Origin of the sequence: Methanobrevibacter sp., from assembly GCA_022775905.1 — an archaeon.
Lineage (GTDB): Archaea > Methanobacteriota > Methanobacteria > Methanobacteriales > Methanobacteriaceae > Methanocatella.
Genome location: JALFJX010000008.1, coordinates 1 through 57,671 on the forward strand (window position 1 = coordinate 1; position 57,671 = coordinate 57,671).

59 protein-coding genes and 1 tRNA gene (1 of these 60 running past the window's edge) are annotated in these 57,671 nt (G+C 32.2%); 31 read left to right on the forward strand and 29 right to left on the reverse strand.

All coding sequences use genetic code 11. The features are described 5' to 3' along the window. Positions 1-155: 155 nt before the first annotated feature. The gene (locus MR875_01715) at positions 156-494 is read right to left on the reverse strand and encodes a zinc-ribbon domain-containing protein (protein MCI6993571.1); all 339 of its coding nucleotides are present in this window, start codon (positions 492-494) and stop codon (positions 156-158) included. Positions 495-663: 169 nt separating this feature from the next. Here MR875_01715 and MR875_01720 point away from each other — a divergent pair, with 169 nt between their 5' ends. From MR875_01720 to MR875_01745, 6 genes are read left to right on the forward strand one after another with little or no spacing between them, the layout of a single operon-like run. Beyond that, positions 664-2,073 (forward strand): MmgE/PrpD family protein, encoded by a 1,410-nt coding sequence (locus MR875_01720; protein MCI6993572.1) that lies wholly within the window; start codon positions 664-666, stop codon positions 2,071-2,073. Between the two features lie 5 nt (positions 2,074-2,078). Beyond that, positions 2,079-2,981 (forward strand): U32 family peptidase, encoded by a 903-nt coding sequence (locus MR875_01725; GenBank protein MCI6993573.1) that lies wholly within the window; start codon positions 2,079-2,081, stop codon positions 2,979-2,981. Positions 2,982-2,985: 4 nt separating this feature from the next. Next, positions 2,986-3,858: a fumarate hydratase gene (locus MR875_01730; protein ID MCI6993574.1), complete on the forward strand. Its 873-nt coding sequence runs from the start codon at positions 2,986-2,988 to the stop codon at positions 3,856-3,858. 57 nt (positions 3,859-3,915) lie between these two features. Beyond that, entirely contained in the window at positions 3,916-4,716 is an 801-nt protein-coding gene (locus MR875_01735) for a citryl-CoA lyase (GenBank protein MCI6993575.1), read from the forward strand. Between the two features lie 5 nt (positions 4,717-4,721). Beyond that, the gene (locus MR875_01740; protein MCI6993576.1) at positions 4,722-5,231 is read left to right on the forward strand and encodes a nitroreductase family protein; all 510 of its coding nucleotides are present in this window, start codon (positions 4,722-4,724) and stop codon (positions 5,229-5,231) included. 2 nt (positions 5,232-5,233) lie between these two features. Then, positions 5,234-5,572 carry a hypothetical protein gene (locus tag MR875_01745; protein MCI6993577.1) on the forward strand — a complete coding sequence of 113 codons (339 nt, stop codon included), beginning with the start codon at positions 5,234-5,236 and terminating at the stop codon, positions 5,570-5,572. Here the strand turns inward: MR875_01745 and MR875_01750 are convergent. Beyond that, complete coding sequence (locus tag MR875_01750; GenBank protein MCI6993578.1) at positions 5,562-5,891, reverse strand: hypothetical protein; 330 nt, start codon at positions 5,889-5,891, stop codon at positions 5,562-5,564. The genes MR875_01745 and MR875_01750 overlap by 11 nt on opposite strands. Positions 5,892-5,953: 62 nt before the next feature. On the opposite strand from MR875_01750, the gene MR875_01755 reads away from it, so the two are divergent. The 10 genes from MR875_01755 to MR875_01800 all read left to right on the forward strand — a co-directional run bounded on the left by MR875_01755 (position 5,954) and on the right by MR875_01800 (position 15,302). After that, on the forward strand, positions 5,954-6,304 hold the full coding sequence (locus MR875_01755; protein MCI6993579.1) for a hypothetical protein: 351 nt from the start codon (positions 5,954-5,956) through the stop codon (positions 6,302-6,304). 164 nt (positions 6,305-6,468) lie between these two features. Beyond that, entirely contained in the window at positions 6,469-6,783 is a 315-nt protein-coding gene (locus MR875_01760) for a V-type ATP synthase subunit H (protein MCI6993580.1), read from the forward strand. An 11-nt stretch (positions 6,784-6,794) separates the two neighbouring features. Beyond that, entirely contained in the window at positions 6,795-8,795 is a 2,001-nt protein-coding gene (locus MR875_01765; protein ID MCI6993581.1) for a V-type ATP synthase subunit I, read from the forward strand. A 69-nt stretch (positions 8,796-8,864) separates the two neighbouring features. Next, positions 8,865-9,350, forward strand: a complete 486-nt coding sequence (locus MR875_01770) for a V-type ATP synthase subunit K (protein MCI6993582.1) — start codon at positions 8,865-8,867, stop codon at positions 9,348-9,350. Positions 9,351-9,363: 13 nt separating this feature from the next. Then, positions 9,364-9,972 carry a V-type proton ATPase subunit E gene (locus MR875_01775; GenBank protein ID MCI6993583.1) on the forward strand — a complete coding sequence of 203 codons (609 nt, stop codon included), beginning with the start codon at positions 9,364-9,366 and terminating at the stop codon, positions 9,970-9,972. Positions 9,973-9,988: 16 nt separating this feature from the next. After that, positions 9,989-11,143 carry a V-type ATP synthase subunit C gene (locus tag MR875_01780; GenBank protein MCI6993584.1) on the forward strand — a complete coding sequence of 385 codons (1,155 nt, stop codon included), beginning with the start codon at positions 9,989-9,991 and terminating at the stop codon, positions 11,141-11,143. Then, a complete protein-coding gene (locus MR875_01785) occupies positions 11,140-11,457 on the forward strand; it encodes a V-type ATP synthase subunit F (GenBank protein MCI6993585.1) in 318 nt (105 codons plus the stop codon). The genes MR875_01780 and MR875_01785 overlap by 4 nt, the downstream gene beginning before the upstream one ends. Further along, positions 11,454-13,196 (forward strand): ATP synthase subunit A, encoded by a 1,743-nt coding sequence (locus MR875_01790; protein MCI6993586.1) that lies wholly within the window; start codon positions 11,454-11,456, stop codon positions 13,194-13,196. Before MR875_01785 ends, MR875_01790 begins: the two co-directional genes overlap by 4 nt. 2 nt (positions 13,197-13,198) lie before the next feature. Then, complete coding sequence (locus MR875_01795) at positions 13,199-14,590, forward strand: V-type ATP synthase subunit B (GenBank protein MCI6993587.1); 1,392 nt, start codon at positions 13,199-13,201, stop codon at positions 14,588-14,590. 28 nt (positions 14,591-14,618) lie between these two features. Continuing rightward, entirely contained in the window at positions 14,619-15,302 is a 684-nt protein-coding gene (locus MR875_01800) for a V-type ATP synthase subunit D (protein MCI6993588.1), read from the forward strand. A gap of 257 nt (positions 15,303-15,559) precedes the next feature. On the opposite strand, the gene MR875_01805 is transcribed toward MR875_01800, so the two are convergent. The 5 genes from MR875_01805 to dnaG all read right to left on the reverse strand — a co-directional run bounded on the left by MR875_01805 (position 15,560) and on the right by dnaG (position 19,356). Next, positions 15,560-16,744, reverse strand: a complete 1,185-nt coding sequence (locus MR875_01805; GenBank protein MCI6993589.1) for an ATP-grasp domain-containing protein — start codon at positions 16,742-16,744, stop codon at positions 15,560-15,562. 33 nt (positions 16,745-16,777) lie between these two features. Continuing rightward, positions 16,778-16,849: transfer RNA gene (locus tag MR875_01810), tRNA-Gln, on the reverse strand. Between the two features lie 136 nt (positions 16,850-16,985). After that, positions 16,986-17,345, reverse strand: coding sequence for a DUF1284 domain-containing protein (locus MR875_01815; GenBank protein MCI6993590.1), 360 nt, complete (start codon positions 17,343-17,345; stop codon positions 16,986-16,988). A gap of 78 nt (positions 17,346-17,423) precedes the next feature. Beyond that, positions 17,424-18,035 carry a biotin transporter BioY gene (locus tag MR875_01820; protein MCI6993591.1) on the reverse strand — a complete coding sequence of 204 codons (612 nt, stop codon included), beginning with the start codon at positions 18,033-18,035 and terminating at the stop codon, positions 17,424-17,426. 55 nt (positions 18,036-18,090) lie between these two features. Continuing rightward, positions 18,091-19,356, reverse strand: coding sequence for a DNA primase DnaG (gene dnaG / locus MR875_01825; GenBank protein MCI6993592.1), 1,266 nt, complete (start codon positions 19,354-19,356; stop codon positions 18,091-18,093). Between the two features lie 400 nt (positions 19,357-19,756). On the opposite strand from dnaG, the gene MR875_01830 reads away from it, so the two are divergent. The 3 genes from MR875_01830 to MR875_01840 all read left to right on the forward strand — a co-directional run bounded on the left by MR875_01830 (position 19,757) and on the right by MR875_01840 (position 21,877). Further along, positions 19,757-20,500 carry an RraA family protein gene (locus MR875_01830; GenBank protein ID MCI6993593.1) on the forward strand — a complete coding sequence of 248 codons (744 nt, stop codon included), beginning with the start codon at positions 19,757-19,759 and terminating at the stop codon, positions 20,498-20,500. A gap of 97 nt (positions 20,501-20,597) precedes the next feature. Further along, the gene (locus MR875_01835) at positions 20,598-20,900 is read left to right on the forward strand and encodes a Gar1/Naf1 family protein (GenBank protein MCI6993594.1); all 303 of its coding nucleotides are present in this window, start codon (positions 20,598-20,600) and stop codon (positions 20,898-20,900) included. 41 nt (positions 20,901-20,941) lie between these two features. Next, positions 20,942-21,877 (forward strand): transcription initiation factor IIB, encoded by a 936-nt coding sequence (locus MR875_01840; protein ID MCI6993595.1) that lies wholly within the window; start codon positions 20,942-20,944, stop codon positions 21,875-21,877. Positions 21,878-22,041: 164 nt separating this feature from the next. Here the strand turns inward: MR875_01840 and MR875_01845 are convergent, their stop codons facing one another. The 5 genes from MR875_01845 to MR875_01865 all read right to left on the reverse strand — a co-directional run bounded on the left by MR875_01845 (position 22,042) and on the right by MR875_01865 (position 28,974). Then, entirely contained in the window at positions 22,042-22,302 is a 261-nt protein-coding gene (locus MR875_01845; GenBank protein ID MCI6993596.1) for a winged helix-turn-helix domain-containing protein, read from the reverse strand. 156 nt (positions 22,303-22,458) lie between these two features. After that, on the reverse strand, positions 22,459-24,057 hold the full coding sequence (locus MR875_01850; protein ID MCI6993597.1) for an Ig-like domain repeat protein: 1,599 nt from the start codon (positions 24,055-24,057) through the stop codon (positions 22,459-22,461). A 396-nt stretch (positions 24,058-24,453) separates the two neighbouring features. Further along, positions 24,454-26,343: a glycosyltransferase gene (locus MR875_01855; protein MCI6993598.1), complete on the reverse strand. Its 1,890-nt coding sequence runs from the start codon at positions 26,341-26,343 to the stop codon at positions 24,454-24,456. A 646-nt stretch (positions 26,344-26,989) separates the two neighbouring features. Continuing rightward, on the reverse strand, positions 26,990-27,877 hold the full coding sequence (locus MR875_01860; GenBank protein MCI6993599.1) for a DMT family transporter: 888 nt from the start codon (positions 27,875-27,877) through the stop codon (positions 26,990-26,992). A gap of 38 nt (positions 27,878-27,915) precedes the next feature. Next, positions 27,916-28,974, reverse strand: coding sequence for a hypothetical protein (locus MR875_01865; protein ID MCI6993600.1), 1,059 nt, complete (start codon positions 28,972-28,974; stop codon positions 27,916-27,918). A gap of 40 nt (positions 28,975-29,014) precedes the next feature. Here MR875_01865 and MR875_01870 point away from each other — a divergent pair, with 40 nt between their 5' ends. Both MR875_01870 and MR875_01875 read left to right on the forward strand, forming a co-directional pair. Continuing rightward, the gene (locus MR875_01870) at positions 29,015-29,824 is read left to right on the forward strand and encodes a sulfite exporter TauE/SafE family protein (GenBank protein MCI6993601.1); all 810 of its coding nucleotides are present in this window, start codon (positions 29,015-29,017) and stop codon (positions 29,822-29,824) included. A gap of 9 nt (positions 29,825-29,833) precedes the next feature. Beyond that, positions 29,834-30,193, forward strand: a complete 360-nt coding sequence (locus MR875_01875; protein ID MCI6993602.1) for a hypothetical protein — start codon at positions 29,834-29,836, stop codon at positions 30,191-30,193. Positions 30,194-30,220: 27 nt separating this feature from the next. On the opposite strand, the gene MR875_01880 is transcribed toward MR875_01875, so the two are convergent. From MR875_01880 to pyrH, 6 genes are read right to left on the reverse strand one after another with little or no spacing between them, the layout of a single operon-like run. Continuing rightward, the gene (locus MR875_01880; GenBank protein ID MCI6993603.1) at positions 30,221-30,412 is read right to left on the reverse strand and encodes a hypothetical protein; all 192 of its coding nucleotides are present in this window, start codon (positions 30,410-30,412) and stop codon (positions 30,221-30,223) included. A gap of 23 nt (positions 30,413-30,435) precedes the next feature. After that, entirely contained in the window at positions 30,436-31,284 is an 849-nt protein-coding gene (locus tag MR875_01885) for a hypothetical protein (protein ID MCI6993604.1), read from the reverse strand. 1 nt (position 31,285) lies between these two features. Next, entirely contained in the window at positions 31,286-31,609 is a 324-nt protein-coding gene (locus MR875_01890; GenBank protein MCI6993605.1) for a heavy metal-binding domain-containing protein, read from the reverse strand. Between the two features lie 8 nt (positions 31,610-31,617). After that, positions 31,618-31,809, reverse strand: a complete 192-nt coding sequence (locus tag MR875_01895; GenBank protein ID MCI6993606.1) for a DUF2116 family Zn-ribbon domain-containing protein — start codon at positions 31,807-31,809, stop codon at positions 31,618-31,620. Between the two features lie 12 nt (positions 31,810-31,821). Next, positions 31,822-32,610: a YchF/TatD family DNA exonuclease gene (locus tag MR875_01900; GenBank protein MCI6993607.1), complete on the reverse strand. Its 789-nt coding sequence runs from the start codon at positions 32,608-32,610 to the stop codon at positions 31,822-31,824. A gap of 8 nt (positions 32,611-32,618) precedes the next feature. Continuing rightward, complete coding sequence (gene pyrH, locus MR875_01905) at positions 32,619-33,296, reverse strand: UMP kinase (protein MCI6993608.1); 678 nt, start codon at positions 33,294-33,296, stop codon at positions 32,619-32,621. A gap of 76 nt (positions 33,297-33,372) precedes the next feature. On the opposite strand from pyrH, the gene MR875_01910 reads away from it, so the two are divergent. After that, positions 33,373-34,065, forward strand: a complete 693-nt coding sequence (locus MR875_01910) for a hypothetical protein (protein MCI6993609.1) — start codon at positions 33,373-33,375, stop codon at positions 34,063-34,065. A 21-nt stretch (positions 34,066-34,086) separates the two neighbouring features. On the opposite strand, the gene MR875_01915 is transcribed toward MR875_01910, so the two are convergent. Further along, complete coding sequence (locus MR875_01915) at positions 34,087-34,770, reverse strand: MIP family channel protein (protein ID MCI6993610.1); 684 nt, start codon at positions 34,768-34,770, stop codon at positions 34,087-34,089. Positions 34,771-34,785: 15 nt separating this feature from the next. Further along, positions 34,786-35,928, reverse strand: coding sequence for an adhesin (locus tag MR875_01920; GenBank protein ID MCI6993611.1), 1,143 nt, complete (start codon positions 35,926-35,928; stop codon positions 34,786-34,788). 461 nt (positions 35,929-36,389) lie between these two features. Here MR875_01920 and MR875_01925 point away from each other — a divergent pair, with 461 nt between their 5' ends. Together MR875_01925 and MR875_01930 are read left to right on the forward strand one after the other, a co-directional pair. Beyond that, a complete protein-coding gene (locus MR875_01925; GenBank protein MCI6993612.1) occupies positions 36,390-41,342 on the forward strand; it encodes a hypothetical protein in 4,953 nt (1,650 codons plus the stop codon). 268 nt (positions 41,343-41,610) lie between these two features. Further along, positions 41,611-42,045: a hypothetical protein gene (locus MR875_01930; protein ID MCI6993613.1), complete on the forward strand. Its 435-nt coding sequence runs from the start codon at positions 41,611-41,613 to the stop codon at positions 42,043-42,045. A gap of 11 nt (positions 42,046-42,056) precedes the next feature. Here MR875_01930 and MR875_01935 read toward each other — a convergent pair whose 3' ends face one another. Further along, complete coding sequence (locus MR875_01935; GenBank protein ID MCI6993614.1) at positions 42,057-42,635, reverse strand: ZPR1 zinc finger domain-containing protein; 579 nt, start codon at positions 42,633-42,635, stop codon at positions 42,057-42,059. 225 nt (positions 42,636-42,860) lie between these two features. On the opposite strand from MR875_01935, the gene MR875_01940 reads away from it, so the two are divergent. From MR875_01940 to MR875_01950, 3 genes are all read left to right on the forward strand, one after another. Next, positions 42,861-43,913, forward strand: a complete 1,053-nt coding sequence (locus MR875_01940) for a DUF1611 domain-containing protein (protein MCI6993615.1) — start codon at positions 42,861-42,863, stop codon at positions 43,911-43,913. 5 nt (positions 43,914-43,918) lie between these two features. Continuing rightward, the gene (gene sepF / locus MR875_01945; GenBank protein MCI6993616.1) at positions 43,919-44,458 is read left to right on the forward strand and encodes a cell division protein SepF; all 540 of its coding nucleotides are present in this window, start codon (positions 43,919-43,921) and stop codon (positions 44,456-44,458) included. Positions 44,459-44,639: 181 nt separating this feature from the next. Next, positions 44,640-46,481 (forward strand): sensor histidine kinase, encoded by a 1,842-nt coding sequence (locus MR875_01950; GenBank protein ID MCI6993617.1) that lies wholly within the window; start codon positions 44,640-44,642, stop codon positions 46,479-46,481. 8 nt (positions 46,482-46,489) lie between these two features. Here MR875_01950 and MR875_01955 read toward each other — a convergent pair whose 3' ends face one another. From MR875_01955 to MR875_01965, 3 genes are read right to left on the reverse strand one after another with little or no spacing between them, the layout of a single operon-like run. After that, positions 46,490-47,392, reverse strand: coding sequence for a hypothetical protein (locus MR875_01955; GenBank protein MCI6993618.1), 903 nt, complete (start codon positions 47,390-47,392; stop codon positions 46,490-46,492). Between the two features lie 6 nt (positions 47,393-47,398). Beyond that, the gene (locus MR875_01960; GenBank protein ID MCI6993619.1) at positions 47,399-48,154 is read right to left on the reverse strand and encodes a TatD family hydrolase; all 756 of its coding nucleotides are present in this window, start codon (positions 48,152-48,154) and stop codon (positions 47,399-47,401) included. 60 nt (positions 48,155-48,214) lie between these two features. Further along, positions 48,215-48,673, reverse strand: coding sequence for a cupin domain-containing protein (locus MR875_01965; protein ID MCI6993620.1), 459 nt, complete (start codon positions 48,671-48,673; stop codon positions 48,215-48,217). 172 nt (positions 48,674-48,845) lie between these two features. On the opposite strand from MR875_01965, the gene MR875_01970 reads away from it, so the two are divergent. Beyond that, positions 48,846-49,631 carry a DUF1724 domain-containing protein gene (locus MR875_01970; protein MCI6993621.1) on the forward strand — a complete coding sequence of 262 codons (786 nt, stop codon included), beginning with the start codon at positions 48,846-48,848 and terminating at the stop codon, positions 49,629-49,631. Between the two features lie 9 nt (positions 49,632-49,640). On the opposite strand, the gene glyS is transcribed toward MR875_01970, so the two are convergent. Genes glyS through MR875_01995 form a run of 5 tightly spaced genes read right to left on the reverse strand, consistent with a single transcriptional unit; the run spans position 49,641 to position 55,180 of the window. Next, entirely contained in the window at positions 49,641-51,335 is a 1,695-nt protein-coding gene (gene glyS / locus MR875_01975) for a glycine--tRNA ligase (GenBank protein ID MCI6993622.1), read from the reverse strand. A 16-nt stretch (positions 51,336-51,351) separates the two neighbouring features. Continuing rightward, positions 51,352-51,936 (reverse strand): dCTP deaminase, encoded by a 585-nt coding sequence (gene dcd, locus MR875_01980; protein MCI6993623.1) that lies wholly within the window; start codon positions 51,934-51,936, stop codon positions 51,352-51,354. Between the two features lie 21 nt (positions 51,937-51,957). Then, entirely contained in the window at positions 51,958-52,788 is an 831-nt protein-coding gene (locus tag MR875_01985; GenBank protein ID MCI6993624.1) for a 4Fe-4S binding protein, read from the reverse strand. After that, positions 52,785-53,693 carry a TrmJ/YjtD family RNA methyltransferase gene (locus MR875_01990; GenBank protein ID MCI6993625.1) on the reverse strand — a complete coding sequence of 303 codons (909 nt, stop codon included), beginning with the start codon at positions 53,691-53,693 and terminating at the stop codon, positions 52,785-52,787. The genes MR875_01985 and MR875_01990 overlap by 4 nt, the downstream gene beginning before the upstream one ends. Positions 53,694-53,701: 8 nt before the next feature. Beyond that, on the reverse strand, positions 53,702-55,180 hold the full coding sequence (locus tag MR875_01995) for a succinate dehydrogenase/fumarate reductase iron-sulfur subunit (GenBank protein ID MCI6993626.1): 1,479 nt from the start codon (positions 55,178-55,180) through the stop codon (positions 53,702-53,704). A 298-nt stretch (positions 55,181-55,478) separates the two neighbouring features. Between MR875_01995 and MR875_02000 the strand changes: the two genes are divergently transcribed. From MR875_02000 to iorA, 3 genes are all read left to right on the forward strand, one after another. Beyond that, on the forward strand, positions 55,479-55,928 hold the full coding sequence (locus tag MR875_02000; protein ID MCI6993627.1) for an MBL fold metallo-hydrolase: 450 nt from the start codon (positions 55,479-55,481) through the stop codon (positions 55,926-55,928). Between the two features lie 37 nt (positions 55,929-55,965). Then, complete coding sequence (locus MR875_02005) at positions 55,966-56,220, forward strand: hypothetical protein (protein ID MCI6993628.1); 255 nt, start codon at positions 55,966-55,968, stop codon at positions 56,218-56,220. 108 nt (positions 56,221-56,328) lie between these two features. Beyond that, positions 56,329-57,671 carry the 5' portion of an indolepyruvate ferredoxin oxidoreductase subunit alpha gene (iorA, locus tag MR875_02010; GenBank protein MCI6993629.1) on the forward strand. Its footprint extends 544 nt past the window's final position, so 1,343 of the gene's 1,887 nt are visible here — the first part of the coding sequence; its start codon is at positions 56,329-56,331; the stop codon falls past the right edge of the window.

Sequence of the window (57,671 nt, forward strand, 5' to 3'; positions counted from 1 at the left end):
TTCCGCCGACATTTATTATCACGTTATCACTTACTATATCTGGTGACATTAACATTTCTTATTTGTGTTTTGACCAGCATCATACACCAACTCTGATAAACAATAACTGTTCAAGACAACATTTTTAATTCTATACATTCACCAATATTTTTATTTTATATCTGAATATATGTTAAAATTCTACGATTTGAACGAATTTCCAAAACTTTAATTACTGAAGAAAATAAAATTATTATTCGTAGTGAGAGAAAAGTAGTAGATAATTTCGTGACTATTTGCATAACAATAATTACTATAGGAACAATACATTTTATCATATTTCCCATATCCATACCACCTAATTTATTATTTAAATTACTATTATTATCTAAAACTGAATCTGAAGGATGATTAGATTTTTGTTTATTTCCGTGTTTAATTGGAGTACCACAATTAGTGCAAAAATCAGAACCTTCTTCTAATTTAGAACCACAATTTGAACAATAATTTGCCATGAGATTACCCCCATTATTTAGATTTTATATTAAAGACAACATAAATATATTACTATTATGTGTTCTTGTTGATCATGGATTGCCAAAATGGTGAGCTGTTTTTTCATGTAAAAATCATAACTGACCTATTTTAATACTACTTTTTACATATATTTATGATAGGTGTTTTATGTTTTTACAAAATATTTCTAAATTTATATCAAACTATCGCTATGAACAAGCAACTGTGGAATCACTAACTACTGTAAAAGCTGCTTTTTTAGATTTTTTTGGAGTAACATATAGAGGAATGGGTGAAGAAGCACCAAATATTGCTTTAAATACTGTTGGAGAAATATTTCAAGCAAAATTTGACTCAAAACTAACTGCATCAATAATTGGCCAAAATATAAAAACAGACATTTTAAGCGCTGCATTCGTTAACGGTATCGCAGCACATGTTTTGGAATTGGACGATGGTCACAGAGGTGCTCAGCTTCACTTGGGTGCTGTAATATTCCCAACAGCTCTTGCAATCTCAGAAGCTTATGACTTGACAGGTAAAGAATTTCTGGAAGGAGTTATTGTAGGTTATGAAGTTGGAATATTACTTGGACAACTTGTAAATCCAGATCATAGAAACAAGGGATTCCATACAACTGGAACAATTGGAACATTCATTGCAGGTGTAGTCGCTTCTAAATTGTTAAAACTTGATGAAAATCAAACATTGAATGCGTTAGGTTTATGTGGAACTCAGGCAGCAGGTCTCTTGGAATCTGACCACAGTGGATCCATGGGTAAAGTTTTGCATGTTGGAAAAGCAGCATATAATGGTATTTTATCTGCATTCCTTGCAAGAAACGGTTTTACTGGTAGTGGAACTATCTTTGAAGGTGATGAAGGATTCCTAAAAACAATGGTTCTTGACAATACTGATTATGATATGGGTGAGTTCTCTTTTGAAAATGCACTAAAAAACATTGGAAAGGTAAGAGTTCGAGATATTTACTTTAAAAAATATCCATTCTGTAGACACTTACACTCTTCAATCGATACTGCATTAAAACTTAAAGCAAGTATTGGGGATGAATATAATCATATTCAAAATGTGGCTGTTAAGACATATAAAGTAGCAGCAGAACATAATAATTTCCATCCTAAAAACTTGGAAGAATTAAAACAGAGCCTTCCTTATGCAGTTGCTATTTCACTTGTTGTTGGTGAAGCTAGTGTTGACAAAATTAACCAACTAATCGAATTTGGTCTTTTGGAGAATTATTCAACAGTTGATGATGTGAATGCCATTAAAAATATAGTGAATGGAATGATTGTATTATCAGACGATAAATTAAATGAACTGTACCCTGCTAAAAGACCTTCAAATGTTATTATTAAATTAGATGATGTTTTCAGAAATGGAATATTTCAGAATATCACATTCCTTCCAAAAGGAGATTTTGAAAATCCTATTCAGTTAAGAGAGTTAATAGACAAATTTAAAGGTTTAAATCCTCATTATAACATTAAAAACTTAACAGTCATTGATTCTCTTGAAGATTATACAATGAAGTATGTTGTTCGCAAATTAAATGAGTAGATATTATGGATGATACAAAAAAATTCCTTAAGAAAATAGGTATTAATGAAGTTTCAGATGGTTTCAAATCAGATAAAAGGTTTGGTGATGGTGGACAGTACCGTTTTGAAGTTCCAGGGATACAATCTCCAAAAACAATGGAAGCTTTACTAAAAGAATCAATCAAACAGGATATTTTTATTCACAGGGTAACTCAAACCAAAGGAATAATGATGTTGACTGATGGTGAAATCAAAAGAATGGCTGATTTGGCTATTGACTATGGATGTGAATTGTTTTTGGCGGTAGGTCCAAGAGCAACATATGATACTTCTGCAACAGTCCATACAAAAGAAGGAAGCAGAATTGGATATCGTCTTAGAGGTTATGATAATCTTGTTTATGCAATTGAAGATGTAAAAAGGGCTTGCAGACTCGGAGTTCGTGGAATATTATTATATGATGAAGGATTGCTTTGGGTATTAAATCAAATGAGAGAAGATGGTGAAATCCCAGGTAATGTTCATTTTAAATTGTCAGCTCATGCAGGTCATTCTAATCCAGCATCTGCAAAATTACTTGAATCACAGGGACTCAATTCACTTAATCCTGTAAGGGATTTGCAAATTCCAATGCTTGCAGCTATTAGGGATGCATGCGATATTGCAATTGATTTGCATACTGAAAATCCAAAGTCAACCGGTGGATTCATAAGACATTATGAAGTTCCTAAATTCATTAAAGTTGCATCTCCAGTCTATTTAAAAACTGGTGGATCAGTTGCAGCAAATCATAATTGGGATACAACAGAAAAAGAGGCAATAGCACGTATAAAACAGGTTTCACTTGTAAAAAGGATAATTGATGAATACTGTCCTGATGCAATTGTATCTCCTGCAAAATCTGATGATTTATCCACTCCAGAGTGATTACATGGATATTTTAGATAGTATTTCAAAAACAATCATAGATGCATCAACAACTCTTTCTCAAGACAAATTCAATGCATTAAAAAAATCTATTCAAACAGAAGATAATGAAAATGCCAAATGGGCATTGGAACAGATTTTAGAAAACTATAAAGTCGCTCAGAATATTAAATTTCCATTATGTGATGATACTGGAATTCCTCATGTTATAATTGAGATGGGGGAAGATAGGGAAATTTCAGGAACTCTGTTAAATCAAATCCATAATGGAATAGAATTGGGGTTAAACAATCTTCCGGCAAGACCAATGGCAGTAATTGGTGATGAAATCCAGAGAATTGAGCAAAGTGAAGGACTATTTGAAAAACCTGGAATGCTTCGTCCTGCATCAATATTGATTGACAATGCCAATGATGAGTCAACATATAAACGGAATATTGAACCTGATACACTTAATATTCATTTTTTACTTGAAGGGGGAGGCCCTGAAATCAGAGCCAAGACTTTAAGAGTATATCATAAAAGATCTTTTGATAATGTAATCAACACTGCATGTGAATGGCTTGAGGAATCTTTAAAAATGTTGGGATGTACACCATCAATTCCATCAATAGGTATAGGTAGAACACACTTTGAAGCGACATCTCTTCTTTTAAAATCCATTGCATATGGAAATCTTGACAATCAAAGTGAAACAGAAATGCAGATAACTCAAAGATTGAATGAAACTGGTATTGGTCCTATGGGTTTTGGTGGAAAAACTACAGTTTTAGGCACTTACTTGAATATTGGAAATCAAAGGGCAAGTGGTGTTAGGATAGTGTCAATCAGACCATCCTGCTTTGTTGAACCAAGAGTTGCAACATTAAAATTGTAAATCTTTATATATTATTTTTAACTTAATTTAATTAATTGATAAAATAGGTAGCGTAAAATGCAAGAAAATAATTTTAAAATTGATAGGCATTCTTTAAAAACAGCGATTTCACGTGTCGAAACAGATAAAATCGTTACAAGAGGTTATAATCAAAGAGATTTAATTGAAAAAATCAGATATGCTGATATGGTATTTTTACTTCTAAAAGGGAGGTTACCAACTGTTGGTGAGTCAAAAATCTTTAACCATGTTCTTGTTTCATTTTGTGACCATGGTGTAACTCCGCCAAGTACTCAGGCAGCACGTATTGTTGCTTCTTCAGGTTCTCCAATGAATTCTGCAATAGCAGGGGCATTATTGTCTTTTGGGCATAAACATGCAGGGGCTATTGAGAAAACAATGGAATTATACCAGTCAAAAATCAATTCATTGTATATAACTGATGATTCTGAAATCGACAATAAGCAGATTGCTAGTTTAGCTATTGAAATTTATCAAGATTATATCCTTAAAGACAAAAAGGTGCCTGGATTTGGTCATAGGTATCATAATGTCGATCCAAGAGCTGATAAACTGATGGAACTTGCAATTAAAGAAGGTTTCATTGGACCTCACATTAAATTGGCATTGGCTCTTGAAGACTTAATATATCAGAAAAAGCAAATTCGCTTAAACGTGGATGGTGCAAATGCAGCTATTTTATCTGATTTAGGTTTTACTCCAGACTTAGGATTAGGAGTATTTATAATAGGCAGGATTCCGGGAATCATTGCACATATTCATGAAGAACAAATGGATGAAGACGAATTTAGAAGATTTTGCGATCTTGATGATGTAATATATCAACAAAAAAGGTAGATAACATGGAATTTATAGACGTAATTAACGAAAGATACAGTGTAAGAGGATATTTAGACAAAGAAGTAGAACAAGAAAAACTTGAATATGTCTTAAAAGCAGCAACCATTGCTCCAACTGGAGTCAACAAACAACCGTTCAAGGTTTATGTAATTGATGCTAAAAAATATAAAGAGGAATTATCCAAAATCTACAAAGCATCATGGTTTGTTGAAGCACCATATGTCTTAGCTGTTGTAGCTTTAAGAAATGAAGCTTGGGTAAGACCATGGGATTCTAAAAACATCGCAGATATTGATGCAACCATTGTAATGGATCACATGATTCTTGCAGCTACTGATGTAGGACTTGGAACCTGTTATATTGGTGCATTCAAGAAAAACTATGCACATCAATTCTTGGAATTGGATGAAACTGAAGAAGCTGTATTGTTCACACCTCTCGGTTATCCTAATGCGGAACCTCGTGAAACTCCAAGAAAAGAATTAGATGAATTTGTAGTATACAAAGATTAAAAATGAAGTTATTTATTTTGCCTGCAGATAATTCAGAGGAGATGACCAAAATCTCTGAAGATTTATCTTTAAAAAAATTTAAGATTACTCAAACAGAAAGTAATTTTATTTTAATGCGTAGAAAAAGATATGGTAATATTTTAATTCATGTAATATGTTTAATTGTTGCCTTAGGGTATATTGGACCCGTTTTAATAATTAATGTTGCTTATTTTACCTATTCATATCTATGGGCTTCTCCAAATGTATTAATTACTACTGAGAAGTTAGATGATGAGGGTAATCCTTTGGAATTTAGTAATATGGATGAAATATTAAAGAAAGCTACTGCTATTCTATAATCTCATCTACACTATATTCTTCTATTTTTCTTATAACCAGTGGATTTTTAGCATTCACATATTCTGATTCTTCACCAATTTTTGCATCAATGAACACTTTATCGGCACCAGGTTCGCTGAATAATGAAATAATGTCTGAAATAAAATCATCGTAATCTTTTTGAATATTTGCATCGCTAAAGCCTAATCTTGGAAGTTCTGATGTCCAGAGATCATTTCCAGGTGAGAACTTTTTATCAACTACTTTTTCATCCTTGATTTCACTATCTAATGTAAGTGAAAAGTTACTGTTTAAAATTATCCAAACTGCACGTTCCATGTATATTAGTTTATATGAAATGATATAAATATTATGAAACTAAAATTAAAAATAGTGTTATTATGGCAAATATTAAAATGTTTAAACTATTAGGAGTATTAGTGGCTCTATTGTTAATAATATGGGCAGTTCTTCCATTCTTAAGACATCAACCGATTACTACTGATGTCATTGCTACTGCAATTATATTAATAATGATTGCTATTGCTTATATGATTATTATGTTCAACCCAAGCTGGACAAAAGCAGTATTCTTCTTTGAAGGTATTGTCATTGCAGTTGCAGGATATATGTTACTTGAGTTTCCATACAACTTAGAGCTTGCTGTAGTTGGTATCATTATTATTGCAATCGCTATTCTTGCATATTTGCAGAAATTACCTCCTAAGATGTTAAGATGGTTTTATAGATAATTTATTATCTTTTATTCTTTTTTTTTATTAGTTTTTTATATGGGATTTTATCCTTTTGAATACTTTTTTTCTTTTATTTTCAATTTTAATTATTTTTTTAAATATTATATAGTAAAAGATATATATATTGCACAACAAAAATAAGTTCACCATGGTGATTAATTATGGCAGAGATATCAGACGCAATCGCAATGATAAAAAAAGCAGAATCAGATGCTGAACAACTTATTGCGGATTCACAAGCGCAATCAAAAGATATGATTGCTGAAGCTAACTTAAAAGCTGAAGAGTCCGTCTCTGAAGTTAAAATTGCAGCAGAAGAGGAAGCTCAAAAAACTGTTTTTGATGCAGAAGATAAAGCTAAAAAAGAAGCACAATCTATCTCAGAACAGTCCCAAATTGATGTCAAATCTTTAAAAGACAAAGCAATGGGAAATGTTGATGAAGCTGCTTCTATTATTGTCAAAAATATATTGTAGTGTGAGTTTATATGTTCAAGACAGCTAGAATGCGTAAAATTAGAATTGTTACACTTGATAAGTATGTAGCACCTACAGTGGATGCTCTCCACGAATCCGGTCTCATACAAGTCAGTGATATTTCTGAAAGCGTTCAGCAAGATCCTGAATTAGCAGAATTAGTAACTCCTTCAAAAGCTACACATTATACTGGTAAGTTATCTTCACTTCTTATGAAAACAAACGGTATATCTGAACTATTAGGAAATTCTATATCAGAAGGCCATGGGTTAAAAGACACATTGATGTCTTTTATTAGTCCTGATATGCCAGTTCAAAAAGAAGTAGAGAGATTAGATACTCCTGCTTTCATTGAAAAAGCTGAAGAAACTTTAGCTAAGGTGGAAAGTAAAACTAGCGTTATTGAAGGCAAACTTGCTGCACTCGACTCAGAAACAAGTGAACTAAAGTCTAATAAAAGTTTGGCTAATCGTTTAATTAATTTTGACAGTGATTTGGCGCTTTTAAAAGATTCAAAGTACACTTCTACTACTGTTGGAAGGATTAATGCTGAATCTACTTCAGAAATCAAAAATGAATTAAGTAACTTGACTGATGAATTAGAAATATTTACTGTTCCTATGACTGGCGATGATGGTTTAATCGTCATTGTAGTGACATTAAAAGAATTTAGTGATGATGTTTATTCAACACTTCGTAAATTCGACTTTGAGAAAATTGAAGTAGGCGATGTTGAAGGTACTCCTCAACATGTTATTTCAAGTGCTGATTCTCGTTTATTAACCATTGAATCAGAACGTGCTGCTGTTAAAAATGAATTAAGAGCAGTCGCTGAACAATGGGACGATGAAATCTTAGCTCTCAAAGAACAATTAGAAAATGAAAAAGATAAGAACGAAATTCTTTCATCCTTTGTTCAAACTAAAGATGCTTACATTCTTGAAGCATGGGTACCTGTAAAAGATACTGAAGAAGTTGAACAATTAGTTGAAAAAAGTTCTGAGGGACATTGTGCCTTTGAAACTATTGAAATTGAAGGTACTGATGATGAAGATGTTCCTATTTTACAACAAAATGGATGGTATGCAAAACCTTTCGAATTCCTCGTAGACATGTACTCTCCAGTACGTTACAACGAGATTGATCCAACAATATTTGTTGCAATCACATTCCCATTCTTCTTCGGTTTCTGTTTAACCGATGCAGTTTATGGATTAGTTGTATCCGCAATTGGTGTAGTAATGATTAAAGGAATCGGTAAAGTTAAAGAATCTATGAAATCCTTCGGTTGGATTTTAGTTTGGTCCGGTCTATGGGCTGTAATACTAGGTTTGATAACTAACGGTTTCATTGGGGACTTCCCAGAAAGAATTGCTGGATTCCGTTTACCAACCGTATTTGCTCCAGTTGAAGCATTCAAACACCCAGATACTATTTTATTAATAGCTATCGCAGTTGGTCTTATTTACACCAACATCGGTTTCATTATTGGTGCTATTGACAACTTAAGATACGGTAATGTAAAAGAGGCTATCGGATCTCAAATCTGTTGGTTTGTTTTCGAAGCTGGTATTATTCTCTTCGCTTTAGGTTACATGATGCCTGCAGTTGGTATGGCTGGTATGGCTTTAGGAGGAATTTTAATTATTGCAACTATTGGAATGTTAGTATGGGCTAATGGTGCATACGGTGTAATGGATATTTTCGGTTACATGGGAGATATTTTATCCTACGCACGTCTTTTAGCATTATGTTTAGCTACTGGTGGTATTGCTATGACAGTAAACATCTTAGCACAAATGTTAAACAACATGATTCCATATGCAGGTATTGTACTTGCTATTGTAGTGTTCATTGGTGGACACATTGCAAACTTCGCTTTCCAAGTATTAGGTGCATTTATTAACGCTTTACGTCTTAACTATGTAGAGTTCTTCTCACAATTCTTCATGAGTGGTAAAGGAAAATTCGAAGCTTTCAAAGCAAATAGAACATTTACAAAACTTAAATAAATTAAAAATTTTTCATTTATATTTAAATTAAAATTATAAAATCAATATTATTTCAAAGGTGAATTAAATATGGTAGAAATTGCTTTAGGTACTGCTTTAGCAGCTATTGGTGCTGGAGTAGCAATTGGATTTGCCGGTTTAGGTTCCGGTTTAGGGCAAGGTATGGCAGCTGCTGGTTCTGTAGGAGCAGTAGCAGAAGACAATGACATGTTTGCAAGAGGTATTATTTTCTCTGCATTACCAGAAACTCAGGCTATTTACGGGTTCTTGGTTGCAATCTTATTATTAGTATTCTCAGGATTATTAGGTGGAGGACAAGGTTTACCTACCGAAGCAGGTATCGTAGCTATCGGTGTAGGTGCATCCATCGGTTTCGCTGGTTTAGGTTCCGGTATGGGACAAGGTATGGCAGCAGCATCCTCTGTAGGTGCTATCGTAGAAGACAATGATATGTTTGCTCGTGGTATTATTTTCTCAGCATTACCAGAGACACAAGCTATTTACGGTTTCTTGATTGCTATTTTACTTATGGTATTCGGTGGAATCTTAGGTTAAGGAGGCATTTTATATGTCAGGCACAGATAAAATTGTTTCAAGCATTATGTCTGAAGCCCAAGAGAAAGCTGATGTAATCATTCAAGAGGTTACTGCAGAAGTTTCAGCTATTCAAGCAAAAGCTGATAAAACTGCTGAAGTTGAAAAAACAAGAATCTTAGAAAATGGTAAAAAACAATCTGATATGAGATATCAGCAAATTATCTCTGAAGCTAAGATGAATGCTCGTAGAGCAAAATTAGGCGCAAAAGAGGAAGTAATTGAAGCTGCTTTCAGTCAAGCTGTTGGCGAATTAAAAGAAAAAGCTTCTTCCAGAAGTGCAGATTACGAAGATTCATTAATTAAAATGATTAAAGAAGCTGCTGATGAAATTGGTACTGACGATTTAATTATTCAATTAAATGAAGCTGACACAAATCAATTTAAAAGTGAAATATCTCCAGGTAATACTTTTGAAGTTGAAGGAATCAAATTCGAATTAGGAGAACCTATCAATGCTATTGGTGGAGCAATCTTAAAAACCAGTAATGGAGATATTGAAGTAAATAACACTATTGAAGCAAGATTAGAAAGATTTAAAAGTATCTTACGTAGTGAAGTTGCTAATGTATTATTTAAATAAATTAGGAGGATAAATTATGGCAGATCAAATTGCTACTTTAATAAGTTCTGCAGGACTTACACAAGAAACATTCTTAGTATTCTGTGTAATCTCATTACTTGTTGTTGGTGCAGTAGTAGTAATCATTACATCTAGACCAATTTTGGACATTTATCCTTATCTTAATCCAAGTGCAAGAGTAAGAGCTAGAAAAGGAAGATTATTTGACGAAAAACAAATTTCTGAAATTGTTGAAACCAACAATGTTGAAGAAGTTGAAAATTACCTCAAAGGTGTTCCTGAATATGCTGATGTTTTAGATGAATATCCACTTGACAAAGCATTAGACGTTGAACGTGCTAATACTTATGACCTTGTTGCAAGATTAGTTCCTAAAGATATCAAAGCTCCTTTCGCAGTAATGTCTAAAAAAGCAGATATTGATAATATCAAAAGCCTTTTAACTGCAAAAGAAGTTGGCTATGACGCTGATGAAACCAAAGAATTATTAATTCCTTGCGGTGCATTATACAGTGACTTAGAATCTTTAGCTGATGCTGAAAACGTAACTGATGTTATTACAAGTTTAGATAACACTGAATATGCTGCAGTTTTAGAAGATGCTCTTCCACAATATGAAGATACTAAAATGATTCTTCCATTAGAATCTGCTTTAGATAAATATTACTTGGGCAAATTATTACGTTCTACTGATGTTCCTTCCGATGAAAATAAACAAATATTATACGCATATGTAGGAACTCAAGTGGATGTAGCTAATCTTAAACTAATTATAAGGGCTAAAGAAGATGGCCTTGATTATGATGCAATCTCTCCTTATATATTAGATGAAGGATACCAATTACGTGAATGGAAACTTAAAGATTTAATGGAATCTCCTGATGTTACAAATGTAGTATCTGGATTAGAAGGTACCAAATACTCTAGTGCATTAACTGATGTAATGCCAGTTTACAACGAAACTGGATCAGTTGCAGTATTCGAAAAAGCATTAGATGTTTACGCTTCTGAATATTCAAAATCTTTAGCATCTAAAAAACCATTAGGTATTGGTCCAATTATTGGTTATTTAAGTCAAAAAGAAAACGAAATTAAAAATTTAAAAATTATTGCAAGAGCAAAAAGAGAAGCAGACTTCCCTAATGCTAAAATCATGGAGATGTTAATATGAGTTCAGTAGCAGTTATTGGTGATATTGACACCGTTTCTGGTTTTAGACTTGGTGGTGTCAAACAAGCAGTTGTTGTTAAAACTGCTGAAGAAGCTATTGCAGCTTTTGATAAATTTTTAGAAGACGAAATTTCAATTATTATCATTACTCAATTAATGGCAAATGAAATAAGAGAACATATTAATAGAAAAATTGGTTCAAGTGTTTTACCAATGATAATTGAAATACCTGATAAAGATGGGTCCTCTGAAGGATCATCTGATCAAATAAATGACCTTATTAGAAGAGTTATCGGGGTAGAGATGGTTAAATGATTATTGAAGGAAATATTATTAAGATTGCTGGGCCTGTTATTGTCGCAGATGGTATGAGAGGGGCTCAGATGCTTGAGATGGTTAGGGTCGGTAACGAAAAGCTTATTGGAGAAATCATTGAGCTTGAAGGTGACACCGCAACTATCCAAGTATATGAAGAAACAGCAGGTATCCAACCTGGTGAAGTAGTTGAATGTACTGGTGGAGCATTATCCGTAGAACTCGGTCCTGGTGTAATGAGTTCCATTTTCGATGGTATCCAAAGACCTTTAAGAATCATCAGAGAAGCTTCTGGTGATTTCATTGCTAGAGGTATTGATGTAGATTCCATTAACAAAGAGAAAAAATGGGAATTCAAACCTGTTGCTAAAGTTGGAGATGTTTTAAAAGCTGGAGATGTACTTGGTGAAGTACAAGAAACCTCTGCAGTATTACACAAAATTATGGTTCCTCCTGCACTTGAAGGTGAAGTTACTGAAATTGCAGCTGAAGGAGAATACACCATTTTAGAAGATATTGCTGAAGTTGGCGGTCAAAAAGTACAAATGCTCCAAAAATGGCCTGTTAAAAAAAGCCGTCCTTATGTAAGGAAATTAGATCCAGATGTACCTTTAGTAACTGGTCAAAGAGCACAAGATACTTTCTTCTCCGTAGCTAAAGGAGGAGCAGCAGCTATCCCTGGTCCTTTCGGATCTGGTAAAACTGTTACCCAACAACAATTAGCTAAATGGGCAGATGCAGATATCGTTGTATACATCGGATGTGGAGAACGTGGTAACGAAATGACTGAAGTACTTACCGAATTCCCATACCTCGAAGACCCTAAAACTGGTAACCCATTAATGGACAGAACTGTTCTTATCGCAAACACTTCAAACATGCCGGTAGCAGCTCGTGAAGCATGTGTATATACTGGTATTACTATTGCTGAATACTACCGTGACCAAGGTTACGATGTAGCACTTATGGCTGATTCAACCTCAAGATGGGCTGAAGCTATGAGGGAGATTTCTGGAAGATTAGAAGAAATGCCTGGGGAAGAAGGTTACCCTGCATACTTAGCATCCAGATTAGCTCAATTCTACGAAAGAGCAGGAAGAGTAGAAACTATCGGTTCAGAACCTCATGTAGCATCTATTTCCGTAGTTGGTGCAGTATCCCCTCCTGGTGGGGACTTATCCGAACCTGTTACTCAAAACACCTTACGTATCTGTAAAGTGTTCTGGGCATTAGACGCATCTCTCGCAGATAAACGTCACTTCCCTTCAATTGACTGGTTACAAAGTTATTCTTTATACGTAGACAGTATTGAAGGTTGGTGGGCTGAAAACGTAGCTGCAGACTGGAGAGCAACTCGTGACCAAGCTATGAGCTTATTACAAAAAGAATCTGAGTTACAAGAAATTGTACAATTAGTTGGTCCTGATGCTTTACCTGAAACTGACCAAGCTACTTTAGAAACTACCCGTATGTTAAGAGAAGACTTCTTACAACAAAACGCATTTGACGAAGTGGACACCTACTGTGCTCCTACTAAACAATACCAAATGTTAAAAACCATTCTCTTATTCTACAAAGAATCTCTTGCAGCTGTTAACAGAGGAGCTCCAATTTCAACAATTGCTTCCTTACCTGTTAAAGAAGAAATCGGTAAAATGAAATACATCCCACAAGATGAATTTGATGCAAAAATTGCAGATATTCAAGCTGCAGTTGTAAAACAATGCAGTGAGGCTTAAACATGAATACAAATATTAAAACTAGAGAATATACTACTGTATCCGAAGTCTCAGGTCCTTTAATGGTTGTTGAAGGAGTAGAAGGCGTTGGTTACAACGAAATCGTAGATATTGAAACACCTACTGGTGAAAAAAGAAGTGGACAAGTTCTTGAAGTAACTAAAGACATTGCTGTTATCCAAGTATTCGAAGGAACCACTGACTTAAACACTAAAGATACCAAAACCAGATTCACTGGTCAAACCGCAAAAATCGGTGTATCCAGAGACATGATGGGTCGTATCTTTAACGGTATCGGTAAACCTATTGACGGTGGACCAGAAATTATTCCAGATGAAGAATTAGATATTAATGGGGCTCCTATGAACCCTGCTTCTCGTGAATTCCCTGAAGAATTTATTCAAACTGGTATCTCTACCATTGACGCAATGAACACATTAGTAAGGGGACAAAAACTCCCTATTTTCTCAGGATCTGGTTTACCTCACAACGATTTAGCTGTTCAAATCGCTAGACAAGCTAAAGTATTAGGTGCTGACGATGAATTCGCAGTAATTTTCGCAGCTATGGGTATTACCAACGAAGAAGCAAACTTCTTCATGAGAGACTTCGAACGTACTGGAGCATTAGAAAAATTAACCGTATTCATGAACTTAGCAGACGACCCTGCTATTGAAAGAATCTTAACTCCAAAAATGGCTTTAACTACTGCTGAATACTACGCATTCACCTTAGGTATGCAAGTATTAGTTATCTTAACTGATATGACCAACTACTGTGAAGCTTTAAGGGAAATTTCCGCAGCAAGAGAAGAAGTACCTGGAAGAAGAGGTTACCCTGGTTACATGTACACTGACCTCGCAGGTATCTATGAAAGAGCAGGACGTATTGACGGTAAAGAAGGTTCCATTACTCAAATGCCTATCTTAGTTATGCCTCAAGACGATATTACACACCCAATTCCTGATTTAACCGGTTATATTACCGAAGGACAAATTGTATTAAGTAGGGAACTCTCAAGGAAAGGTATTTACCCTCCTGTAGACGTACTTCCTTCACTTTCTCGTTTGATGAGTGGTGGTATTGGTGGAGACAAAACTAGGGATGACCACAGTGGTGTATCTGACCAACTCTATTCTGCATATGCAGAAGGTCGTGAATTAAGAGACTTAGTAGCAGTTGTAGGGGAAGAAGCACTTACTGAAAGAGATCAAAAATTCTTAGAATTTGCTCAAGCATTTGAAGACCAATTCATTACCCAAAGTAAAGATGAAGATAGATCCATCTTCGAATCATTAGATCTCGGTTGGAACTTACTCAAAATCTTACCTAAAGCTGAGCTCAAAAGGGTTAAAGAAGAATTTATTGAACAATACCTTCCTAAAGATGAATAATCTCATTACATTTAATGTAGGTGATTAAATGGCACAAGATATTATAGATGGAATTAATCCAACTCGTATGGAATTGTTATCTCTTAAAAACAGGACTAAACTTGCTGTTAAAGGGCACGGTTTACTCAAAGAAAAAAGAGATGCTTTAATTAAAGAGTTTTTTGATATCTTGGATCGTGTCAAAGGTATTCGTGAAAATGCAGAAAAAAGTCTTAAAGAAGCAAATGATGCTTTACTTGAAGCTCAAATTGCTATGGGTGACTTAGCTGTTAGAAAAGCAGCATTATCCGTTAAAGAATCTATTGATGTAGAAATTTCATCAAGAAGTGTTATGGGTGTTGCTGTACCTGTAACTGATGTTAAAATGGAAGAAAGATCCATTATTGACAGAGGTTATGGTTTTGCTGACACTACTATCCAATTAGACGAAGCTGCTAAAAAATTCGAGGAATCATTAAAGTATTTAATCGAACTTGGTGAAGTAGAAAAAACTATTTTCTTACTTGCTGAAGAAATCGAAGCTACTAAACGTAGAGTAAATGCTTTAGAACACATTATGATTCCTAGATTCCAAAATACTGAAAAGTATATTGATATGAGACTCCAAGAAATGGAAAGGGAAAACTTCGTAAGATTGAAAATGATTAGATCTACTATTGAGAAAAATGAAAAAGCTGCTGCTGAAGCGGCTGCCGCAGAAAATGCAGAATAATTTTTCTTATTCTTTTCATTTTCTTCTATTTTTTATTATTTTTTTAATTAAAGTTCAAATTATTGTTTATTTTTAAAATAAGTTATTTTAAGTTAGTTACTGTAAGAAATATTTTTTTCTAGAAAATGGTGTAAATATGAAAAGAAATCCAATTGACCAATTTATGAAAGACCCAGACAATAAGGCAAAAGTATTTATCTGGATTACTCGTGCAATGATTATAACTACTTTTATGATAACAATTGGAGTTATATTATTTATTCTATATCTAGTTGGCATAATTTAGCTTTGCTATTAACTTTTTTACTAGATAATTCTACTTTTTCATATAATTTTTTGAAATCTTCATCACTGTCGATGATTGTAAGCAATGGTTCTGATTTTTCAGTTATTGATCCGATATGTGGCAAGTCATAGATATTGTCCAAATCTATTTTTTCATATTTCATTCTTGTTGGTGAATAGACAATTTTTTTATACGAATAACATTTTGGTTCAGGAACATCAATGATTTCACCCTGGCAGGATTTGATGTGTGCATCAAGCATATTTATTCCAAGAGTTCTTTCAACACATTCAAATGTCCCTTGAAGTCTTGCATTAAGTTCAATGATATATAATCCATTTTCATTAAGGATATAGTCAACACCATTTGAACCAATTAAATTGAATTTATTAGCCAATTTCTCTGAAGTTTCATTCATTTCATTATTGATATTGGTCATGTCATTAACATCTGCCATTATTGATTCATTTGTTAAGGGTAGGATGTTACCGACATATATGAAACTGTTACTTTTTCCAAAATCGTCTTCAGTTAATAATCTTGAGTTGGTTATTGTCTTTGCTTCACTTCCAGTTGATAAAATTGATGAACTTACATTAATTCCTGTAACATATTCTTGCAAGATGAATTCACTATCATCAAATTGCAAATCTTTTGCATTATCTAAAAGATTTATATTATATCCACCACTTCCTTGAATGGGTTTTAAAATAAATTGATTGTCTGGATGACTTTTACTAATTTCAAATGCTTCATCTATATCAGACAACCTAAAAGTCATAGGAGTTAAAAATTCATTTTTAATTTTTTTGAAGAATTTGAATTTGTTTTCAATGTCTCCAACTTCTGTTGTCCCTAAAATTTTTCTTTTATGTTCCTTGGAAAAATCACTAGGTGACACACCGGAAATTGGAATGATGTAGTCAACTTCATCGAGATATTCTTTTGAAAATTCTAAAATATCTATATTGTTGAATTGATCTTCGAATTCACCGCAGCTTTCACCATTTTTCTCGTTTAAGATGATTTTCTGGTTTTTGATGGTTTGGGTATCTGAAGTTGAAAAATAACTAGTAGAAAATAATTCAAAATCAAGCTGGAGTGCACTATTAATCATTGCTCTTGTATCAATTCCAATAAGTAATAGTTTTTCCATAAAATATCAAGTAAAAAAAGTTTATAAAAGTAATAGTCCCGAGCGGAGTCGAACCGCCGTCTCCGGGTCCAAAGCCTAGAAGGATTACCACTACCCTACGGGACTATACATGTTGTAACACATACAACATTTAATATATATTTATTATGTACTATTTATAGTTATCGGTTATTTGTTACTTTTTGATAAAATAAATGTTTTATAGGTTTTCAATATTTTTTCTATTTTCATAATAATATTATTACTCAAGTTTTTGATAAAACAAACATTCTTCATGCCACACACATTTGGAACAAACTTTTGATATACTTTCTTTTGTATTGAAAATTGTATCAATTTTTTCAAATAATTCAACTGAATTATATTCTCGTTTTTCCAGGTGATTCAATACTTCATTGTCCATACTTATGATTCTTTCGTTTTGATCTTCATTTTCACATATGTTATTCTTTAGATTTGGACATGATTTACAGATATCATCCGATGAATTTGTTAGTTTAACGGTAGTTTCCTTTAATTTCCTTTTATCATTAACAGAGATCATATTTTTTGTAAATTCTTCGCTATATCCATAGCCCTGAAAACCCTTAAGACACAACAAATGGTGTCCTCTTAAAATAAGTGTCATAAAAAATCAATTAATTAAAATAAATAAAAAAAGAAAGGTTGTGAAACCTTTTTAGTCTTTTGGTAAACATACTTTGGAAACAGATGCTGCACCTAAGATTTTTACAATATCTCCAGCGATAAATGGTACAAGACCCATCATTAAAAGGTCAACAATCCCAACGGTTGCACCTTGGGTTAAGCTTAACCATAATGCAAGACCTAAAAGTCCTGGAATGTAGATTAATGCAAAGTTTGCAACACCGATCACGGTTGCCATTCTAGTAAAGTTACGTGCATGAGCATATTTTTCAGTTATTGCTCCAACAAAGTATGATGCAATAACAAATCCAACAAGGAATCCTCCTGTGGATCCAAGTAATGTTTCAACTCCACCAGTCATTCCTCCGAACCATGGGATGAATGCTACACCTAAAACAACGTATAAAACTTGACTTAAACATCCATATTTTTTACCTAAAAATAATCCTGAGCATAATACTGCAAAGGTTTGTGCAGTAACTGGAACTGGGGTCCATGGAAGTGGAATAATAATTTGCGCCATTATACCAGTAAAACATGCCATCATTAATGACATAAGCACTTTGGTTGCAGTATTAGCATCTTGTACTCTTTCAAAAACGTTTTTTCTAGTACTGTAGTAATTTTCAATATTAATATTCAATTATATTCCTCCAAATACGAAAATAGAAATAAATGAGAATTGGTTAATTCTCAAGTTAGTTAATAGTTATAATTTTAACGTTATGTGGTTTTTTAACTATATTAACGGATTTAAATGCGACTAATTTTTCAATGCCTTTTTCTGAAGCTGCATCAACTAATCTTTGGCTGATTACACCATCGAATATTACAGCATCAGCAGTTCCTTCTATGTTTTTAATTTCTTCATAGATGTTTTCTACTTCAACTTCTTTAGTCATATTTAATGCTTCGTCTAAAATAGCTCCAATACCAGTGCCTTCGAATTCTCTAAGCATGTCTTTCATTAAGCTTACTTCGTCATCTTCCATAACTGGTTCTTCGACACGTGGTTCTTCACGATGGTGGTTGTTGTATTTTTGTTTTTTGTCATGTCTGTTGTCGTGTTTTCTTTCGTGTCTGTTGTTACGGTTTTTTCCGTGTTCTTTTTTAGGATTGTCATTTAAGATGTTTGTTGTAGCGAGGAATTGTGCAGTAGGGACTTTGTCTCTGAGTGCAACTAAAACTTCGTCTTTTTCTAAATCTTCAACTTCTTTTCCTTTTGGAGCACGGGTAATGAAGTCAACTTCACCAATTTGTAATAATTCTTTTAAGATGAGTTCTCCACCTCTGTCTCCGTCAACAAATGCGGTGGTAGTTCTTTTTTTACTTAACTCACCAATAGAACGAGGTACACTTACACCTTCAACAGCTACGGTGTTTTTGATACCATATTTGAGTAAGTTTAAAACATCGCTACGTCCTTCTACTACGATAATTGCATCGGATGAGTGGATAGTAGGACCAGCAGGTAAACGATCTTCACCATATTCAGAGATTTCGTGAACTCTCATTGCTTCTCTGACTTCTTCAATCATTTTAATGCTGGTAGGACCAACGCTTTCAACCATGTTTTTGTAAATTTCTTTAGCACGGTTAACAACTTGTTCCCTTTTGACAGCTCTTACATCTTCAACTTTTGTAGTTTGAATTTCTGCTTCACAAGGACCTACACGATTAATAGTTTCAAGAGATGCTGCGAGGATAGCAGTTTCAACTCTGTCTAAACTGGATGGAATTACAATTTCTCCTTTTGCTCTTCCGCTGTTAGAACGAATGTTAACTTGAATTCTTCCGATTCTTCCAGTTCTTTGGAGTTCTCTTAAATCTAAGTCATTACTAAGTAAACCTTCAGTTTGCCCAAATACAGCTCCAACGACATCAGGTTTTTCTACAATACCGTTAGCAGTAATTTGAGCGTGAATTAAATATTTTGTAGTTGTTAATTCTTCTCCTTTTCCCATTCTTAAGCCTCCTAAGCTTATTAATCGGGATAATTTATGTAACTATTAAAAAGTTATTTGATAAATTTGCATAAATTATACGATAATCATATATATTCTTCAGTCTTATAGACCTATTATACACTAAAAAAGAGTTTTACATTTGCAGTGAGTCCACTATTAAGGTTTTACTATCAATATCTCTGATTGTTTTTAGTTAAAAGTTATATTTCCTTAATAATCGTAGTTTTCTCCTGTCTTTGAATAAATTAATAATGAATTTAATAATAATGATATGTAAATTAACTCTATTGAGTATATAATAATGTTAAGTATTTCCTTAAAAATACTACAATTATTATTTATTAGTAAAACTAATATATAAATTGTATTATAATTGAAGTGAAGAATTGGTGAGGTTATGTCAATTAGTCCAAAGGATTTATTAAATAAAAATAAAAATTTGAACAAAAGAGTAGAAATTAGTGAAATTTGTTTAGAAAATGTTACAATTGATGATTTAAAATTTGATGGAAATAACTATAATGAGTATATAAATTTATATTCTCTTTTGGAAAGTGTGTCTTCATGTCAAGTTTCAGATGCATTTAATGGAATTTCCAGACGTTCAGGTGTCATTCAAAAAATAAAACCAATCAATAATCAGAAAGTATTTGGTAGAATTTTCACTGCTGAAACTGATAGTGATGATTGGGGAACTTCTGCAATGGCAATTGATGCTGCAGAAGATGGAGATATTTTATTTTTTAAAGTGAACAATGATGATAAGGCAATTTGGGGTGAACTTGCGTCAACTTGTGCTCGTGACAATGGAATAAAAGCAACTGTAATTTATGGATCAGCACGTGATCTTGATGCTTTATTGTATATGGATTATCCTGTATTTGCAACAAACTATTGTCCTAATGCCGGGTCTGCTTTGGGTTTAGGAAGTTTAAATGAACCATTGGATATTGATGGATTTATAGTAAATCCTGGTGATTTCTTCATTGGAGATGAATGTGGTATTGTTGTTATTCCACAAGAATTATTTTCACAAACTATGGTTGCTGCTTTAGGTGTTAAAATTAAGGAATCAATGATTATAGATAAAATTTCACAGGGAGTTACCTTGTCTGAAATTGTTGGTCTTGGAAAAAAATAGCAAAACATTTAATATGTTACCTATGTTTATATATAAATATATCGATACCTTTATATACTACTTCCTCATTATATATAACTGATACAGATTTGATTTTATGAAATTATTAGGAAAAAGTTTGCATATAGCAAATTCAGGAAAATTAATAGCTCGAACAACCAAGACATCGTCACCGGGAGCTATAGTATTTGATAGTAACAAGAAGAAGATTGGTAAAGTAGGATATGTTTTTGGACCTACTGCCCGTCCCTATGTCTCAATTAGATTATTTAGACAAGCAAATAGGGATGAAATTGCGAAAAACTGTGGTGAAAAATTATTTGTATCAAAACCAAAATCCAAAAAGACTAGAAAAAGGAGGATGAAATCACGCCAAAACAAACCCCACAACCGAAAGTAGATGAAATTCCAAGAAGAGGAAGACGTGGAAGAAGAGCACAATTGGCTAAAGCACAAGAAGAAGGACCAAAAGAACCAACAGTCTGTCCTGAATGTGGATCAACCGAATTAATTGGTGACTACGAAAGAGCAGAAGTTGTATGTTCTCGTTGTGGATTAGTTATTGATGAAAATCTTGTGGACATGGGTCCTGAATGGAGAGCATTCGACCATGAACAAAGAGACAAACGTACCAGAGTAGGTGCTCCAATTACTTACACTATTCACGATAAGGGTTTAAGTACCATGATTGATTGGAGAAACAAGGATATCTATGGTCGTGACATCCCTGCAAGAAACAGAGCACAATGGTACAGATTAAGAAAATGGCAAAGGAAAATCAGAATTTCCGGTGCTACTGAAAGAAACTTAGCATTCGCATTAAGTGAACTTGACCGTGACTCCTCAAGATTAGGACTTCCAAGAAGTGTTAGGGAAGCTGCAAGTGTAGTATACAGAAGTGCGGTTGACAACAAATTGATCAGAGGAAGAAGTATTGAAGGAGTAGTAGCAGCATCATTATACGCTGCATGTAGACGTTGTAACGTTCCACGTACTTTAGATGAAATTGCTGAAGTATCTAGAGTAACTAAAAAAGAAGTAGGTCGTACATACAGATTCTTAACCCGTGAGTTAAACATCAAATTACCGCCAACTTCTCCAGTAGATTACGTTCCTAGATTTGCATCAGAACTCGGGCTTTCCGGTGAAGCACAATCCAAAGCTATTAAAATCATTGAAAAAGCAATGGAAAAAGGATTAACTTCAGGAAGAGGACCAACTGGTGTAGCAGCTGCAGCATTATATATTGCATCAGTTTTACTTGGGGACAGAAAAACCCAAAGAGATGTAGCTGAAATTGCTGGTGTTACTGAAGTAACTATCAGAAACAGGTACAAAGAACTTACAGAACAATTAGAAATGGGTGTTACTTTATAAACACCTTTTTTACTTTCTTTTTTTTAAATTTTAAAGATTAATAATCTTTCATAAAATTTAGTACTTTATATTTTTATTTCAATATTGATTTAATTTTTAAATAGTGATTATATAACTGTGTTTGAAAAATAGTGTAAATTAAGTTGGGATAATGAAGAAAAAGTTTAGTCTAGCTTTTCAACTACTTCTTCTCCAACAGCAGTCAATCTATAAAGACGTCTTTTTCTTGCTTCTTCATTGATGCATTCTACCATTCCATTTTCTTTTAACTCACGAAGGACTTTTGAAATATGGTTTGGTAATATTCCTGCTTCTTCTGCAATTTTAGTTGGTGTTTTAACATCATCTTTTAATGCTTTCATTGTTTTAACACGGTATGTACTAATGTTTACATAAGCATATTTTTTTAGTGTTTCATCATCCATTGGTTTTCCCTCCTGGAATTAGTAGTTATTTCTTAATAACTTTTACTTACTATATAAAACTAATGTAACTTAATGGGTATTATAATGTATGTATTATGATATTTAAAATTATCTGAAAAAATTTTAAAAAAAAGAAAAAATGTAGATGTTAATCATCTACTTAACAGTAATTATAGCTTTTTTAGTTGCAGCATTGTAATAGCTACTTCCACTATATCTGATTGTTGCAGTGAATTTACATTTATAGAATAATTTGGTGATCTTAAATGTTGCAACACCATAAGCATTGGTCTTTGCATAGTAGTATCTACCATTAACTTTTAAGGTAACTTTTTTGTATTTCATTACTTTTCCTGCTTGGTTTTTTAATGTAATGCTGTATTTTTTTGTTTTTGTTGATTTTTTAAATGTTTTTGCAGCGGAGGTTATTTTTGGAATTCCTTTTTTGACAGTAATTTTGATTGTTTTTGAGGAATCTTTGTAGTTGTCATCTCCTGCAAATTTTGTTTTTATAGTATATGTTTTAATACCAAAGTATGATGAAGATATTTTTATCTGACCGTTTTTATCGGTAATTTTGGTAGCTATTTGTTTACCGTTTGCATAAAATGTTACTTTAACTCCGCTGATCGCTTTTTTGGAACTGTCTTTTAAAGTTATTACAAAATTACTACCATAACGGATAGCAGTTGATGGGGATATTGTAAGTGTTGTTACTTTTTTACCATTAATTGTGCAATCCTTTGTGTTTTGTCCGGATTTTGCAGTGTTGTCCTTAAATGTACATGAGTAACTGGTACTTTTATACATTGCTCCACCGTAATTAACTGCGTAATTTCCGGTAAAAGTGCATGATTTTGCAATTCCTTCAATCATTGCTCCACCATTTTTCTTTGCGGAGTTTTCATTAAATGTACAGGATTTTGCGGTTCCAATATACATTGCACCTCCGTTGGATTTTGCATAATTACTGATGAAACTGCTGCTTGTAACATCTGTTGAATAGGTTGCTCCACCATATTCTGCTGAGTTATTAATAAACTTACAATTATTAGCGGTTCCTTCAGCGATTGCTCCACCTAATGATCTAGCATAGTTTTGGGTAAATGTACAGTGGTTAGCGGTAACTTTATAGATTGCTCCACCATAATCTGCGGAATTTTTAACAAAATTACAATAGTTGGCAGTACCGTTATAGATTGCTCCACCAAAACCATCTTCACAGTTTAGAGCATAGTTGTTGGTAAATGTACAGTGGTTAGCAGTACCTCCATATATTGCTCCTCCTGCTTGTTTTGCAGAATTGGTTGTAAAATTGCAGTAGTTTGCTTCATAATTTCCATAAATTGCTCCACCCATTGATTCATCTTCTTGGGAACAACCATGGATAAAGTTTATATTGTTGAATATAACTTTACAACCTTCAGTTATCTTGAAAATACGAGCATGTTTGTCCCCATCAAGTGTGTGTCCGTTACCATTAATAGTTACGTCACGGCTTATGGTAATTCCAGTTTTAAAGTCATAATCAGTATTACTGTTGTATGTATAATCATCACTCAATTCAATGGTTGAATCAGAATTATCATTAATTAATTTATTTAAATCAGTAAATGTGTTCGGAGTGGTGGCAATTGCATTATTTGTCGAATCCATTGCAAGTGTGTCATTTGTTGTGTTATCTGATGCACTTACTGCAGATATTGCAAGCAAACTTATCAATACTGTTAATATTATGAATTTCTTGTTTAGCAAAATTTCCCTCCATAATTAATTTAGATATATTTTTGGTTAATATATGATATAATTATTTAGGATTTTATTCAGATTTTATCTCATATGGATTTAATTCAATCTTTTGTGTATCTGGAATTCATCAATATCTTATTAATATTTATCATTGTAATATTTTTCATTGAAATAACTGGTTGTACTGCAATCGGGTAATGTGTTATTTTTTTACTCCCAAAATTCATCATCATCGTAGTTCATGCCCCAGTCTGGGCTGTCAGATAGGTCGGATCCGCAATTTTCACATACTAAATTTCCAAGGTCATTTAAATGTCCACAAACATCACATGTTATCATGTTTAATCCTCCTAATGTGAGTGCCATAATTGTATAGGTCTCTAAAATAGAGAATCCATAAACTTAATCTTTTGAGTATTTTTCGATTCTATATTTCAATTCACGTACAATTCCATCATTGTTATGATTTTTAACTTTTTCAAGTTTTTCCTGATATTTGGGAAGTCTTGACAAGAATTTTTTAACTTTAGAAGCATTCATGGTTTCATGATATTCTCCGTAACCTAATTTTTCAACATAAAATCCGTTTAGTGTTTGTTCAAAGTTTCCAATAGCTGGAACTGAATAAATAGGTTTTTTAAGATGTATTGCTTCAGAAATGAATGTGAATCCTCCGTTACATATAACTGCTTTGGATGATGCTAAATCATCGTAGAAAACATCTTCATTAAATTCTTTGTATGTTAAATTGCCGTCAACTTCGTTTTTATTAAATCCATAAACAATGAATTTTTCATTATTGAGTGACTTTAACTTACGGACCAATTGTACACTTTCTTTGCTTGTTTGGTATACAATTACATGTTTTCCTTCTTTAGGTTCTAGTTTTAAGATATCTTCACGTATGATTGGAGGGTATATTACTGCATTTTTTCCTGATCTTACTTTGGGATAGAAGAAACTTGTTAAAATATGAACTTTTGGTTTAACAACATATGTTTTGATTACACCTTTTGCCTTGACCATTTCAACATATTTGTCTTTCGGATAATCAAATTTGGTTTGGGTAATCATATGAATGTTATCTAAGCTGATTAAAGGAATATTCAATAGTTTGGATACCATTGTTGCATAAATCTCAAAATCAGTTACAATAACATCTGGTCTGAGATCTCTTGCTTTTTTATATAATGTTTCATATCCTTCTTTTAGGTTTGCTGGATTTCTTTTTAGTGCACTTGCAAGAGTTTTTAAGTTATTTACTTTATTGTTGATGTAGACTGTGTTGAATCCTCCAATTTTATAAACATTGTCAAATTTGGATTTCAGGTACTCATAAGCCCTGTCACTTGAGAATAAATAGACATCATAGTCTTCTTTGATTTTGCCGACAATTACTCCAGTCCTTATTGCATGACCCATTCCTTCACCACAGACACAGTAAAAGACTATTCTTTTATCTCTTTCAGGTTTGGCATTTATCTGGGATCTTGCATTGATGATTTTTTCTTTTGACTCGTCATAGGTTCCTTTTATATCATTAACTTTTTCAAGGCCTTTTTCAAGTCTTGACATATCTGATTCGGATATTTTTTCGTGGCCAAAATTATAGTTCAGTTCACTTGCATCAGTTCTTTTTCCTAAGAAATCATTAACTGTACTTTCACCGTATTGTCTGATGAGTGTTGCAAGTCCTTCCTCTTCAAGTCTTCTGGTTGAAACACCAATTCTAGCATTTCTTAAAACTCTGAAACGTTCCTTTTTAGCCAATCTTTCAATATAATCAGTATCTTCTCCAAATGTCAAGTCTTCATCAAATCCATTGCATTCTTCATGTAATTTTCTCTTTGCGATGATTCCATAGCATCCCGCACCATGGGGCTTAATTTTTTCAACACCTATCATAAAGTAATTTGCAAATTCGTGGAATAATTTATCTTCGACTTTATTTGAAAGGGGTTTCATACGAGTGATTGCAATTCCAAGCCTTTCCATTTGAAACTCATAAATAACGTCTCTTAGGTAATCTTCTGTTAACTTCAAATCTGAATCTAAAAAGATTAAAATATCTCCCTTTGCAACTTTAGCACCATTATTTCTACCTACTGCCGGCATGCCTCCATCTACTAGGATACAACCGTATTCCTGAGCTATTTCTCTTGTTCTGTCAGTTGAATTTGCATCAGCTACAATAACTTCATAATCATCAAAATCTTGTTCTTTAATACTGTCTAGAAGAATTGGGAGATAATCTTCTTCATTGTAAGTAGGTATAATAATGCTTAAAATCATATGTTAAGGTTTATTTTTTGTTGTATTAAATATTTGTGAAAAAAGGGTTTTTCAGTTTTAAGTAGTAACGTAATTAAAACTCCAATCATTGAACGTTAATTCTCCTTTGAAAATTTTCAAAGTTCTTAAAGGCTCCCTAAAAAAGATTATTTTATCCTTTTTAATTTCAACCATTTAATTGTGGCTTGCAATATAACTGTCAGTGCCACAAGTACATTGACCATTTTTTCCTCCATTATGTTCATAATTATCTGTTTTATTTTAGTTTTATTTCATTTCAAACTTATAATTTGAACTTATTATATTTAAAAATTACTTTTAATGGGTTTAAATTTTAAATAATAAGTATAAAATTGTTTTATTAAAATAATATTGATTTTTAATAGTTATTGGAATTAATATTGTGTTGATATGTATGTTGACTGTTTAATGGTTATTTTTTTTAAAAAATAGTTTTTATGAATGTTATTTTCATTAATGAGTTATCTAATTCTTTATATTTTAATTATAGACTATTTTTAATCATATTAGTCACTTAGATACATTTATATATTATTTTTATCAGATTATAATTCAACATCTTAAAGATGTGCTTCATTATTCGGAGTAATTATTTGTTTTAGGGGAAAGTTTATTCTTTCCCTTTTTAATTAACTTTTTCTTTTCTACTTAACATCATCATTGCAATTATTGTTAATATGAATCCGCAAGACATCAAAAGTGTTGGAACCTCGGAGTAGAATATTAACCCGAAAATAAGTGCTGCAAACGGTTCTGCACCTGATAATAATATTGAAGCTATTCCTGAATCAACGTGTTCCAAACTCACTGTTGAGAATATATATGGAAGAGCAAATGAGAATGTGGAATGCATAAGCAGGAATATTACAACTAAAACGGGATTAATTGAAATGAAATTGGAAATGTCTGCGAAATTTGTAAATGGTATTAATCCTATTGAAATGAATGTAATTGTGTAAATGAGGATTGTAAATGTGTGTTTTCCATTTTCAATTGATTTTTTAGAAGTCATCAAGTAGACTGCCCAGAATAATCCTGCCCCGATACCAGCAACAATACCATAAACCGGAAGGTCACTTAAGCTAGTTTCTAAAACGCCGGTCATTAAGATACAACCGAGAATAGCTAATGTCATACAAATTAATTTTTTGTTTGTAATTTTTTCTCCAAATGCGAAATATGCAATTACAAGAACATAAATTGGTGCAAGTGACAGTAAAACTGCTGCCAGTGAAAGTGGAATGCTTCCCATAGATTCATTGTAGCATAAGTTAAGTCCTACAATGCTTATTCCACAAACTAAAAATAATGGCATGTCTTTTAAATCTATTTTCAACAAGTTTTTGTCAGTTATGAAAATAGCTATCATTATTGGGATAATTGCTATTGAAAACCTTAAAAAAAGAAGTGTTGTTGAATCAATTCCGTTTGCTATCAATGTTCTAACGAATACTCCTCCAGATCCAAACATTATTCCGGCTAGAATTGGTAAAATTAAATAGATTTTTTTCATAAATCTTAATTGGTGTTATTGATATAAAATTTTATCTATTATAAATAAGAATAGATATTCCATGAAACTGTGTAATACTTGCATGAATTGTTTAATGGCACTTTTAAATCATTGATTAATTCCATTTCATTGTAATTTGAATCTACACGGTAGGTTTCATTGCTTATTTTTTCTATTGGAATGTCTCCAAAATCAACATTATCAGTAATGTCTGATATTTCTACAGTATAGTAGTCAGGTTCTGCACCTGCAAATGCCACAGTAAATCTTAAAGCAACAACAATTAGTATTATTAAAATAGGTAAGGAACGATTAAAAAGATATCTGGCTTCGCTTAAGCCAATATTCCTGTATGTCGGTTGGATTTCTTCATTTTTCTGCAATAATTTTTTATCTCTTAAAACTGTTCCAATAATCAAGTTGAGATAGTATCCATTTCTATAGACAAGCCATATTCCTAAAATACCTACGATTGATGGTGTTGCCCAAAGACCTCCATCAAATGATCCAATAAGAAGACAGCTTGAGAAGAATGCAAGAAGAAAATTTGTAAACCATGCTCTTTTCTGATTTGCTAAAACTAAAGTTACAAACAATACTGGAAGCAATAAAATCACTAAAAAACCAATTGTTGGAACATATGAGTATAGGCCAACTCCTGTGTTGATGTTGCTTTGAACAAAAGGTCCAATAATCTGAGTTATGACTTCACCTAAAATGGATTTTAACAGATGAGTGTGTAAAATGCTTGTAGAACTCATTGTGTTGGACATAGCACAGAATATGGTATTAAGTTTGATTCCCATTTGGAGTCTGAAAACGACTTCCAAAAGGTTTCCTAAAATAAGTAAAACTGCTCCAATAACTATTGATATTTTTAAATATTTAGTAACATCAATTTCTTTAGGGATTGTCTGGGATAAAATTAACAGCAATCCTAAAAGGCCAAAAAACATGATGTCTTTTCCTTTTGATGATCCCATTAAAAATAAATGAGTTATTGGTCTTATGATGGGATTTAGTAAGTCAGTTGCAAAGATTACTCCTCCAAGCAATATGAATATAAATCCAACTAAGATAGTTTTATTAAGTTTCATTAACAATAATTTAATATTTATGATTTAAATAAGTGATGTTATGTTTACAATCGAATATTTCGCAGGTTTAATTTTAATTGGTATATGTGCAGGTTTTGCATCAGGGCTTTTAGGAGTTGGTGGTGGATTTTTAATAGCTCCTCTTCAATACTTCTTATTGGAATATATTGGTGTTGCACCTGATCTTGCTATTTTAATTTCATTTGGAACAAGCCTAGCAATCATTATTCCAACATCAATCAGTGGTGCTTATAGGCATACAAGAACAATGGACAACATTTTAAAACCGGGAATTCGTTTAGGTATTTTTGGTGTAATTGGAGGTTTTGTTGGTGGTTTTGTTGCATCAATGATTCCTTCAGATACATTAAAATTCATTTTTGGTCTTTTATTATTGTTCATTACTTTTAACAATATTGTCAATATTAATAAAGAAAGAGAAAAAGCTAGACTTCCATTTAATTGGATAACTATTGGAATTATTGGTTTGGCAGTTGGATTTTCATCAGGACTTTTAGGAGTTGGTGGTGGTGTATTTTTAATTGCAATTTTAACTGCACTTCTTGGATTCTCAATGATTGAAGCAATAGGAACTTCTTCAATATTTATTAGTCTAACAGCTATTGGTGGTTTCCTGTCTTATATGATTTCAGGTTGGGGAGTAAGTACATTCCCATACTCTATAGGTTATGTAAGTATTCTCAACTTAGTGTTAATTGCATGTTTCTCAGTGCCAATGGCTTCCTATGGAGCAAAAATGGCACACAGAGTTCCCCAAAAAAAGTTAAAAATAATATTCTCAGTAGTAATTCTATACATGGCTTTAAAAATGTTAGGAATTTTACCGTAGGGTGATCTTATGAGTGGAGATAGAAAAGTTGGAGAAAACTTTGATGTAGATATGGCTGAAAGTATTTTTGATAAATTAAAGAATGTAAAAGGAAAAACAAAATCAGAGGGAGATAGTAAATTTAAAAATATTTCTTATCTCATGAATGAAGCTCAATATTTGGAAAACAAAGGCAAGTTCAGTGAAGCTATTGATTTATACAATCAAGTTCTTTTTACATTACCAGATTCAATAAAGGCTTATGAAGCTATAATCAATATATATCAAAAGCAAGGTAATGTTGAAGCTGAAAAAGAAGTTTTGAGAAAAGCTATCAGTAACTGCAAGAAAAATGATGAATTTAAAAAAAGATTAAATGAAATTAATTAAAATTTCATTTAACTAACTATTTTTTTACTAGAATCCAACCATTAAGTATCTGACGATTAATGTTACAACGAAGATTAAAATTGAGAAATAAATAATTAATCTACCTTGTTTACGGTATGTTGGGTTCTCTTTTTTAAGGAAAAACAAAATTGCTCCATATACTAATCCAACGATAGGGATTAATAATGCTACTATGTATCCGATAATTGATACTATCATTTCTTTATCCATTTTTTCACCTTTTATTTAATGTATACTCCCATTCCCATTGCACTTATATGATAGCTGTCACCACCAAGTCCAATTAAACTGTATTGGATGTCTAGATCAATAACAGCGTTTCCTCCAGCAGCTTTTATCTTGTCAGTCAAACCAATTAGACATTTGTCTTTACCTGATTTCAAGATAGTCAATGTATGATTTTCTCTTTCCTGAGGATTTAAATCAAACAATTCAGGTTCCTTTTCTAAAATCACTGTTGATTGGAACTGACCTAAATTGATGACGTGTTTGTCAGGAACATCTGTACTGGTCATGAACATAACTCCTAAGTTATTAATCTCCTGATTGTTTCTTATTTCATCATAGAATTCAATAACTTTAGGTTTAACTTCAAATGGCTTTTTGAGAATGTATTTATATATTGCTTTTTTTATGTTAATGTAGAATTTTGTAAATGTTCTTTTGATGAATCTTAAAACATAAAAAAAAGCACCAATTACAACTACAAGTAGTATGTAATTGATTAATGTTGGAAAAGCTGCTTGTAAAATTACTGCGGTTGCTCCGAATGTAAGAAAATTCGCACCAAGTGTAGGATTTACTAAAATAAAACTATAAAATGTTGTTCCTGCAAAAAGAAGGAATGCACTTATAGCACCAGTATCAGTACCAATCATTCTTTCTGCAAGCATTGTTTCTGCATATCCTGCAAGCAATGGTGCAAAAATTAATCCTAAATTCCAGCCGAAGATTGCAATATTCAAATATAAGAACACTGCATAAACTGCAGTACCGACAACAGTACCAAAAGCAATGCATATGATTCTTTTCTGTAAATCTTCAGGTCTTTCTAGCAATTTAAATTTCATTTTATTCACATTTTACAGCAGTACCATAAGCGGTTACGAGAATTGTATTTCCCATAGTACCACCAAGGTTATCATAAGATATTTTAAGTCCAATTATAGCATTTGCACCTAAATTTTCAGCTTTTTCTTCCATACTTTTAAAAGCAATGTCTCTTGCTTTTTTTAATTCTTCTTCATATTTGGATGTTCTTCCACCTACAACATCACGTACACCTGAAAATAAGTCTTTGTAGATATTTGCACCGATGAGGGACTCACCAGTAACTAAACCTTTATATTCGACTATTTGTTTGGTAACGAGTGTATTTGAAGATGTTAAAATCATTTATATCCCTATTTCATGAAGGTCATAATTGCCCATATTACTAAGAATATTGCAATTACTACATATAATATAACTCTTGTTCTTCTAGTTTGTGCTAATCTTGCATCCCAGACTTTTTGACAATCTGGTGAGCATACAAGTTCGTTTAATGGAATTGGGGTTCCACATATTGGACAATGTTTGTGTGGTTCTACTGCCATCTTTTCATCTCCTTATATTTTAAAAAATTCTTTAGTATTTTTACTAACTTGTTTACCAAGTTCTTCTGCATCCATTCCCATGCAAAGTGCAATTGTTTCGAGGATATGAGGTAAATATTTCGGTTCGTTTCTATTTTTTTTAGGTTTAAAGTCAAAGTTTTTTGGTATTAAAAACGGAGCATCTGTTTCAATCATTAATTTTTCTGGAGGAATCGCGCTTACTGCTTCCTGAAGGTTTCTTCCTCTTTTCATATCACAGATCCATCCGGTCACTCCGATGTAACAACCTAAGTCAATGTAATTTTGTGCTTCTTGTTTTGTTCCAGTAAAACAGTGCACCACGGATCTTTCAATAACGCTGTCATGTCTTTTTAAAATGTTGTACAAATCTTCATGTGCTTCTCGCTCATGTAAAAACAATGGCATGTCTGTTCTTTCAGCTACTTCAATTTGAGCTTCAAACCATTTTCTCTGCAAGTCTTGCGGGGAGAAGTTTCTGTTGTAATCAAGACCACATTCTCCAATTGCTACAACACAATCGTTTTTAGCTATTTTTTCAAGTTCAAACATTGTGTGTCCGTTACATGTTTTAGCGTCATGTGGATGGACACCTGAAGTTGAAAATAAAGTTCCAGGATATTTTGAAGCATATTCAGCAGCCATCTGACTTGAATTCACATTTGTTCCTGTGATAATGAATTGGTTAACTCCTACTTTTTTTGCTTCTTCTATAATTTCAATTCTGTCTTTTTTAAATGAAGAATGCATTAAGTTTAAGCCAATATCAACAAGATTATCCACGACATCACCTATTCGTTAATGACTCTTGTTCCTACATTTTCTCCGTTAACTGCTTTGATTAAGTTTTCAGGTTCAAAACCGTTGGTAATTACGGTTTCTAAATCAGACCTTTTAATCATTTGAACAGCAGTTGTGTCGAAGAATTCGTAAGTTCCAGCTTTAACATCTTTACCGCTTAAAAAGTCAAGCAAATCGGATGCTGTAATTTCAGGGACGAGTTCCGCATCATCGAATTTATTTGGGTCTTTAGTGTACATTCCATCAACAGAAGTCAAGTTAATGAGTTTGTCTGCTTGAATGTATTCAGCTAAAATTGCAGATACTGCATCAGTACTGTGTGCAGGTTCAGTTCCACCCATAACAATGATTTTTTCAGTAGCTGAGAATTCTAAAGCTTCCTGGAAGTTATGTGGTACTCTTTGGTATGCTGCATCACCGAGAGCAGATAACATTAATTTAGCGTTAATTCTTGTTACTTCAATTCCAATATCGTCACATTGTGCTTCACCAGCGCCTAAGTCACGAACAACACTAATATATTCTCTAGCTGGTTTTCCACCACCTACAACAACGAATAATTCGTGTTCAGCAGCTAAATCTTTTAAAATAGCACTGTATTCTTGGAATTTTTTACAGTCATATTCTTTAAGTAAAATGGATCCTCCAATTGCGATTACAATTTTCATATATTCACCTTATATATAGTGTATCTTTTAGATATTATTTAAATTTTAATAAGGAGTAGGTAAATAACTATTGACAATGAATTTAGAAGAACAAATTTACCTTAGAAAATCCTGCCGTAAATACTCAGATGAACCTGTTTGCATGAATATGATTCATGAGTTTATGGCAGATGTAAAACCATTAAATCCTGATATTGGTTATCATTATGAAATCTTAACAAAGGATGAGGTTAAAGTCCGCAACCGTTGGTCTGCTCCTTATTATCTTGCATTATATTCAGAGAAAAAAGATAATTATCAGGAAAATATTGGTTTTGTTTTCCAACAACTTTCATTATATCTTCAAAGTATTGGTATAGGAACCTGCTGGGTTGGAATGGATGTCCCAAAGAATAAAAATTCTGAATTTGTAATTGCAATATCTTTCGGTAAATCTGAAGCAATGACAAGGGAACTGTCCAAATTCAGAAGACATGGCTTATCTGAAATTAGTGATTTTGAAGATGAAAGATTGATTCCTGCAAGGCTTGCTCCATCAGCTATTAACTCACAGCCATGGTATTTTAAACATACTGATGATGGATTTGATGTTTATCAGGTAAAACAGAATATTATTAAACGTCAAGTTCTTAAAAAATGGAATCCTGTTGATATGGGAATTGCTTTGGCCCATATGTATGTAGCTAATGAAAATACATTTGAATTTGAAATTAAAAATAGTTTTGAGGATCTTAAGGGATATGCTTATATTGGAAGTATTAAAATTTAAAAAAAGAAAAAATTAGAGGATTTATGTATCCTCTGATGTTAAACCTTTGAATAAGGTACCTGCAATTATTGCACCAACAATCGGAGCTAAAATAAATACCCATACTTGTTCAAGTGCTTGTCCTCCAAGGAACAATGCAGGTGCTATACTACGTGCAGGGTTAACTGAAGTTCCAGTTAATGGAATTCCCATAATATGTACAAATGCAAGGGTTAAACCAATTACAATACCTGCAACCGCACCATTTTCTGTTTTTTTAGTAACGCCAAGGACGGTAAATACAAATACAAATGTTAAAATGATTTCAACGAGTATTGCACCAACAACATCTAAACCTACGCTTGATGCAGATCCAAACCCGTTTTGACCGAGTCCTGTAGCAGCATATCCTCCAAGGCTTGGAGCGGAATTAATAATAAATACTAAAAGAGCAATACCAATAATAGCACCAATACATTGGAATACGATGTACATTACTAAATCTTTTGTTTCTAATCTTCCATCAATCCACATACCTATTGAAACAGCAGGATTGATGTGACATCCGGAGATGTCACCAATAACATAAGCCATAGCAACAATTGATAAACCGAATGCCAATGCAATACCAACTGTTCCTAACATGGAGCCTGCAATTGCAGCGCTTCCACAACCGAATAATACAAGAACCATTGTTCCGAGTAATTCTGAGATATATCTTTTCATAAGTTTTCCCTCTAATTATATAAATCTTCTAAATCTTTTCATAAGTATATATGCAAGGAATAAAACGAATAATATTAAAACAAATGGTAATATGTGTAATAATATTGAATCATTAACTTTGTCGAAGTGATATTCACTTTCAAAGCCCATGTGGCTTGCATCAGTATGATTTTGAACTATTTTTGCAAAGTTGTATGTTAAATCATAATAACTGATATGCGCGCCTTCATATTCAATTGAATCTGGGGCTCTTCCATTTGCATCCATGTATTCTTTAACAATTCCTCCCATTTTGAAATAATCGTAAATGCTGTATGTGTCTTTGGTTAAAAATGAAATTCCTAATGGGTTTTCTGGTTCACCGTAGTCTTTAGGAATGTCAATTCCATCACCATCAAGATAAGCACTGGTTTGATAAAGCAATTGTGGGGTTGAGTAGGATCCATATGGTCCTTTCATTTCTTTATCTCCACTTGTAACAAGCATTTTACTTGCATCAGCCATTCCTTTAGGTGATAATTTATTTGTAACAATTAATTTATCACTTAATTCTTTTGTTGTGGAATTATCGTAACTGTTAATCATATTGACGATTTTTTGCGCAATATCTTTATTCATATTGTCGTCATATTTCTCTAATGTACCGTCGCTATTGACATTGTCAGGATATTCTTTTGCAATTTGAATATATTGTATTCCAGCATTTGCAAGTAATGTTCCTGGGTCACGAACTCCTGCAAGAGATTCATTAGAATAGTTGTCATCCCAAGCTCTTCTGAGGAAGCTGGAATGATTGTCTAAATCGAAACCGCCGGTATTTACGAAGATAATCTGTTTATCACCAGTTGCAGTTGCGGACGCAAGTTGTATATAATTTCCAGCATCGGATGCAGCTATGTTTATGCTCACATCACTTGTTACTTCTATTGATCGCCAACCTTCCCCCGGACCTGGGGCTTCATTATCGACGATTACTTGAATTTCTCCATTACTTAACTCTTCTACGTAATTTTTAATTGAGTTGAGCATGTTTGTATCAGTTTCTTTGTCTATTAAGTTATCTGATGTGATAAATGCAGTTTTTGATGCACTTACACCTTGCACAATCGGTGCAGCTATTAATAGAATCATTAGTATAATTGCTATTTGTTTTTTCATTATTCCAATCCCTATGTTAACTCATATTTATTTATCAACTTTATCAATAAAATATTTTTTTAAGGTGAGTTTATTCAATTTCTTTTTAAATCCAATATTTTTTGATTATATTAATTTTAAAATGTTATTGGCAATAAATTTAAATAAACTGGTGTTTAATAGATTTTTTGAGGATTTAAAGAGATTATCTTTTATTTTCAGTTAAATTTTGAACTGATTTAAAAAAGTATATTTCTTCATATCAAATTGGGAAGTAATCTTTTATTTTGGCATTAAATTTAAGTAAAAATTTTTTGTGGAAGGTGACTAATTTATAGTTCACTTTTAAATTGAGGTTATTTTTTTAAAATTTGGTGATTTGATTTGTTCTTTTTAAAGAAGGACTTAAAATAAAAAGTTTAATTGCTAATTGATAGCTTTTGTTAATTGATAGTAGTATTGTTCTCGTTAGAGGTTATTAAATGTTAAACAAAATTCAAAAGACAGTTGTTAGCAAACCTTTTCTTATTTCATTAATCATTGTCTGTCTGATGTTCGCTTCTCTTGGAGTTAATGTGGAACATGCATATGCTGCTGATGTCAATGATACTGATGAAATGGAATTGGATGTAAATGTTGAAGATAAACTGGAAAATTCTCATGAAACTAAATTGATGTTGGAAAATACGCAGGAAAATCCAACATTGCAGGCAAAAACTTATTCAGTAACTGGAGGTACTTTTAGTGATATTCAAAATGCAATAGATAAGGCAACTGATGGGGATACAATAAAATTAAGCGGTAAATTTACATCAAAAGGTGATGATACACTTTTGCTAAAAAAGAAATTGACAATTACGTCATCATCACAGGCAACATTGGACGGTAAAAACAATGGAGTAATTCTAAGAATATTTAAGGGAGCAGCAAACTCACAATTATCAAATTTAAAATTTATAAATGGATATTCTGATAGTAAGGGTGGAGCAATTCTCATTACTGCTCAAAATGTCGCATTCAATAAATGTGTTTTTGAAAATAACTCTGCTGAGTTGAGTTCCGGAGCAATACATACTCAATATAATGCAGTATCTGCACAGGGTATGAGAATTAAGAACTGTAACTTCACGGGGAATCATGCTGGAATTGCTGCTGGTGCTTTAGGTATTTTCGCTCATGACTTTTTAATTGAAAACTGTGTTTTTAATTCCAATTATGTCAAAGGTGACGGTGAATGCTATGGTGGGGCAGTTCAGTTAGGTTTGGATACTGAACCGTCTTATGGTAATGTTAAAAATTGTTTATTTGTAAACAACAAGGCAATATCCAGTGTTGGATTAGGTCATGCAGGTGCTGGATGTGTTAGAAATGGATCATCTTATTACAACTGTGTATTTATTGGAAATACTGCAGATTGGGGTTCTGCTTTGACATACCATGCATCAGGTAATCTGGATAACTGTACTTTAATTAATAACACTGCAACTAAATATGGTGGTGCAGTGGCTATTATGTTGAATTATTTGGATTATATGGATTTAAACATTACAAATAGTGTTTTTAAAGGAAATAAAGCTCCTTTAGGAGGTGCTGTTAAATTAGATGGATTAAATATAAAAATTGAAAACTCATTATTTGAGGATAATTATGCTTCTGAATATGGTGGTGCTGTTAATATCAATGCGACTAATGTTAAAGTCATAAACTCTGAATTTAACAGGAACATTGCAAATATTGATGGAGGTGCATTATTCATCACAGGTAAGGATACTGTAGTTAGAAATTCAAAATTCACATCAAATGAAGCAATACCTGATGCAAGTAAATTAAATGATGGATTGGGTGGAGCTATTTATGTAAACAGTACAATGGTTTTAGCTCAAAATAATGAATTTAAATTGAATACTGCAAGAAATGGCAGTGCAATTTATTTTGATAAGGATGGTGTTGAATTTAAATTGGCAAATAATACATTATATCAAAACCAAGCTTGGGTTTACAAGTTGCCGATTTCTGCTCATGATATCTACTATGGGGATGTAGAAAACATAAAATCAGTAATTTATGGGGGAAACAACATTGCTGACTTTGACAATATAAATGTATCTAATGCAATCTATAATGCAGCAGGCAATGATAAAATTCAAATTGATGGTGAAAATCCTGTTCTGGGTGCTGTTGATACTGGTGAACTTTATCAGGATGACCGTGAATACAATATGAATGTTTTAATGACTGTACAGAATGAAGATGGGACTGTAGTCTACAATAAATCTTCAAATACTAACTATTTAGGTGAAGTGTCTGATAGTCTGGAAGACTTAAAGCCGGGAAAATATTATGTAACTGCAAAACATTATGAAGACAATTACTATAAGTCAATTACTAATGAAACAGTATTTAATGTGCTTCCAAAAACTGATAATAAGATTTTAAAAGCAAGCAACAATGATTCAATTGCTTATGAAGATACTGTTGTTTGGACATTAAACATCACTAACAATGGACCAAATGATGCTACTGGTGTCATTGTAACTGATGTGCTTCCGGAAGGTTTGATTTGGATATGTGATGACAGTAATGGAGCATATGATCCTAAAACAGGTATTTTGACAATCGGTTCATTAAAAGTTGGTGAAACATTAATTGTTAACATCATAACTAAAGTCAACAAGACTGGTGAAATCAAAAATGAAGCAAATGTCACTGGTAATGAATACGATATTGATTTGGACAATAATCATGATGAACAGGAAATCACTGTCCCACCTACAGTTGATGTATCCGTAATTAAGGATGTTAATGTCTCTAATCCTAATTATGGTGATTTGATTGAGTGGATAATAACTGTTTCTAATTTTGGTCCTGATGTGGCTCATGATGTTAATGTTACAGATTTGCTTCCTGTTTCATTGGAGTTTGTTAGTTCTGATGGTGATTATGATGTTAGTACTGGAGTTTGGAATGTTGGTGATTTGGAAGTCAATAACTCAGTTAAATTGAGTTTGGTATGTAGAGTTGCATCTACTGGTGTTATAAATAATAAAGTTGATGTTACTTCCCGTGAAATTGACCGTAATATGTCAAATAATCATTATGAAAAACAAATTAGCACTCCTGAAACTGTTGATTTGGAAGTGATTAAGGATGTTAACATATCAAACCCTAAATTTGGCGATTTGGTTGAATGGACAGTAACTGTTTCTAATTTTGGTCCTGATGTGGCTCATGATGTTAATGTTACAGATTTGCTTCCTGTTTCATTGGAATTTGTTAGTTCTGATGGTGATTATGATGTAAGTACTGGAGTTTGGAATGTTGGTGATTTGAAAGTTAATGGAACAACCAAATTAACAATTGTTTCAAAAGTTATTGCAACAGGAAACATTGTTAATAATGCAGAGGTCATATCTCGTGAAGTTGACTGCAACTTATCAAACAATCATGATGAAGAGGAAATTGATGTTCCTCCAGCAGTTGACCTTGAAGTTGGAAAATTAGTCAATGAAACTAATCCTAATTTCAAAAATCAAGTTAAATGGACAATAATTGTTAAAAACAATGGTCCTGATGATGCACATGGTGTGAAAGTCACTGATCTATTTTCAAATGCATTGATTTGGATTAGTGATGATTCTCTTGGAAGATATGATTCAAAAACAGGAATATGGGATATTGGAACTTTAAACAAAGGTGAGACAATTGAACTTAACATCATATCACAGGTGAATCAAACTGGAAATATTACAAATAATGTCTCAGTAAACTCCCTAGAAGATGATATTGATTTAACAAACAATGAAGCTAATAAGACAATTCTTGTTAATAAATCTGGTGATTTGGCTATTGTAAAAACTGTTAATGTAACTGAGGCCAATTATGGTGAACTAATTAAATGGACATTAACAGCATCAAACAATGGTCCTGATAAAGTAACTGGTGTCACTGTTCAGGATATTCTTCCAGAAGGTTTTGTGCTTGTTAATTACACTGCAAGTAAAGGATTTTATGATGAAGGTGTATGGGCAGTGTGCTGTCTTGAAAAAGGAGAAATTGAAACTTTGGAGTTAGTCTGTAAAGTTATTAGGACTGGAAACATTACAAACATCGCAGAAATTTCAGGAATTGAACATGATCCTAATTTGGACAATAATATGGATAATGAATCTATTGAAGTGCCTCCTGCATCAGATATTTCAGTTATAAAACAAGTAACTGAAGATAATCCATACTTTGGAGATATTGTTACATGGATTATTAAAGTCACAAACAATGGTCCTGACAGAGCAAATAATGTCAAAGTAACTGATGTGTTGCCTTATGGATTGGTCTTTAACAGTTATTCTTCAACTTGTGGGGTCTATGAAAATGGTGTATGGGTAATAGATTATCTAAATGTAGGTCAAAGTGAATGTTTGAACATTAGTTGTCATGTTAATGAGTTGGGAGTTATTGTGAACAACGTATCAGTAATGGCTGATGAATATGATGTTGATATGTCAAATAATCATGATGATGAATTGATTGATGTATTGCCGGTTTCAGACCTTTCAATTGAAAAATTTGCTAATGTCTCTACTGCTAACTATAATGACTTGGTTAAATGGACAGTAATAGTTTCAAACAATGGTCCAAACTGTGCAACAGGTGTGTTTATTCAGGATATATTACCTAATTCATTAAAATTAATTAGTGCAAATGGTAATTATGAAAATGGCATTTGGTATGTTGGTGATTTGGATGTTGGTGAATCTAAAGCATTGGAAATTATCACAAAAATCATTAAAACAGGAAATATTACTAATGTGGCTAAAGCAAATGGTAATGAGAAAGATCCAAATCCTAATAATAATGAGGATAATGGGACAATTTATGTGAAACCTGCAGCTGATTTATCAATTACTAAAACAGTTTCAAAATACACATATAATGTTGGTGAGATCGTTGCTTACAGCATTAAAGTAAATAACAATGGTCCTGCAGATGCAGTTAATGTTAGAGTTAGTGAAAAGTTTCCTAAATCATTAACCTTAAAATCAGTTGAACAATCCACAGGTGAATTCGATACATCAAATAATGTTTGGTCAATTGAGAAACTTGCTGCAGGGGGCGAAGAAAAATTACTTGTGAAATTTGAAGCTACAAGTGAAGGAATATTTGAAAATGTTGCTTCTGTTGTGAGTGATACTCCGGATGATAACTTGGAAAATAATAATGATTCTGCAACAGTTGAAATCATTAATAATACTTCAAATGATATTGTAAGTAATATTACTGGTAACTTCAGTGAAAATAATGTTGCTCATGCAGAAAACATTAAACAACCAGTTTATGGTCTTTCAAAAAATCCTACCTCAAATCTAATATCTCTGCTAGCTATTTCAGCAATTATATCAATTATTTTTGGAAGTAATGATATTTTTAGAAAAAGATAAAATTAAAGTAGCTTTGATGCTACTTTTTATTATTTTTTTTAAACGATTTTTCAAATTCATGCAACTATCAAAATTATTACTTTTTCGATTAATTATTTTATATTTTGAATATATAACTACTTAAATACTGTTTCATTTCTTTAATTTAAGCAAAACCTTTAAATAAAACTTGTGATAAATATAATATTACATATTGATAAAATGTTATTTTTTTTAAAAAATCATTTGGATAGTCAATATTATGAAAAAAACACAAAGAGGTGTAATTATGTCTGAAGAAGAAATTATGGAACAAACTTCCGAAGAATTCCCTGAAGAAGATGAAGAAAAATTACCTTTCGCTAAAGCTGAGGTAGTTCGTTTAATGAAAGAAAATCTTGATGATGACAAAATGATCAGGGAAAGAGTAAAAGTCGAAATGAACAAATTCTTAGGCGAAGTTTTAAAAAATGTATGTAAACAATTAAACGATTATCCTTATACTACTATTGAATACGAAATGCTTAAAGAATCTACTTATCCTTACACTAACATCGAAAGGATCAATCAAGAAAAAGAAAGAATTTTATTACATTTAGAAGCTATTAAAGCAGATTGTAACGCATTAGCTATGGATGTACAAAAAACATTAAAATTAAAAGATGTAGTAGAAGAAGATACTTTCAGCTTCTCTGCACCTGTTGAAGAAGATAAAGAAGAATAATTCTTCTTTACTTATTCTTCTATATGACTAAAACCTGTTTTTAACTTGTGTAATTCCTCTTCAGGAATTTCAGAAATCTCAACACTATCACTTACAACATTACTTTGACCGAATGGATCTAAAATAATTAAAGTTGCAGTTCCGTTTCCTTTTTTAAGCTCTTGAAGATGACTTAAAGTTTTCTTACCATTTTCCTGTGATGCATCATCATCAAATAAGTTCAAAGCTTTTTTTACTGCATCTTCAAAACGGGTGAGGATTCCTTCGACATTTGTCACGTATCCTTCTGATTTTGGACCCGGTTCTACTTTAACTCCAACTTCAGGAATTGAAACGGTTGCAGATTGTGATCTGACAACTCTTACAGATAAATTGTTTTTGTTGATTTTGATAACGTATTTAGCAGGATCATTTTGTTCTAAAGCTATGATGTCACTGTGTTTGAATCCGCATTCTGGACATTGGATTGTTGTTTCTAAAACTTTTCCAAAGTGAGGTATTTCAATTTCTTTCATTATTGATTTAGCAACACCCTCAACATGGCAAACAGGACATTTTATGACCATTTCATTAATTTCCATTTCATTCATTTATAACATATCCTTTATTGTATTTGCGATAATAATGATAATTTTTAATATTATTAATTTTTATTTATCTTAATTTATTAATTAATTTTTCCGTAAAACATTTACATTTATTAATATGAAAAATTATAATTATTAATATAACATTCTTTTTGAAATTATTTTTGAAAAATCTTAGGATAATAAATTTACGGTTGTTATAAATTATAAGTTATAGGGGTGAAATTTTTGTATTCAATAAAATCAGTAAAAGAAATTCAAGATTTAAATCCATTCATAGTTGTAGGTTGTGGTGGTGGAGGTGAAAAATTCTCCAATCTTGAAGGTGTTGAAGCAGTCGGATTCATCGATGACAGTGTTAAAAAACAAGGAAAAGAATTCTGTGGTCATATTGTAGCAAGTGGCTTAGATGAATGTCTTAAAGATGCAAAAGATGCAAAATCTTTAGTAATCATGCTTCCAATCGGAGCAGAAGGTGCAGCTTTAAAATATGCAGTTCAAGCTATTGATGCAGGATTAAATGTCATTACTTCATTTAGATCTTTAGCTATTGCAGAAAACACATCTTTAAAGAAATTTGCTGATGCAAAAGGTGTTGTAATCAAAGATATCGGTCCTAGATTAGATGTTGTTAAAACAATCGCAGGTATTGCTCCTGAAAAATCCTGTGAAGTATTACCAAAAATTTCATACGAACCAAAAGCTCCAGTAATCTTTGTTGGAGGAACTTCCCAGGAATGTGGTAAAAGAACAACTACTAAAACACTAGGTATTGCAAGTATGAAAAGAGGATTAACTCCTGCAATTATTTCCACTGATGAAATGGGATTGGAAGAACCTACTGACTTTAACTTCAGAGCTGGAAGTTTATCTGCAATGGATGTTCCAGCAGCAGTATTGTCTGCAATTAAATATGCTGAAGAAACAAAACAACCAGATATTATTTTTATTGAAGGTCAATCCAGTTTAACTGAAAAAGGAAACCCTCACCCTAGAGGATTATCTGCAGCTATATTAATTGGTGCTGCTCCTGATGCTGTTATTGTTGGACACAGACCAAATCACCCATATAGAGAACCTAGAGGTATTGAAGAAGAAATCAGAGCTATCGAAGCAGTTGAACCTACAAAAGTTGTTGGTTTATCAATCAACCTTAAAAATGCTGACTTAGACTTATGTCCTGAATTCTTTGAATCCAAATACAATTTACCTGCTGAGGATGTTTATAATAATGGTGCTGATAAATTATTAGATGCTATATTTGAATATTTAGAGGAGTAATTTAAATGAGCTTTATGGACGATTTAAAAAGAAGTTTGGGCTATGAAGAAACAGAAGACAGTGAAAAGAAAGAAAGTACTGGTTTCAATTTTTCAGGTATTATAAATGATATCACTACTTCTGTTAAAAATACAAGAGAGCAACATAAACAACAACCAACTCAACAACAGGACACTAAACCATATGAATACAGGCCTGCTCCTAAGCCACAAGAAGCTCCTAGAACTGTTCCAGTATATGATGATTTTGATGATGACTTTGTGATTACTCCAGAACAATCATTCTATGAAATTGTTTTGATTAGGCCAAAAACTCTTGATGACATCAACTATATGGTTGATCAAATCCTTGAAGAGCAAAATCCGATCATTGTTGATTTATCTTTCCTAGAAAGAGAAAGTGAAGCTAACTTTAAATTAGCTGGAGATAAAATCAGACAAATCAGAACAAATTATGGTGCACAAGCATTATTACTCGCACGTTCTGAAGATAAAAATTTAATTATTCTCTCACCTAAAAAAGTAAAGTTAGTCAATAAAGGATAAGTAGAAATCAATTTCTACTTTTTTACTATTTTTTTAATAATTTAATAACTTCTTTAATATATTTGTTGACTTTTTAGTTTTGTTTTAATTTTTTTCAATTTAACAACATGTTTGTAAAATTAAATCATTCTCTTTTTATATTATTAAAACAAAATATTATTGTATAAGTGGGGGATTTTTTATGTTGCTTAATTTTGAGGAGAATGGGAATAACTTTTTTGTTTATAATATGGGTGATCTTGAAGCTCATATTGATTCTAAAGTTTATAATGTTCCTGAATTCACCAATAATTTCATTAAAAATAATGAAAAAATCAAGATTTGCGTAATGTATCCTGTTGAAAATGGGCAGAAGTTCGCTTTTCAATATATTAGTCCGTTTTTAGCAACTAATTATTTTAAAAGTTCACATGAAAAATTTCTTGGAAAATGCTGGGAAGATGTTTTTCCATCTTGGGAGGAATTCATTAATCCTATTTTTAAAAAGGTCTATGCAACTCATGAAGAAGAAATTGCATATTGTCATTATTGTGATGGAGAAATATTGATTTTTTCTCTTAAAATGACTATCAGCTATAATGATGATGGCACTTTAACAGTTTTGGATGAGGATTATATTGCTCAAGGCCAATTGGAAGAATTCAGTAATTTTAAAAAATCAGTAGCTCTTTTAGAAAAAAGAAATAAAACTGCATTCTACACATTATTTGATAATGGCAGATACTTTTGGAGTGAAGGTACTTATGAAATTCTTGAAAGGGAAGCAGAAATCGAAGATTCCAAACGTAATATTATTTTAGAGACAGTAATCCCCGAAGATCAATATAAAATTAAAAAAATAAAAGATAAATTGGAGGACTCCTCTGTAACTAAATATATGGAATCATTTAGGATTTTGGTTAATGGTAAAGTTAAAACATTGGGTTTTAGCATTACAAAAGATTTTGATGAAAACCATTTTAAACATTTTTGTGATATAAAAGATATAACTGAAAAAACACTTAGAAATCAACAATTAGATATTCTTTTAGCTGTTGTAAATGATATACAGAAATCCACATCTTTAGCGATTCAATATATGGATGCAGATGGCAAATTTCATTGGTCTGAAGAGACTTATGAACTAATTGACCGTGAACCTAGATGTGGTGATGAGGATATTAATATTTTTGATGAATATATTTATCCTGGGGATTTTGAAAAATTTAAGGATAAACTTGATAATTTAGATGATGATGAAGTTATAATTGATGAGTTTAGAATAATGACTGAATCTGGTGAAACTAAATATTTAAGAGGTGTTGTACATAAAATTTGTGATGATGAGGGTAATTTCCTTCGTTTAAGTATGTTTGCTCAAGATATTACAAAAGAAAAGGATTTTACTAATTATTTGATTAAAATAGACCGTGAAAAAACTGTTTTACTTCAAGAGGTTCATCATCGTGTTAAAAACAATCTTCAAATAATCATGAGTTTCATCAACCTTGAAAAAAGATTTCACCGTGGAAATTATGAAAAAATCCTTGATATAACTGAAAGACGTATTGAGTCACTTGCTTTAATCCATGAAAGGATTTATAAAGATGAAAACATGAATAATATGAATGTTCCAACATTCTTGGCGGATTTGGATAAACAACTTCATCGTCGTTCAGAGGATGATGGAATTACTTTCATTCGTGAAGTTGATGAGAATTTAACATTTTCAATCAATATTGTGACTCCTTTGGCTTTAATTATCAACGAATTGACTGTTAATACGTTTAAATATGCATTTGATAAAAATTCTAAAAATAAAACTATTTACAAATCTTTGGATCTGTTTGAAAAAGATGGACAAACTTTTTGTCAATTCAAATACCTTGATAATGGAATTGGTTTTCCTGAAGATTTTGATTTTGGAACTTTTGATGGATTAGGGTGGAAAATAATTGTTTCACTTGCAGGTCAACTGGATGCGGAATATGAAATAATTAATGATGATGAAGTGGGAATTGTTTTAACATTTCCAGTCAATTAATTCTTTTTTTAGTTAATTTTTAAGTATTCATAATACTCAAATAAAACATAAAATACTACAATTACTGCTATTAATGTCTCAATTGTTTGAATTGAAGATAATAATGTATTTGAACCTACTATTTTTACAACACTTTTTGTTGCAAGGGCACTTATTACAAATGGAAATGTAAAAGCTGTAAAACTTGGATAAAACTCTAAAGTTCTATATTCAACTAGCTTATAGAATGCAAACATGTAAAATATGCATGCAAGGCAGTACAAAGCAATTAAAAATTCATTGAAAATTGCTGGTGCAGATGTTGTATATCCAACAATTAATATGCTGAATAATGCTGTATAAATGCAAGTTGTTGGTTTATTCATATTAGGAATTTCTGGATACTTTACATATCTGTATAACATTAATGGTAATGTTACAATCATGGAAATAAATCCTATAATCATACATATGAATCCAATTTCTTGAAGTCCATGTGCTGGTGCAGTAATGGCTCCCATTGTTATTCCAACATACACAATCCAGTAGGTAGGGTAGACTGTCGAAATATCGAAATTACGTATGATAAAATAATAAGTAAAGTAAATTATTAGTAAAATATGTAAGATAATTCCAATTATCCATAGGATATGTGAAATGTTTGGTATGAATCCTATAGTATATGTAGATAGAAGCATCAAACTCATTGAAAAAGTACCTGAACTACTTGCAATTACAATATTTTTAAAATCATTTCTAACATCTTCTTGGTATAAAATGACTTTAAGAATTAATAAAATAATAATTATTGCACCCATTGCTCCAAATAAATATCTGACATTGGGATTCATATCCTGCAATAAATTGCCTAATGACAATAAAGCGAGAGCTAGGCCTGAAATTGGTATGGGTAACTTTTTAATGAGATTCATATTTATCTAAATTTTAAAATAGTTTTGAGCATTCTTATGGGAGATTTTTTCAATGTCTCCTTTTTTAAATCCAAGTCTAGTTAATTCCCTAACTGTTTTTGCAACAGACAAATGATCTGAAGGTTTGTTACTCATATCACTGTTTAAAAGAAAGTTATCAAATCCGTAATTATCTAAAATATCAATGGCACCATTGACATCAAGTTTCTGTGGCTGAACTGTTAATCCAAGCATATAATCATTATCAATAACTTCTCCGATGACATCTGAATTAATATGATCGATAACTGCCTGTGATTCATCTAAATGTTGTGGTACAATATCTAAAATTACTTTTAGAACTTCTAATTTGTTTTTTCTGGGTGTGTGGATGATGACTTTTGAGTTTGTCTCCTCTGCAATGTCCAATTGTTTTTTGAATATTTCTATTTCTAAATCTGTCAAATCTTCAAGACCGATTTCTCCAATAGCTACAATCTGTTTGTTTTCAATCCATTTGTACATTTCATCAAAAATCATTTGTGGGTTTTCAATGCAGTTTGTTGGATGAATTCCTAAAGCCACTTTTAAATCTAACCCATATTGTGATGCTCTTTTTGTATCATATTCTAAAATTCTGTTCAAATGGTTTAATAAAATGTTTTCAGCATCAATTTTATACGGATAATAACTACATGTTATTGCACTATCAATTCCTGATAAGTACATTTCTTTAAAATCTTCACCACTTCTTGCATCAGCATGGATATGTGTATCAATCATATAAATCACTTCCAATATTAATTTTATTTTTTTTATTTAAAAAATAACTGTATTCTGATTTTAATCCCAAAATTCTTTTACTTTTGGATATTCTTTGATAATATTCTCCTTTTCAATTATTTCAAAGCCATCATAACTGAATCTTGGAACGGTTATACATGTTAAAAAACAGCCGTCTGATGCATTTTCTGTGAGTCTTGATGCAAAAATTTCGCCTTTTTTGAATAGAACTGTCGGTTCTGCATTTTTTCCAATACCGCAATATTTTATGTTTAATTTACCTTCAAGGTTAATTACCCAAAGTTCTATTGTTGATCCAGCATTGTAACTCCAGTATTCATCACAATCAATTTTATGGAATTCTGTTTTCTCACCTGGGGATACATAGTAATAGATAAATCCTGAAGGGTGTCTTTTATCTTCATTTATATCATCATTGCATTCTATAAACATTCCATTTTCTTCGTGTTTTTGCATTTCGTATTTTTTAACTAGTTCCTTTGCTGTGACTTGTTTCATAAGAGTATATTTTTTTCTAATTTTATTTTAAATTTCTTTTATTTTGTAAAAATAACAATGTATTCTGTTTTTATTTAAATTTTTTTGAAGTGTTACTTTTCACATTTTCTCACTTCAAGAGATTTTATATTTTTTAGTATTAAGAATTAATGGTATAAGTAATACTCGATTGGTGATTATTTTGGAAAAAAATGAAAACTATTTAGAAAGTTATGATTCTGTTTCAGAAGAAGTAAAATATCTCTCTAATTCAATAATTAGATTAAAGATATTGGCAACATTATACAAGTGTCCATTAAATATGAAAGACATAAATACCATCACATCATTAAGTTACAGTTCAATATCCAGTAATTTACATAATTTGGAGCTAAAAGGACATGTATACAGAGAGCACAATAAGTATTTTTTATCAAATTCCACTAAACTTGAAATTGAACAAGTCTTGAAATTAAGCAATCTATTGGATTTATTGGATGAATTCTTTAATATTTTGGATAAGCATCTTGTTGGTATGATTCCAAATCAGTCAGTTGCCGAGTTATATTTGCTTGGCAATGCTCGTCTCATTGAATCAGATGGAGTTGATGTATATAGAATTTATAAATTCATTGAAGAATCATTGGATTCTGCAGAAGAGGTTAAATGTATTCTACCGTTTTTTTATGAAAATTTCAATGATAAATTAAATGATTTAGTGAAAAACAATAAACCTGTTGATGTAATGGTTCCTTTAAGTCTTTTTGAAGTTTTTGATGAAAAATCTAAAATTGAAAACTTATCTTTTTTTAATGGTGAGAAGACATTTTTACTAATCATCACAAACGAGTTGATGATTTTGGGGTTATTTAAGGAAGATGGTTATTTTGATCAGAATAGATTATTGACTTCTAAAAATAGTGATTCAATAAAATGGGCTAATAATCTATTTGAAAATTTTAAAATTGAAAATAAATGAGTTTTAAACTCATTTATAATATTTTTCTACGTAATCGGCTAATTCATCTATTGGAATTCTTTCTTGAGCTTCTGTATCTCTGTCTCTGACGGTTACTTGGTTATCTTCTAAGGTATCAAAGTCAACAGTAACAGCAAGAGGGATACCAATTTCATCAGCTCTAGCATATCTTTTACCAATAGTTCCTGTAGCATCGTATTCTACTTTAAATCCGTTCATTCTGAACTGTTCAGTTAATTCCTGAGCAATTTCACGTGGTCCTTCTTTGTTAACAAGAGGGAAAATTCCAAGTTGGACAGGAGCTACAGTTTTATTGAATTTGAAGTAGTCTTTTCCTTCAGTTTCAGTAAAGGAATGTAATAAAACGGAGTAGGTAATACGATCAATACCAAATGATGGTTCAATAACATGTGGAATGATTTTCTCACCGGTTATTTCTTCCTCAACATCTTCAAAGATAAGTAAATCTTCCGGTACTTCATATACTTTGTCCAATTCTACTGTAAATTTACCGTCAGATTCAATTGCAGCTTTGATATCTTCAACATCTGCTGCTTCAATAGCTTGTTTTACTTTAGGTGAATCTCCTTTGAATATTGGTCCGAATTTAGATAAGTTAGGTTTAACAACAGTTTTTTGAACTTTTTTAGGTTCATCATATTCTATGAATACGTTTAATTCATCATTACTGTATTTTGAGTGGGAAGTTAAATCGTATGCTCCTCTATCTGCAATTCCGATGATTTCAACCCAACCGTATTTATCGGTTTTAACTTCAACATCCCAGCAGTCAAGTGCATAGTGAGCCATTTCTCCTGCTAAGTGTTGTCTGAATCTTAAAACATCTTCAGGAATACCGATTTCGGTTAAGAATTTACGAGCTAAGTATAATTGGTATATTAACATTTCGTTAGCTACGATTCCTTTGTCAAGTGCTTCACGTGCAGTAATTTCCAAAGGTTCTAAATCTTTTTCCTGAACTTCTTGTGAGTTTAAGCGTAATACCACATCTTCAATTTGGGAGAATTTTGGATGTGTTTTTTCTTGCGGGTTTAAAAAGATTTCTGCTTCTGCTTGTGTGAACTCTCTAAGTCTGATAACTCCTTGTCTTGGTGAAATTTCATTTCTGTATGCTTTACCAAGTTGTACTGCTCCAAATGGGAGTTTTCCTCTGAAAAATCTTTCTAAACGTTTGAATAAAATGAAGATTCCTTGTGCAGTTTCAGGCCTCATGTAACCTACTTTATCCCCTTTAGCACCGATTTCGGTTTTAAACATTAAGTTGTAGTTCCAGATGTTTGATAACTTACCGCCACATTCTGGACATGTAATGTTATTGTCAATAACGATTTGGTCAAGTTCTTCGTTTTCAAGGCTTTCTACGTCTTTGCCAATTGCATCTTCAATGATGTGATCTGCTCTGAAAACTTCTCCACAACTTTCACATTTACACATTGGATCGGTAAAGTTGTCAACGTGTCCGGATGCTTTTAAAACTTCTTTAGGCATTACGGTTGGTCCTTCGATTTCGTAAAATCCTTCACCGGAAACGTATTGTTTTCTCCATTTTTGCATAATGTTATTTTTTAGGCTTGCTCCAAGAGGTCCGTAATCGGTAAATCCGGATACTCCGGAGTAAATTTCAAAAGATGGCCATAAAAATCCTCTTTTTGCACTAATATTTGACATTTTATCATGATTCATAAATATTATCTCCAATTTATTTTTTTAATTCGTAGTCTAATTTGACTCTACTACTTTCAGGACTGGTTTGTCCCATATATTTACTTTGTCTGTCAGGGTGTCCGTAAGGAACTTCTGATGGGGTGGTCATGGTTTCGAATACGATTTGACATACTCTTTGACCAGGGTATAATGCTACTGGCATTGCACCGATATTGGATATTTCTAAGGTGATTTTTCCTTCAAAACCAGGATCAATGAAACCTGCGGTAACGTGCATTGTAACACCAAGTCTTCCCATACTTGAACGACCTTCTACTCTTGCAACTAAATCATCAGGTACTTTAACATACTCTAATGTAGTAGCGAGTGCAAATTCATTAGGGTGAATGATAAATGCTTCGCCTTCTTCGACAGTAGTTGATTCCATGTAGGATGCAATGTCTTCTTCATCTTTGGGATCAATGTATGGTTTTCTAATAACTTTAAATACTTTAAATTCATCCCCTAATCTCATATCAACAGAAGATGGTTGTATTTGTTTTTCATCTAAAAGAGGTTCAATACTAATTTTACCTTCTTTTAAACATTTTTTTATGTCTTCATCGCTTAAAATTGCCATTTTATTCACACAAACAAGTTTTTATAAATCTTTTATTTTGATTAAATCATCAATTCTATTAACTATATTATCAATAGTTTTTGCAGTATAATCTATTGAAATAGCATCAAATTTACAAGTATTAACACAAAGGCCACAACCTCTGCATATATTATTGTCAATAGTAATTTTATTATTCTCTAAACTTATTGCTTGATACATACAGATTTCATCTAAACATTTCATACAGAGTTTACAGTTGTCTTCATGAAGTTTTACCTCAACACCATCAAGCTTTTCTAGTTTATCGCTAATATCGTCATCTAAATTTGGATAAACTTTCCATAAACAACAACAAGGACAGCAATGACAGATTGTTAGAAGTCCTTTTCCAGGGCGTATGTTCATCCATACGGTATCAATTTTATTTCTTCCAATAATATGGGTTAATCCAGCTGCATCAGCCCTGTCTATCTGTGCTAATGCTTCTTCAACTGTAGCTTTCTTACCAATATGTTCTGGAATTTTCATAGCAGTTGGGCCAAGGAAAATGCATCCTATGTCATGAGGATAATCCTCACAGCCGTTTGATTCCCTACAAAGACATGTGTTCATAATGACGATGTCTTTGTTACGTTTAACAACTTCTTTAATAATTTCAGTTGGTAAAAATTCAGAACCCTCTGATTCTATCTTTTTATTAATGTTAATTGTATTTGGCACAACTACGATTTCATCTTCGTCAAAAAGGAATTTATCAATTGCTTTTTTGTAGATTTCGGATTTTTTTGTAATCTCTGCTATCCAAAATCTCCAGTTGAAAATGTATTTGAGAGTAAATCTACTAATGTCTACAAATCTAGGACGTCTCATTGTTCACCAAGTTTATTTTTCAATCGTCTTAATATGCCTTTAAAGGTGTGTACTTCTCTGGAAGTAATGAATGCTCTAGAAATGATGTTATTGAAAGTTTTAAGACCATTTCTTTTCTTATGGTCGGGAATATCCAAACTATTGATTATCTCACGCATGTCATTTAATAAGTATTCTTTTTCTAAATCGGTACTTTCATCAAGTCCTTCAGCACCATATTCATGTTTGTTTTTAAACAATTCATAAAATATGATTGCCGCTGCATGTGAGATATTTAATATTGGGTAAGTGGGATCAGTTGGAATTGAAACACAAATGTCGCAATCAGCGATTTCATTATTTGTAAGTCCATTTCCTTCTCTTCCAAATAATATTGCAATTTTATTTGAAACATTCATTGAACTACCAAGTTCCTCAGGTCTGATTGGGATTCTTGATAGGTTGTAACTTCCACCGGCCATTCCGGTTGAAGCAACTTTAAAATCAATTCTATGAGTTTGATAGAAATCATCCAATGTAGGGAATATCATTGCATTTTCAACAATGTATTTTCCGTGTGTAGCTTGATAATATGCTTCTTCGGTTAATGTAGGTGGATTGATTAATACTAAATTTTTCAATCCAAAGTTTGCCATGGTTCTTGCAAGAAAACCAATATTTCCAGGAGTTTCACATTCAACAAAAACAATGTAAATGTTTTCTTTAAAAAGAGTGACTTCTCTTTCTTCTTGCTCTTTAATTAATTTTGCTCTTGCAGTTCCTCGGGATTGACCAGTTGATTTAGCTTTTTTTGTGGAAGTTGATTTTTTCTCACTTTTGGATTCTTCCTTTTCTTCAGGTGAATTCAAAGAAGTATTTTCAACTACTTTTTCTTCACTGACTGCAGTATCTCCTATCTTAATCAACTCCTAATTCAGTATTCATAAGCTCTATTTAATAATTCTAAAATGTGAATACATTCGATGTCATCACATCCAATTTCACTTAATCCATCTTGGATATTTAATTCACAAAACGGACAGATTGTAACTACTGCATCAGCACCAGTATCTTTAATCATTTCTGCTTTGGATTTAGATAATTCCATTGCAATTTCAGGTTTTCCGGATTTTATTCCTCCACCCGCACCGCAGCATTGGCAAGGGTATAACATTTCCTTAAATTCAACACCAGGTATTTTTTTAATTATATCTCTTGGTGCATCTTTGATTCCTTGTCCTCTACCTAAATGACATGGGTCATGGTATGTAACTGTCATATTAACTTCTTTGAGTTTACTTTCATCAAGTTTATCTACTAAAAACTCGCTGATGTCCATTACATTTAATTTTGAACCAAAATCAGGGTGGTTATTTTTTAAAGTAGATCCGCATCCTGAACAAACTGTAATTACAGTATCATAATCTTTAAAGATTTTTTTGTTTTTATCGACGAGGTCTTGTACAATTTCAGTTTGTCCTGTTCTTAAAAGTGGGGAACCACAGCATACTTGGCCTTCTGGAACATCAATGTCAATTCCATTTTCTTTTAATATTTTAACTAATTTGTGACCAATTTCGGGGAATTTGTAGTCAACCATACATCCAGTAAAGAAAGCTATTTTTGAACCAGTTTTATTTTTTGCTTCTTCAATAAATGATGGTTTGTCTGTCTTTACAGATCTTCCACTTTCTAAAATATTTTCTTTAAATGCAACATGTTCTGGGAGTGGTCCTGAACCATTTGCAACTGCAATAGCTCTCATTTTTTCTATTGCATCACCAAATGTATTGATATTTTTAGGACAAACAGATAAACATTTACCACAACTGGTACAATTGTATAAACCTTCATCCAATGCTTCTTTAAGCCTGTCAAAGTTATCTCTTGGATCAGTATCGAATTTGTTGATGTATCTCATTAAATATGGTCCGCCAAACTCTTCTGTTGCAATATTGACAACTGGACAAGTTGAATAGCAGGAGTAACATTCAATACAGCTTCTTACTTTTTTAGTATCTGCAGTTTCTGCTTTGGTAATGCTGGAATCTAATTCACTGCATTTGTGGTCACATTGAAGGGATAATTCCAAATCTTTTACTTTAGCTTCAATACTTGATTTATCAACAATTAAATCTTTAATGACTGGGAATTTAAGCGGTTCAATAATCGCTCCGTCTTTAATTTCTTTTTGACAGGCAAGAGCTCCGTTTCCTTTAAATAAAATTCCACAGGAACCGCATTGTCCTGCTCTACAGGAGCTTCTAAAACTAATATCTGCATCATATTTTTCATTAATAGCCTGAAGTGCGTCAAGAACCATCATATTAGGTTTTTCTTCTATTTCATAACATTCTAAATGTGGTTCTGTATCAGTTTCACTATTAAATCTTGAAACATAAACTTTAATCATCATTTCTCTCCCAAATTATTAAGAACTTATAAATTATTCTAATATAATATTTGTATCCTAACAAATATATTATATTTACTATTATTGATATGTTCTAATTTTCATTAAAAAAATTTTAAAATTAATTGTGTACATTTAAGTTCATTTATTTAAATGGAATGTACAGTTAGTATACATTTCTGAAATAGTTTAAATACTATATTTTATAATTATTAATTAAAGTCTTACCAATATTTTTTGGATTAAATTTTTCGTGATACTATGATAATTAAAGCTGTAAAACTATTTGAATGGGTTCATGTCCCAACCTTTTGCATTTGGTGGTGAAGAAGATGCAGAAAACTTTGATGCATCAATTAAATATGGATCTAGTCTTCAAAATTTCGTAATTGATACTGGAGATGAAGTTATTCTTGTGGATACAGGAATGCCTGCTGAACTTCCAGTTCAACCTCGTGATGATAATGCTCCAATTTGGATGGGAGATAAAGTTAAGGATTATGTTCCTGCATTAAAAGAAGCAGGATACGATATTGAGGATATTTCAAAAATTCTTGTCACCCACAAACATGCAGACCATACTGGTGAATTAAAACAGTTCCCTAATGCTGAAATATTCATGTCAAAAACAGAAGCGGATGAAGTTGAATTGGAAACCGATAATATTGTTCCTGTCGAATTTGATGATGGGGAATACTATAATTTTAAAAATTCACAAAAAAATAGCAGATGGTGTTTACTTTATTGAAGCAAAAGGCTATACTTTAGGAAATAGTATTGTTGTTGTGGAAGATGGGGATTTATTCTACATGTTGCATGGTGATGTGACATATACGGACGAGGCATTATACGAAAATAAACTGTCAGTTGTTTTTGAAGACAATGGTGCTGCAAGAGAGACTCTTGACAATGTTCGTGAGTTTATTGAAAATAATAAAACTGTATACCTTTCAACTCATACTCCCTTAGGTTATGAGAACCTTGAGAATAAGAAAATAATTGATTTGGAAAATCCGCCTGAGACAGTTTATCCAAATTAAATTTTCTCTTTTTCTTATTTTTCACTTTTTTTTAATTTTTAGATAAATCTTATATAATTTTAAGTTAAAAATATAATATTGTATTAACGATTATTTGAGGAATATATAATGAATTTAAAAGAATTAGTCACAGGGGGCGCAGGCGAAAAACAATTTTTGCTAGGTAATGAAGCTGCTGTAAGAGGTCTTATCGAAGCAGGTATTTCCATTGCAGCTACTTATCCGGGAACTCCTTCATCTGAAATTGGGAATGTATTGTCCGTATTGGCTAAGGATGCTAATATTTATTTCGAGTTTTCTACTAATGAAAAAGTCGCAATGGAGGTTGCAGCAACTGCAGCTGCATCTGGTCTTAGGTCATTTACATTTATGAAACATGTAGGTATGAATGTTGCAGCTGATTCATTCATGACAACTGCATATTCTGGTGTCAACGGCGGAATGGTTATTTTATCTGCTGATGATCCATCACTTTTTTCATCTCAAAATGAGCAAGATACTCGTAATTATGCAAGATTGGCAAACGTACCTATCTTAGAACCATCCAACTGTCAAGAAGTAAAAGACATGGTTAAATATGCATTTGATTTATCCGAACAATTCAATTTACCTGTTATTGTCAGAACAACCACTCGTGTATCTCATATGAGGGGTGTAGTTGAATTTGGTGATGTTAAAGACAATTCATCAAATGGTGATGACCACTGGATGAGAGGTCACTTCAACAAAGACCCATCAAAATATGTTCCAGTACCTGCTTATGCAGGAGATATGCACGTAAGACTTTGGGATAAAATCCACAAAATTGAAGAAGTAACCAATAAAAGTGAATTCAACACTGAAATAGATTCTGGTAAAAAATACGGTTTAATTGCTTCAAGTAGTGCATTCAATTATGCGCATGATGTTGTAAAATTCAACGATTTAGATGTTAAAATCTTAAAATTAGGATTCTCATATCCTTTCCCACAGGATAAGGTTGCTGAATTCTTAAGTGATGTTGATGAAGTATTTGTTGTAGAAGAAGTTGATCCAATCATTGAAAGAGACACTTTAATTTGCATTGGTGCTAAAAACCTCAATGTCCAAGTTCACGGAAAATTGGATGGAACTTTCCCTCTTTATCATGAATTCAACTCAGATGTTGTGGCTGAAGGATTAAACAAAGTATTGGACTTCAAAGAAGACAAATCAGTTTCATTTACTCAAAGTTTAGAAAAATTAAGTGAAGATATTCCATCTCGTGCTCCGGTTTTATGTGCAGGATGTCCTCACAGGGCAATGTATTATGGAATCAATGTTGCAATCGATGAATTGGGATTAACTCCTGCGGACGTAGTATTTGCATCTGATATTGGTTGTTATACATTAGGTATCAACCCACCTTACAACGCTGCTGATTACTTGTTATCCATGGGTTCCAGTGTAGGGGATGGATGCGGATTTTCAGT

Coding starts and splice junctions, on each gene's coding strand:
- MR875_01715 (MCI6993571.1), bottom strand. CDS start 494: ATGGCAAATTATTGTTCAAATTGTGGTTCTAAATTAGAAGAAGGTTCT.
- MR875_01720 (MCI6993572.1), top strand. CDS start 664: ATGTTTTTACAAAATATTTCTAAATTTATATCAAACTATCGCTATGAA.
- MR875_01725 (MCI6993573.1), top strand. CDS start 2,079: ATGGATGATACAAAAAAATTCCTTAAGAAAATAGGTATTAATGAAGTT.
- MR875_01730 (MCI6993574.1), top strand. CDS start 2,986: ATGGATATTTTAGATAGTATTTCAAAAACAATCATAGATGCATCAACA.
- MR875_01735 (MCI6993575.1), top strand. CDS start 3,916: ATGCAAGAAAATAATTTTAAAATTGATAGGCATTCTTTAAAAACAGCG.
- MR875_01740 (MCI6993576.1), top strand. CDS start 4,722: ATGGAATTTATAGACGTAATTAACGAAAGATACAGTGTAAGAGGATAT.
- MR875_01745 (MCI6993577.1), top strand. CDS start 5,234: ATGAAGTTATTTATTTTGCCTGCAGATAATTCAGAGGAGATGACCAAA.
- MR875_01750 (MCI6993578.1), bottom strand. CDS start 5,891: ATGGAACGTGCAGTTTGGATAATTTTAAACAGTAACTTTTCACTTACA.
- MR875_01755 (MCI6993579.1), top strand. CDS start 5,954: ATGGCAAATATTAAAATGTTTAAACTATTAGGAGTATTAGTGGCTCTA.
- MR875_01760 (MCI6993580.1), top strand. CDS start 6,469: ATGGCAGAGATATCAGACGCAATCGCAATGATAAAAAAAGCAGAATCA.
- MR875_01765 (MCI6993581.1), top strand. CDS start 6,795: ATGTTCAAGACAGCTAGAATGCGTAAAATTAGAATTGTTACACTTGAT.
- MR875_01770 (MCI6993582.1), top strand. CDS start 8,865: ATGGTAGAAATTGCTTTAGGTACTGCTTTAGCAGCTATTGGTGCTGGA.
- MR875_01775 (MCI6993583.1), top strand. CDS start 9,364: ATGTCAGGCACAGATAAAATTGTTTCAAGCATTATGTCTGAAGCCCAA.
- MR875_01780 (MCI6993584.1), top strand. CDS start 9,989: ATGGCAGATCAAATTGCTACTTTAATAAGTTCTGCAGGACTTACACAA.
- MR875_01785 (MCI6993585.1), top strand. CDS start 11,140: ATGAGTTCAGTAGCAGTTATTGGTGATATTGACACCGTTTCTGGTTTT.
- MR875_01790 (MCI6993586.1), top strand. CDS start 11,454: ATGATTATTGAAGGAAATATTATTAAGATTGCTGGGCCTGTTATTGTC.
- MR875_01795 (MCI6993587.1), top strand. CDS start 13,199: ATGAATACAAATATTAAAACTAGAGAATATACTACTGTATCCGAAGTC.
- MR875_01800 (MCI6993588.1), top strand. CDS start 14,619: ATGGCACAAGATATTATAGATGGAATTAATCCAACTCGTATGGAATTG.
- MR875_01805 (MCI6993589.1), bottom strand. CDS start 16,744: ATGGAAAAACTATTACTTATTGGAATTGATACAAGAGCAATGATTAAT.
- dnaG (MCI6993592.1), bottom strand. CDS start 19,356: ATGGGAAAAGGAGAAGAATTAACAACTACAAAATATTTAATTCACGCT.
- MR875_01830 (MCI6993593.1), top strand. CDS start 19,757: ATGTCAATTAGTCCAAAGGATTTATTAAATAAAAATAAAAATTTGAAC.
- MR875_01835 (MCI6993594.1), top strand. CDS start 20,598: ATGAAATTATTAGGAAAAAGTTTGCATATAGCAAATTCAGGAAAATTA.
- MR875_01845 (MCI6993596.1), bottom strand. CDS start 22,302: ATGGATGATGAAACACTAAAAAAATATGCTTATGTAAACATTAGTACA.
- MR875_01855 (MCI6993598.1), bottom strand. CDS start 26,343: ATGATTTTAAGCATTATTATACCTACTTACAATGAAGAAGATTATCTC.
- MR875_01860 (MCI6993599.1), bottom strand. CDS start 27,877: ATGAAAAAAATCTATTTAATTTTACCAATTCTAGCCGGAATAATGTTT.
- MR875_01865 (MCI6993600.1), bottom strand. CDS start 28,974: ATGAAACTTAATAAAACTATCTTAGTTGGATTTATATTCATATTGCTT.
- MR875_01870 (MCI6993601.1), top strand. CDS start 29,015: ATGTTTACAATCGAATATTTCGCAGGTTTAATTTTAATTGGTATATGT.
- MR875_01875 (MCI6993602.1), top strand. CDS start 29,834: ATGAGTGGAGATAGAAAAGTTGGAGAAAACTTTGATGTAGATATGGCT.
- MR875_01880 (MCI6993603.1), bottom strand. CDS start 30,412: ATGATAGTATCAATTATCGGATACATAGTAGCATTATTAATCCCTATC.
- MR875_01885 (MCI6993604.1), bottom strand. CDS start 31,284: ATGAAATTTAAATTGCTAGAAAGACCTGAAGATTTACAGAAAAGAATC.
- MR875_01890 (MCI6993605.1), bottom strand. CDS start 31,609: ATGATTTTAACATCTTCAAATACACTCGTTACCAAACAAATAGTCGAA.
- MR875_01895 (MCI6993606.1), bottom strand. CDS start 31,809: ATGGCAGTAGAACCACACAAACATTGTCCAATATGTGGAACCCCAATT.
- pyrH (MCI6993608.1), bottom strand. CDS start 33,296: ATGAAAATTGTAATCGCAATTGGAGGATCCATTTTACTTAAAGAATAT.
- MR875_01910 (MCI6993609.1), top strand. CDS start 33,373: ATGAATTTAGAAGAACAAATTTACCTTAGAAAATCCTGCCGTAAATAC.
- MR875_01915 (MCI6993610.1), bottom strand. CDS start 34,770: ATGAAAAGATATATCTCAGAATTACTCGGAACAATGGTTCTTGTATTA.
- MR875_01920 (MCI6993611.1), bottom strand. CDS start 35,928: ATGAAAAAACAAATAGCAATTATACTAATGATTCTATTAATAGCTGCA.
- MR875_01925 (MCI6993612.1), top strand. CDS start 36,390: ATGTTAAACAAAATTCAAAAGACAGTTGTTAGCAAACCTTTTCTTATT.
- MR875_01930 (MCI6993613.1), top strand. CDS start 41,611: ATGTCTGAAGAAGAAATTATGGAACAAACTTCCGAAGAATTCCCTGAA.
- MR875_01935 (MCI6993614.1), bottom strand. CDS start 42,635: ATGAATGAAATGGAAATTAATGAAATGGTCATAAAATGTCCTGTTTGC.
- sepF (MCI6993616.1), top strand. CDS start 43,919: ATGAGCTTTATGGACGATTTAAAAAGAAGTTTGGGCTATGAAGAAACA.
- MR875_01950 (MCI6993617.1), top strand. CDS start 44,640: ATGTTGCTTAATTTTGAGGAGAATGGGAATAACTTTTTTGTTTATAAT.
- MR875_01955 (MCI6993618.1), bottom strand. CDS start 47,392: ATGAATCTCATTAAAAAGTTACCCATACCAATTTCAGGCCTAGCTCTC.
- MR875_01960 (MCI6993619.1), bottom strand. CDS start 48,154: ATGATTGATACACATATCCATGCTGATGCAAGAAGTGGTGAAGATTTT.
- MR875_01965 (MCI6993620.1), bottom strand. CDS start 48,673: ATGAAACAAGTCACAGCAAAGGAACTAGTTAAAAAATACGAAATGCAA.
- glyS (MCI6993622.1), bottom strand. CDS start 51,335: ATGAATCATGATAAAATGTCAAATATTAGTGCAAAAAGAGGATTTTTA.
- dcd (MCI6993623.1), bottom strand. CDS start 51,936: ATGGCAATTTTAAGCGATGAAGACATAAAAAAATGTTTAAAAGAAGGT.
- MR875_01985 (MCI6993624.1), bottom strand. CDS start 52,788: ATGAGACGTCCTAGATTTGTAGACATTAGTAGATTTACTCTCAAATAC.
- MR875_01995 (MCI6993626.1), bottom strand. CDS start 55,180: ATGATTAAAGTTTATGTTTCAAGATTTAATAGTGAAACTGATACAGAA.
- MR875_02000 (MCI6993627.1), top strand. CDS start 55,479: ATGTCCCAACCTTTTGCATTTGGTGGTGAAGAAGATGCAGAAAACTTT.